Annotated in this window: 63 protein-coding genes, 1 pseudogene and 1 riboswitch (2 of these 65 only partly in view); of the genes and pseudogenes, 62 read left to right on the top strand and 2 right to left on the bottom strand. The window is 36.1% G+C overall.

Translation table 11 applies throughout. The features are described 5' to 3' along the window. From JOD07_RS01450 to JOD07_RS01405, 10 genes are all read left to right on the top strand, one after another. Positions 1–728, top strand: the 3' portion of a protein-coding gene (locus JOD07_RS01450; RefSeq protein WP_243144557.1) for an ABC transporter substrate-binding protein. The gene continues 136 nt to the left of window position 1, outside the view; only the last 728 of its 864 coding nucleotides appear in the window; the start codon falls outside the window, past its left edge; the stop codon is at positions 726–728. An 8-nt stretch (positions 729–736) separates the two neighbouring features. Beyond that, positions 737–1,747 (top strand): FecCD family ABC transporter permease, encoded by a 1,011-nt coding sequence (locus tag JOD07_RS01445; RefSeq protein WP_158739929.1) that lies wholly within the window; start codon positions 737–739, stop codon positions 1,745–1,747. Between the two features lie 4 nt (positions 1,748–1,751). Further along, complete coding sequence (locus JOD07_RS01440) at positions 1,752–2,525, top strand: ABC transporter ATP-binding protein (protein ID WP_158739893.1); 774 nt, start codon at positions 1,752–1,754, stop codon at positions 2,523–2,525. A 97-nt stretch (positions 2,526–2,622) separates the two neighbouring features. Next, positions 2,623–3,432, top strand: a complete 810-nt coding sequence (locus JOD07_RS01435; protein ID WP_158739892.1) for an amino acid ABC transporter substrate-binding protein — start codon at positions 2,623–2,625, stop codon at positions 3,430–3,432. A 10-nt stretch (positions 3,433–3,442) separates the two neighbouring features. Next, a complete protein-coding gene (locus tag JOD07_RS01430) occupies positions 3,443–4,087 on the top strand; it encodes an amino acid ABC transporter permease (protein WP_158739891.1) in 645 nt (214 codons plus the stop codon). 16 nt (positions 4,088–4,103) lie between these two features. Next, complete coding sequence (locus tag JOD07_RS01425; protein ID WP_180322444.1) at positions 4,104–4,856, top strand: amino acid ABC transporter ATP-binding protein; 753 nt, start codon at positions 4,104–4,106, stop codon at positions 4,854–4,856. 103 nt (positions 4,857–4,959) lie between these two features. Then, positions 4,960–6,762 carry a glycosyl hydrolase family 18 protein gene (locus JOD07_RS01420; protein ID WP_158739889.1) on the top strand — a complete coding sequence of 601 codons (1,803 nt, stop codon included), beginning with the start codon at positions 4,960–4,962 and terminating at the stop codon, positions 6,760–6,762. 89 nt (positions 6,763–6,851) lie between these two features. After that, the gene (locus tag JOD07_RS01415) at positions 6,852–7,280 is read left to right on the top strand and encodes a universal stress protein (RefSeq protein ID WP_158739888.1); all 429 of its coding nucleotides are present in this window, start codon (positions 6,852–6,854) and stop codon (positions 7,278–7,280) included. Positions 7,281–7,401: 121 nt separating this feature from the next. Continuing rightward, positions 7,402–8,217: a TIGR00266 family protein gene (locus JOD07_RS01410; protein WP_204611740.1), complete on the top strand. Its 816-nt coding sequence runs from the start codon at positions 7,402–7,404 to the stop codon at positions 8,215–8,217. A 279-nt stretch (positions 8,218–8,496) separates the two neighbouring features. Next, positions 8,497–9,231 carry a glucose 1-dehydrogenase gene (locus JOD07_RS01405; protein ID WP_158739887.1) on the top strand — a complete coding sequence of 245 codons (735 nt, stop codon included), beginning with the start codon at positions 8,497–8,499 and terminating at the stop codon, positions 9,229–9,231. A gap of 202 nt (positions 9,232–9,433) precedes the next feature. Here JOD07_RS01405 and JOD07_RS01400 read toward each other — a convergent pair whose 3' ends face one another. Further along, positions 9,434–9,829, bottom strand: coding sequence for a hypothetical protein (locus tag JOD07_RS01400; RefSeq protein WP_158739886.1), 396 nt, complete (start codon positions 9,827–9,829; stop codon positions 9,434–9,436). A gap of 212 nt (positions 9,830–10,041) precedes the next feature. Between JOD07_RS01400 and JOD07_RS01395 the strand changes: the two genes are divergently transcribed. From JOD07_RS01395 to JOD07_RS01370, 6 genes are all read left to right on the top strand, one after another. Then, positions 10,042–11,094 (top strand): L-threonylcarbamoyladenylate synthase, encoded by a 1,053-nt coding sequence (locus JOD07_RS01395; protein ID WP_158739885.1) that lies wholly within the window; start codon positions 10,042–10,044, stop codon positions 11,092–11,094. Between the two features lie 12 nt (positions 11,095–11,106). Next, the gene (locus JOD07_RS01390) at positions 11,107–11,559 is read left to right on the top strand and encodes a low molecular weight protein arginine phosphatase (protein WP_158739884.1); all 453 of its coding nucleotides are present in this window, start codon (positions 11,107–11,109) and stop codon (positions 11,557–11,559) included. A 64-nt stretch (positions 11,560–11,623) separates the two neighbouring features. Further along, positions 11,624–12,055 (top strand): ribose 5-phosphate isomerase B, encoded by a 432-nt coding sequence (gene rpiB / locus JOD07_RS01385; RefSeq protein WP_158739883.1) that lies wholly within the window; start codon positions 11,624–11,626, stop codon positions 12,053–12,055. A gap of 15 nt (positions 12,056–12,070) precedes the next feature. Then, on the top strand, positions 12,071–12,700 hold the full coding sequence (gene upp / locus JOD07_RS01380) for a uracil phosphoribosyltransferase (protein ID WP_158739882.1): 630 nt from the start codon (positions 12,071–12,073) through the stop codon (positions 12,698–12,700). Between the two features lie 14 nt (positions 12,701–12,714). Next, positions 12,715–13,161, top strand: a complete 447-nt coding sequence (locus tag JOD07_RS01375) for a deoxycytidylate deaminase (protein WP_158739881.1) — start codon at positions 12,715–12,717, stop codon at positions 13,159–13,161. A gap of 166 nt (positions 13,162–13,327) precedes the next feature. Continuing rightward, positions 13,328–14,389, top strand: a complete 1,062-nt coding sequence (locus tag JOD07_RS01370; protein WP_243144555.1) for a glycosyltransferase family 4 protein — start codon at positions 13,328–13,330, stop codon at positions 14,387–14,389. 34 nt (positions 14,390–14,423) lie between these two features. On the opposite strand, the gene JOD07_RS01365 is transcribed toward JOD07_RS01370, so the two are convergent. Continuing rightward, on the bottom strand, positions 14,424–14,891 hold the full coding sequence (locus JOD07_RS01365) for an ACT domain-containing protein (RefSeq protein WP_158739879.1): 468 nt from the start codon (positions 14,889–14,891) through the stop codon (positions 14,424–14,426). A 199-nt stretch (positions 14,892–15,090) separates the two neighbouring features. Between JOD07_RS01365 and wecB the strand changes: the two genes are divergently transcribed. The 46 genes and pseudogenes from wecB to JOD07_RS01145 all read left to right on the top strand — a co-directional run. Then, positions 15,091–16,233 (top strand): non-hydrolyzing UDP-N-acetylglucosamine 2-epimerase, encoded by a 1,143-nt coding sequence (gene wecB, locus JOD07_RS01360; protein ID WP_204611739.1) that lies wholly within the window; start codon positions 15,091–15,093, stop codon positions 16,231–16,233. Between the two features lie 100 nt (positions 16,234–16,333). Beyond that, the gene (locus tag JOD07_RS01355) at positions 16,334–16,579 is read left to right on the top strand and encodes an AtpZ/AtpI family protein (RefSeq protein ID WP_204611737.1); all 246 of its coding nucleotides are present in this window, start codon (positions 16,334–16,336) and stop codon (positions 16,577–16,579) included. Continuing rightward, complete coding sequence (locus JOD07_RS01350) at positions 16,563–16,976, top strand: ATP synthase subunit I (protein WP_204611735.1); 414 nt, start codon at positions 16,563–16,565, stop codon at positions 16,974–16,976. Before JOD07_RS01355 ends, JOD07_RS01350 begins: the two co-directional genes overlap by 17 nt. A 64-nt stretch (positions 16,977–17,040) precedes the next feature. Beyond that, on the top strand, positions 17,041–17,733 hold the full coding sequence (atpB, locus tag JOD07_RS01345) for a F0F1 ATP synthase subunit A (protein WP_204611733.1): 693 nt from the start codon (positions 17,041–17,043) through the stop codon (positions 17,731–17,733). 70 nt (positions 17,734–17,803) lie between these two features. After that, a pseudogene (gene atpE / locus JOD07_RS15915) lies at positions 17,804–18,058 on the top strand (ATP synthase F0 subunit C); the annotation flags it as partial. Continuing rightward, positions 18,035–18,313 carry an ATP synthase F0 subunit C gene (atpE, locus tag JOD07_RS15910; RefSeq protein ID WP_243429215.1) on the top strand — a complete coding sequence of 93 codons (279 nt, stop codon included), beginning with the start codon at positions 18,035–18,037 and terminating at the stop codon, positions 18,311–18,313. The pseudogene atpE (JOD07_RS15915) and the gene atpE (JOD07_RS15910), both read left to right, overlap by 24 nt. Before the next feature lie 55 nt (positions 18,314–18,368). Beyond that, positions 18,369–18,653: an ATP synthase F0 subunit C gene (atpE, locus tag JOD07_RS01335; protein WP_204611731.1), complete on the top strand. Its 285-nt coding sequence runs from the start codon at positions 18,369–18,371 to the stop codon at positions 18,651–18,653. Between the two features lie 95 nt (positions 18,654–18,748). Beyond that, positions 18,749–19,303, top strand: coding sequence for a F0F1 ATP synthase subunit B (gene atpF / locus JOD07_RS01330; RefSeq protein WP_204611729.1), 555 nt, complete (start codon positions 18,749–18,751; stop codon positions 19,301–19,303). After that, entirely contained in the window at positions 19,291–19,836 is a 546-nt protein-coding gene (locus JOD07_RS01325) for a F0F1 ATP synthase subunit delta (RefSeq protein WP_204611727.1), read from the top strand. The genes atpF and JOD07_RS01325 overlap by 13 nt, the downstream gene beginning before the upstream one ends. 20 nt (positions 19,837–19,856) lie before the next feature. Further along, positions 19,857–21,371 (top strand): F0F1 ATP synthase subunit alpha, encoded by a 1,515-nt coding sequence (atpA, locus tag JOD07_RS01320; RefSeq protein ID WP_204611725.1) that lies wholly within the window; start codon positions 19,857–19,859, stop codon positions 21,369–21,371. A gap of 12 nt (positions 21,372–21,383) precedes the next feature. Further along, entirely contained in the window at positions 21,384–22,247 is an 864-nt protein-coding gene (gene atpG / locus JOD07_RS01315; protein WP_204611723.1) for an ATP synthase F1 subunit gamma, read from the top strand. Positions 22,248–22,278: 31 nt separating this feature from the next. After that, entirely contained in the window at positions 22,279–23,676 is a 1,398-nt protein-coding gene (gene atpD, locus JOD07_RS01310) for a F0F1 ATP synthase subunit beta (protein WP_204611721.1), read from the top strand. An 8-nt stretch (positions 23,677–23,684) separates the two neighbouring features. Next, positions 23,685–24,092: a F0F1 ATP synthase subunit epsilon gene (locus tag JOD07_RS01305; protein WP_204611719.1), complete on the top strand. Its 408-nt coding sequence runs from the start codon at positions 23,685–23,687 to the stop codon at positions 24,090–24,092. 117 nt (positions 24,093–24,209) lie between these two features. Continuing rightward, positions 24,210–24,956, top strand: a complete 747-nt coding sequence (locus tag JOD07_RS01300; RefSeq protein ID WP_158739868.1) for a YwmB family TATA-box binding protein — start codon at positions 24,210–24,212, stop codon at positions 24,954–24,956. Positions 24,957–24,971: 15 nt separating this feature from the next. Then, complete coding sequence (gene murA / locus JOD07_RS01295) at positions 24,972–26,228, top strand: UDP-N-acetylglucosamine 1-carboxyvinyltransferase (RefSeq protein ID WP_158739867.1); 1,257 nt, start codon at positions 24,972–24,974, stop codon at positions 26,226–26,228. 119 nt (positions 26,229–26,347) lie between these two features. Beyond that, on the top strand, positions 26,348–27,376 hold the full coding sequence (gene spoIID / locus JOD07_RS01290; RefSeq protein ID WP_158739866.1) for a stage II sporulation protein D: 1,029 nt from the start codon (positions 26,348–26,350) through the stop codon (positions 27,374–27,376). Positions 27,377–27,418: 42 nt separating this feature from the next. Continuing rightward, positions 27,419–28,273: a M23 family metallopeptidase gene (locus JOD07_RS01285; RefSeq protein ID WP_204611717.1), complete on the top strand. Its 855-nt coding sequence runs from the start codon at positions 27,419–27,421 to the stop codon at positions 28,271–28,273. A 70-nt stretch (positions 28,274–28,343) separates the two neighbouring features. Then, positions 28,344–28,616 (top strand): sporulation transcriptional regulator SpoIIID, encoded by a 273-nt coding sequence (gene spoIIID / locus JOD07_RS01280; protein WP_158739864.1) that lies wholly within the window; start codon positions 28,344–28,346, stop codon positions 28,614–28,616. Between the two features lie 187 nt (positions 28,617–28,803). Further along, positions 28,804–29,793: a rod shape-determining protein MreB gene (gene mreB, locus JOD07_RS01275; RefSeq protein ID WP_158739863.1), complete on the top strand. Its 990-nt coding sequence runs from the start codon at positions 28,804–28,806 to the stop codon at positions 29,791–29,793. Between the two features lie 29 nt (positions 29,794–29,822). Further along, positions 29,823–30,581, top strand: coding sequence for a flagellar basal-body rod protein FlgF (flgF, locus tag JOD07_RS01270; RefSeq protein WP_158739862.1), 759 nt, complete (start codon positions 29,823–29,825; stop codon positions 30,579–30,581). A gap of 20 nt (positions 30,582–30,601) precedes the next feature. Beyond that, on the top strand, positions 30,602–31,414 hold the full coding sequence (flgG, locus tag JOD07_RS01265) for a flagellar basal-body rod protein FlgG (protein WP_158739861.1): 813 nt from the start codon (positions 30,602–30,604) through the stop codon (positions 31,412–31,414). Between the two features lie 16 nt (positions 31,415–31,430). Then, the gene (locus tag JOD07_RS01260; protein WP_158739860.1) at positions 31,431–31,781 is read left to right on the top strand and encodes a rod-binding protein; all 351 of its coding nucleotides are present in this window, start codon (positions 31,431–31,433) and stop codon (positions 31,779–31,781) included. A 77-nt stretch (positions 31,782–31,858) separates the two neighbouring features. Further along, entirely contained in the window at positions 31,859–32,317 is a 459-nt protein-coding gene (locus tag JOD07_RS01255) for a COG2426 family protein (RefSeq protein WP_158739859.1), read from the top strand. A gap of 60 nt (positions 32,318–32,377) precedes the next feature. After that, a riboswitch (SAM riboswitch) is annotated at positions 32,378–32,481 on the top strand. 98 nt (positions 32,482–32,579) lie between these two features. Further along, positions 32,580–33,767, top strand: coding sequence for a methionine adenosyltransferase (gene metK / locus JOD07_RS01250; RefSeq protein ID WP_158739858.1), 1,188 nt, complete (start codon positions 32,580–32,582; stop codon positions 33,765–33,767). 53 nt (positions 33,768–33,820) lie between these two features. Beyond that, positions 33,821–36,109: an SF1B family DNA helicase RecD2 gene (gene recD2 / locus JOD07_RS01245; protein ID WP_330636076.1), complete on the top strand. Its 2,289-nt coding sequence runs from the start codon at positions 33,821–33,823 to the stop codon at positions 36,107–36,109. A gap of 13 nt (positions 36,110–36,122) precedes the next feature. Then, complete coding sequence (locus JOD07_RS01240) at positions 36,123–36,839, top strand: ComF family protein (RefSeq protein WP_158739857.1); 717 nt, start codon at positions 36,123–36,125, stop codon at positions 36,837–36,839. 79 nt (positions 36,840–36,918) lie between these two features. Next, positions 36,919–37,359: a TIGR03826 family flagellar region protein gene (locus JOD07_RS01235; protein WP_158739856.1), complete on the top strand. Its 441-nt coding sequence runs from the start codon at positions 36,919–36,921 to the stop codon at positions 37,357–37,359. Between the two features lie 104 nt (positions 37,360–37,463). Beyond that, a complete protein-coding gene (gene flgM / locus JOD07_RS01230) occupies positions 37,464–37,742 on the top strand; it encodes a flagellar biosynthesis anti-sigma factor FlgM (RefSeq protein ID WP_158739855.1) in 279 nt (92 codons plus the stop codon). An 18-nt stretch (positions 37,743–37,760) separates the two neighbouring features. Continuing rightward, positions 37,761–38,264 carry a flagellar protein FlgN gene (locus JOD07_RS01225; protein ID WP_158739854.1) on the top strand — a complete coding sequence of 168 codons (504 nt, stop codon included), beginning with the start codon at positions 37,761–37,763 and terminating at the stop codon, positions 38,262–38,264. A 13-nt stretch (positions 38,265–38,277) separates the two neighbouring features. Then, on the top strand, positions 38,278–39,918 hold the full coding sequence (gene flgK / locus JOD07_RS01220; protein ID WP_158739853.1) for a flagellar hook-associated protein FlgK: 1,641 nt from the start codon (positions 38,278–38,280) through the stop codon (positions 39,916–39,918). Positions 39,919–39,944: 26 nt separating this feature from the next. Further along, on the top strand, positions 39,945–41,753 hold the full coding sequence (gene flgK / locus JOD07_RS15755; protein WP_158739852.1) for a flagellar hook-associated protein FlgK: 1,809 nt from the start codon (positions 39,945–39,947) through the stop codon (positions 41,751–41,753). Between the two features lie 10 nt (positions 41,754–41,763). Then, entirely contained in the window at positions 41,764–43,101 is a 1,338-nt protein-coding gene (flgL, locus tag JOD07_RS01210; RefSeq protein WP_158739851.1) for a flagellar hook-associated protein FlgL, read from the top strand. 97 nt (positions 43,102–43,198) lie between these two features. Next, positions 43,199–43,663, top strand: coding sequence for a flagellar assembly protein FliW (fliW, locus tag JOD07_RS01205; protein WP_158739850.1), 465 nt, complete (start codon positions 43,199–43,201; stop codon positions 43,661–43,663). A 1-nt stretch (position 43,664) separates the two neighbouring features. Then, positions 43,665–43,892, top strand: coding sequence for a carbon storage regulator CsrA (gene csrA / locus JOD07_RS01200; protein ID WP_158739849.1), 228 nt, complete (start codon positions 43,665–43,667; stop codon positions 43,890–43,892). 123 nt (positions 43,893–44,015) lie between these two features. Continuing rightward, a complete protein-coding gene (locus JOD07_RS01195; protein WP_158739848.1) occupies positions 44,016–44,834 on the top strand; it encodes a flagellin N-terminal helical domain-containing protein in 819 nt (272 codons plus the stop codon). 107 nt (positions 44,835–44,941) lie between these two features. After that, a complete protein-coding gene (locus tag JOD07_RS01190; protein WP_204611716.1) occupies positions 44,942–46,789 on the top strand; it encodes a motility associated factor glycosyltransferase family protein in 1,848 nt (615 codons plus the stop codon). A gap of 27 nt (positions 46,790–46,816) precedes the next feature. After that, the gene (locus JOD07_RS01185; RefSeq protein ID WP_204611714.1) at positions 46,817–47,173 is read left to right on the top strand and encodes a DUF8042 domain-containing protein; all 357 of its coding nucleotides are present in this window, start codon (positions 46,817–46,819) and stop codon (positions 47,171–47,173) included. Between the two features lie 2 nt (positions 47,174–47,175). Next, complete coding sequence (locus JOD07_RS01180) at positions 47,176–48,597, top strand: motility associated factor glycosyltransferase family protein (protein WP_204611712.1); 1,422 nt, start codon at positions 47,176–47,178, stop codon at positions 48,595–48,597. Positions 48,598–48,608: 11 nt separating this feature from the next. Further along, complete coding sequence (locus tag JOD07_RS01175; RefSeq protein ID WP_204611710.1) at positions 48,609–50,381, top strand: motility associated factor glycosyltransferase family protein; 1,773 nt, start codon at positions 48,609–48,611, stop codon at positions 50,379–50,381. Positions 50,382–50,398: 17 nt separating this feature from the next. Beyond that, positions 50,399–51,400: a UDP-N-acetylglucosamine 4,6-dehydratase family protein gene (locus tag JOD07_RS01170; RefSeq protein ID WP_158739843.1), complete on the top strand. Its 1,002-nt coding sequence runs from the start codon at positions 50,399–50,401 to the stop codon at positions 51,398–51,400. 145 nt (positions 51,401–51,545) lie between these two features. Beyond that, the gene (locus JOD07_RS01165) at positions 51,546–52,742 is read left to right on the top strand and encodes a DegT/DnrJ/EryC1/StrS family aminotransferase (protein ID WP_204611708.1); all 1,197 of its coding nucleotides are present in this window, start codon (positions 51,546–51,548) and stop codon (positions 52,740–52,742) included. Positions 52,743–52,885: 143 nt separating this feature from the next. Continuing rightward, on the top strand, positions 52,886–53,581 hold the full coding sequence (locus tag JOD07_RS01160) for a formyl transferase (RefSeq protein WP_158739841.1): 696 nt from the start codon (positions 52,886–52,888) through the stop codon (positions 53,579–53,581). A gap of 18 nt (positions 53,582–53,599) precedes the next feature. Next, positions 53,600–54,907: a nucleotide sugar dehydrogenase gene (locus JOD07_RS01155; protein ID WP_158739840.1), complete on the top strand. Its 1,308-nt coding sequence runs from the start codon at positions 53,600–53,602 to the stop codon at positions 54,905–54,907. A 29-nt stretch (positions 54,908–54,936) separates the two neighbouring features. After that, positions 54,937–55,974, top strand: coding sequence for a Gfo/Idh/MocA family protein (locus JOD07_RS15290; protein ID WP_243144553.1), 1,038 nt, complete (start codon positions 54,937–54,939; stop codon positions 55,972–55,974). Positions 55,975–56,016: 42 nt separating this feature from the next. Continuing rightward, positions 56,017–57,012 carry a hypothetical protein gene (locus JOD07_RS15285; RefSeq protein ID WP_243429199.1) on the top strand — a complete coding sequence of 332 codons (996 nt, stop codon included), beginning with the start codon at positions 56,017–56,019 and terminating at the stop codon, positions 57,010–57,012. 174 nt (positions 57,013–57,186) lie between these two features. Beyond that, on the top strand, positions 57,187–57,671 hold the 5' portion of the coding sequence (locus JOD07_RS01145; RefSeq protein ID WP_204611706.1) for a hypothetical protein. Its footprint extends 700 nt past the window's final position; only the first 485 of its 1,185 coding nucleotides appear in the window; the start codon lies at positions 57,187–57,189; its stop codon lies beyond the right edge, outside the window.

The raw sequence follows: 57,671 nt of genomic DNA, 5'->3' as shown, positions 1-57,671 counted from the left end.
CAGAACTCATTTATGCTTTAGGCAAAGGAGAAAACCTTGTGGGAAGGACCGACTACTGTGATTATCCGGAAGAAACAAAAGAGGTTCCAAGCATAGGGTCCTTAATTGATCCCAGTGTAGAAAAAATTGTTGAGTTAAACCCGGATATCGTTATTGCCACTGCCAATTTTAAAGAAGAAACCTATAAAAAACTAGAAGACTTAGGCATAGAGGTGGTTGTGCTCTATGAAGCTATTGACTTAGAGGGAGCTTATGATTCTATAGCTAGATTGGGGCAAATCCTTAATGCAGAAGATGAAGCCAATCGAGTTATTACAGAGATTAAAGATAAGATTGAAGAGGTTCAGGAAAAGGTTAAAGATGCCCCAAGGCCGAAAGTATATTATGTTGCCGGCTTTGGTAAAAATGGAGATTACACTGCCACTGGAGATACCTTTATAGGTCAGCTTCTGGAGATAGCCGGAGGGGATAATATTGCAAAAGATGCAACAGGATGGCAGTATAGTCTTGAGAAAATAATAGAAAACGATCCAGATATCATATTGATCTCCCAAAATTATGGACTAAAAGAGCAGTTTGTAGAAACTGCCGGCTACAAGGAGCTGTCAGCTGTAAAGGGCGATAAGGTGATTGAAATAGACGATAATCTTATTGCAAGGCAAGGCCCAAGACTTGGGGAAGGTGTAGAAAGCCTGGCAAAGATCATGCATCCAGATTTATTTGAATAGGTGAGATGATGAGACTAAAAAGAAAAACACTATTTTTTGTATTGCTCGTTTTATATTGTATACTGGCGATCGGGGCCATTTCGGTGGGAGCAGCCAATATAAAGCCCTGTGAGGTATTCATGGAAATCCTTAAGTATATACCTATTATTGGCAAGCATATCGATACAGTACCCTCTGATACAAATTTTCTTATTGTTTTTATGGTACGCATGCCCAGAATTATTATGGCAAGTATAGTTGGGATGGGATTGGCAGTAGTAGGGACCTCTTTTCAGTCCCTATTTAAAAATCCTATGGCAGACCCTTACGTGCTTGGAATATCAGGAGGGGCTGCCCTGGGAGCGGCGCTGGCAATTACTGTTCATTTGCCGGCTGCTCCATTTGCCTTTATAGGAGCGGTAACTACGACCATCATGGTATATCTTATTGTACAGGTCAGATCAAAAACAGCTACGATCTATTTACTTCTGGTGGGAAGTGCCATAGGTTTTTTGACATCGGCTTTAATATCCATCATAATGGTGTTTAATCAGGAACATGCCAGCAGGATTATATTTTGGATGATGGGAAGTTTCAATGCTTCAAGCTGGGAGAATATTTATATAACAGCTCCGGTTGTATTTGTCGGCACAATGATTATTTCTTTTTTATATAGAGATCTCAATTTAATGCTTGTTGGTGAGGAAACGGCTAAAAGTTTAGGTGTAGAAACAGAAAAGCTAAAAAAAGGCGTCATTATCATTGCATCCATGATGATTGCTGTTTGTGTTTCTTTTTCCGGAATCATCGGATTTGTAGGCTTTTTGGTGCCTCATATGGCAAGAATCATTGTTGGTCCCAATAATAAAGTTTTGATTCCTTTTTCGGCTTTGGGAGGCGCGATTTTTTTACTGCTTTCTGATACTCTTGGAAGAACCATAGCCGCTCCCGGAGAATTACCTGTAGGAGCGGTGACGGCATTGATTGGTTCTCCCTATTTTATATATCTTCTGATTAAAATGAAGCGAAGGAGTGGATAAACCCTTGGGACAAAAAATAGATGTAAGAAATCTTAGTTTTTCCTATGGAGATCAACAAGTATTAAAGGATATCAGTTTAAGTTTTAATAAAGGTAAATTTTATTCCATCATTGGACCCAATGGTTCGGGGAAATCCACATTTATAAAAAATATTTCAAAGCTTATTACCCCAAAAGCCGGAAGTGTATTGATAGACAATCAGGATATTTGCAAAATGAAAAATAAAGAATTAGCCAAAATGATGGCAGTGATTCCCCAAAACATACTCATAGACTACGATTTTACTGTTTTTGATATTGTGATGATGGGACGAAGTCCATATAAACGAAGTTTTCAGGATTTTAACGGGGAAGATCAGGCGATCGTGGAAAAGTACATGCGAGCGACCAATACATGGAACTTAAAGGATCAGTTGATTACGAATTTAAGTGGCGGAGAGATTCAGAGAGTTATCGCTGCAAGGGCTTTAAGTCAGGAAGCAGACATCATTCTTCTGGATGAAATCACTTCCCATCTGGATATACAGTATCAGATAGAATTTTTAAATATATTTAGAAGCCTAAAAGAGGACAAGATCATCATTGCAGTATTGCATGATTTAAATTTAGCGTCTACCTTCAGTGATGAAATTATATTGCTTAAAAGAGGACAAGTTGAGGCCAAAGGTTCCCCCGAAGAAGTAATCAGTAAAGAAAATATTAAAAAGGTATACAATCTTTCTGTGGAAATCTTTGAAAATCCTGTAAGTCAATGCCCTTATGTCATTCCTATTGTTTAAAAATTTAAGGATTATTTTTGGTTTATTACTTTACAATTTTAGTGAGTTAAAGTATAATAGGCTTGTAACTAAAATGTTGATACAGGGGGAAATAATAATGAAAAAGAATATAGCGTTTTTAATATTGAGTATTATGATATTATCTTTATTTTCAACAGGCTGTGGCAAAAAAGCAGCATCTAAAGAAGATCATTCTTTAGAAGAAGTAAAACAAAAGGGAGTATTGGTTGTCGGACTGGATGACACCTTTGCACCCATGGGATTTCGCGATGAATCTGGTGAGATTGTAGGGTTTGATATTGATTTGGCTAAGGAAGTAGCAAAAAGAATGGGTGTAGAGATAGAGTTAAAAACAATTGACTGGAATGCGAAGATGATGGAATTAAACGGCAAAAATATAGATGTGATCTGGAATGGATTATCGATTACAGAAGACAGAAAAAAAGAAATCCTGTTTTCCGATGTATATCTTAATAACAGACAAATTATTATTGTAAAAAATGATTCTGATATTCAAACCAAGGCAGATTTAGCCGATAAAGTGATTGGACTTCAAACAGCAAGCAGTGCTGAGACAGCTGTTAATGCTGATACAGAAGTAGCCGAAAAAGTTAAAGGTATCAGCGATTATCCAACCAATACAACTGTTCTTCTGGAATTGGAAGCAGGTCGTGTGGATGCGGCAGTAATGGATGAAGTAGTGGGAAAATATTATATCTCTAAAAAGCCTGGTCAGTTTAGAGTATTGGAAGATGATTTTGGCCGTGAATCGTATGGTATAGGCTTTAGATTAGGCGATCAAAGTTTAGCAGATGAAGTTAACCGAATTATGAAAGAATTAAAAGATGATGGAACAGCAGCAGAAATCTCTAAAAAATGGTTTGGAGAAGATATTGTTGTAAAATAGGAGGCTTATTGTGTCTGATATTTTAGAAATGATTGGTTATATCATTAAAGGAAGCATCAATACATTAGAACTATATGGAATAACTATATTATTATCGATACCGCTAGGAGTTTTAGGAGCTTTAGGAAAGGTTTCAAAATCTAAGCTCCTTTCTTCTGTGCTTGGGGTTTATACATGGATTTTCAGAGGGACGCCTCTTATGCTTCAGTTGTTTTTTATTTATTTTGGCCTTCCTCATTTTTTAGGCATTACTTTTGATAAATTTGAAGCAGCTTCCATTACCTTTGTTTTAAACTACGCTGCGTACTTTATTGAGATTTTCAGGGGAGGCATTATATCCATTGATAAGGGGCAATATGAAGCGGCAAAAGTATTAGGCATGACCTATTCCCAAACTATGCGCCGGATTATTCTGCCTCAAACCATAAGAAGAGTACTTCCTGCCACATCCAATGAAGCCATTACATTGGTTAAAGATACGGCATTGGTGGCTGCCATTAGTATGGATGATCTGCTTAGGAATGCCAATCAAATTGTGGCAAGAGATTTTACCGTTATACCCTTTTTTATAGCTGGAGCCATTTATTTGTTTTTAACCTCTGTGATCGTCTGGATCTTTAAGAAATTAGAGCAAAAGTATTCTATTTATGAGTAGGAGTTTTATTATGAATATGATTCAAGCATCCAATATCAGCAAACGATTTGGGAATTTAGAAGTTTTAAAAAATGTATCTTTAAGCGTTGCCAAAGGAGAAGTAATCTCAATTATAGGTCCTTCCGGTTCTGGCAAAAGCACGTTTCTTCGCTGCCTTATTTTATTAGAAAAATGTGATGGTGGAAGAATAGAGATTGAAGGCATTCCCATTGAGGCTTTTGATGAAGAAGGCAAACGCATACCGCTTCCTCATAAAGACGTAAAAGACGGTGTAAGAAAAATGGGGATGGTGTTTCAGAATTTTCATCTTTTCCCTCACAAGACAGTTTTGGAAAATGTCATTGAAGCGCCGATTATTGTTAATAAAGTTCCTAAGGAACAGGCCATCAAAGAAGCAGAAGAACTTCTTAGCAAGGTTGGACTTCTTGAAAAGAAAGATGCTTATCCATCCCAAATTTCAGGGGGACAAAAGCAAAGAGTTGCTATAGCAAGGGCTTTGGCGATGAAACCAGATATTATGCTTTTTGATGAACCGACTTCAGCTCTAGACCCGGAACTGGTTGGAGAGGTTTTAGGCGTTATAAAGCAATTGGCAAAAGAACATATGACGATGCTTGTTGTAACCCATGAAATGGGATTTGCTAAAGAGGTGTCAGACAGAGTCGTATTTATGGATCAGGGAGAGATCATTGAGGACGCACCACCTGAAAAGCTTTTTAATAATCCTGATCACCCAAGAATTAAGGCATTTTTAGAAAAAATATTATAGATGTATAAGTTTTTTTCTTCTTTCCATAATAAGAATAAAACGAAGTTTAAAGCCACTTTACGAAACCGTAGGTGGCTTTTTTGCAAAGGAAAGAAGGAAAAATATGAACTGGGATCGATACAAACAAAGGATCGTTTATGAAAACGGAGAATATCATCTTATTATATATTTACCTGAAGATATAGAATTTTCCAAGGAATTTGGAGATGTAGAACAGGAACATAAAAAGCTGGGGTTAGAAACTTATATAAAGAAAGTATATCCGAATTTAAAAATTTCATCTGTCAGATTTATGACCGGCTCACTGATTGCCTTTCAGCTCATTCTGAATCCATATTTTTCAACTGCTGCTTATGGCGCAGTATCAAAGAATACATCCACTCAACAGACTAAGAGGATTCAAATTCGTATTAATAATCGATATATAGAATCAGACACACCTCCTGTGATAGAAAATGGAAGGGTGCTTGTTCCGATTCGAGTGATCTCAGAATTTTTGGGAGCTTCTGTTCATTGGGACAATATAGACAAAATAGCCATCATTACCAAAGATAATAAATCAATTTATTTGCAGGCTAATTTGCCCCAGGCTTTTATTAACGGTAAGATGTATTTTTTGGACACCCCTCCAAAGGTAATCAATGGACGATTGATGGTTCCAATTCGTTTTATCTCAGAATCCTTTAATTTGCCCGTTAATTGGGATAATGCATCAAAGACTGTTTTAATCAACAGCGATTTGCCCCAGGTTTCAGACTATGTTGTAAAAAAAGGAGACAGTCTTTCTGTCATTGCTGCCAAATTTAATATTACGGTATCTGATTTAAAAAAATGGAACAATTTAAGTTCAGATACTATTTATGTAGGACAACTTCTAAGAGTGGTACCTCCTTCTGTTATTGTTGAAGGATCGGGCCCTTCTTTGGAGGATATTGAAGTAATCCCTTATAAATTTGATACGGTTCTTGGGTTTACAGTAAAGTATTATGAAGGTCATCTTGGTTCTTACAATTCTTTGAAAACCTATAATGGCAAAATAACAGAAGTGGCTACCTTTAGCCATGGTATGAAAGCAGACGGCACCCTAATTGTGGACTATCCTCAAAATGAGATTTTGGATTACTCACAGCAACAAGGCATCAAATCCCTTATGCTCATTCACAATGCCCAAGGTGGAAGTTTTCAAAAAACTCTGGCTGAGAATGTTCTGGAAAATCCGATTCTTCGGGACAAATTAGTCAAAAGTGTATTAAGTGAAATTGAAAAATACGGATATGATGGCGTAGAGGTAGACATAGAAGGGATAGGAGCGGACACAAGGGCAGAATACACATCTTTTATTAAAGAATTAAAGGCAGCATTAGGACCTAAGGGATATATAGTTTCAGCTACGGTTCCCGCTAAAACGGCAGATTATATCAATGATCAATGGACAGGGGCTTATGATTATAAGGCTATTGGACAATATGCGGACAGAGTGGTCCTTATGACCTATGATGAACATTGGTCTGGAGGAACTCCTGGGCCTGTGGCATCCTATGATTGGGTAGAAGATGTAATCAATTTTGCTGTCAAAGAGATTTTGCCACAGAAGGTGGTTATGGGTATTGCAGCTTATGGATATGACTGGACCATAGATGGGAAAAATGGGAAAGCTGTTACGGCATCAGAAATCAACGATTATATAAAGAGATATGGAGGGAAAATCCTCTGGAACGATACCTTTAAAGTTCCTTATTATCGATATAAAGATGAAAAAGGCAATGACAGAATTGTGTGGTTTGAAAATGCCCAAAGCACTCAATTTAAGTTAAAACTGGCAAAGGCAAAAGGTTTACAGGGGATTGCCATATGGCGTCTGGGCTTGGAAAACAGCGAGTTTTGGAAAGGTCTTTCTCCAAAGTAATAAGAAAATGTATACATGGTATTTTATATCATACTATGATATAATAATTTTGGGCGTAAGCTTATTATTCTCCAGAGGGAGGGGTTTTAGTGCCACAGAAAGTTTTAGTCTGCATAACAATTCAGCAAAACAGTAAAAGACTAATCAAAAAAGGTGCAGAATTAGCTTCACAGGTGGGGGGCGAATTGCATATACTTCATGTGGAACATGGTAACAACATTTTAACTCAAAGTGATGCAGGCGAATTGCTTCAGGAGTTATTCGATTATGCTTCGGAACTCGGTGGAGAAGTTCATGTTGTTTGCGATGAACATGTACCGGAACGTATTGTAGAGTTTATAAAAGAAAATCAGATTAATCAGTTGGTATTAGGAGAAACAATGAGAAATAAGATTCATAGACTGATTACAAAAGACATAGAAAACTACATTACATCTACAACACCAGAAGTTGAGATCATGGTATTAGAGAGGGAAAAACCCTTACCGATAAAAGATCAGGAAGTGTTCTTACAGTAAAGAGAAGCCCAAGGCTTCTCTTTTATAATATTATTTTATTTTTATGAAAAAAATACAAGGAATTAAAATTTTTACGAGGAATAATCATAGATTAAGACAGTAATTGCTAAGGAGGCTGAACATGCAGTATTTTAATAATGCACATGAAATTGAGTATAAGCTTTATGGGGATGATATGCAGTTTGTTGAGATTGAGCTGGATCCAGGGGAAAGTGTAATTGCTGAAGCAGGGGCTATGATGTACATGGAGCAAGGGATTCAAATGGAAACCATTTTTGGAGATGGCTCGGGACAGGAACAGAGCGGACTTATGGGTAAGATTTTTGGAGCAGGAAAAAGGCTCGTTACTGGAGAAAGTTTATTCATGACGATGTTTACGAACGGAGGGCAGGGAAAACAAAAGGTTGCATTTGCTTCTCCTTATCCCGGGAAAATCATCCCTATGGATTTATCCGCTTATGAAGGTAAAATCATTTGTCAAAAAGATGCATTTCTCTGTGCGGCAAAAGGTGTTGCTGTAGGTATTGATTTTAAAAGAAAGTTAGGGGCAGGGTTCTTTGGAGGAGAAGGTTTTATTATGCAAAAATTAGAAGGAGACGGATTGACTTTCATTCATGCCGGAGGAACCATTGTAGAGAAGCAATTAAGTCTTGGAGAAACATTGCGCATAGATACCGGATGCCTTGTAGCAATGACAAGACATATAGACTACGATATAGAGTTTGTAGGAGGAGTTAAAACAGCCTTCTTTGGAGGAGAAGGATTATTCTTTGCAACCCTTAAAGGGCCAGGAACAGTATGGATTCAATCTTTACCTTTTAGTCGATTAGCGGATCGAGTTTATAGTGCTGCGCCAAGAATAACAGGAGGAAGAAAAGGAGAAGGAAGTGTACTGGACCTGGTGGGGGGCCTTGGCAATCTTTTAGATGGAGATTAATAGTTATTTAAAAGAAGCGATTAGCCCTATTTGTGAAATAAGAAAGAATGGTTTTATACTGATTCTCAAAGGTTAGATCTAAAAATCTAACATAGGGAGTCAGTTTTTTAATGGCAAAATCCAGTTGTACTAATTCTTTTTAAATTGGACAAAATATAATATGTGTCGATTTTGCCAGGGAAAATAAGCCTTTGTAACTTTTTTAAAACACTTAACTTACAAAGTGTAAATTATATAATAAAATAATGACTAATATGATGAAAACTATGGAGGGGTCTTATGAAACGATTAGAAAACAAAGTAGCAATCATTACAGGCGCTGCACAAGGTATGGGCGCTGCCCACGCTAAACTCTTTGTAGAAGAAGGGGCAAAAGTTGTATTAACAGACTTAAATGAAGAAAAAGGTCAGGCAGTGGCAGCTGAGTTAGGCGAAAATGCCATTTTTGTGAAGCAAGATGTAACCAGTGAAGAGGATTGGAAAGTTGTTGTAGCGAAGGCGGAAGAAGTTTTTGGCCCAGTCAATATTTTAGTCAATAATGCAGGAATTTCAGTGAACAAATCAATTATGGATATGTCATTGGAAGAATACCGCCGTATTGTTGATATTAACCAAGTATCTGTGTTTTTAGGTATGCGAGCAGTTGTCCCATCAATGGAGAAAGCAGGCAAAGGTTCAATCATCAATGTTTCTTCAATAAATGGTTTAGTTGGTGGTGCGATTGGCTATACAGATACGAAATTCGCAGTACGTGGTATGACGAAAGCTGCAGCAATTGAACTTACACGCAAAGGAATTCGTGTTAACTCCGTACATCCTGGTGTCATTGCGACACCCATGATTCAACAAGAAGATGCAAAGGATGCTATTGAGGAATTTGCAAAATTCATTCCATTAAAACGTATTGCACAACCAGAAGAAGTATCCAATATGGTATTATTCTTGGCTTCAGATGAATCCAGCTATTCAACAGGTTCTGAATTCGTTGTTGATGGCGGCTTAACAGCTCAGTAATTATTAAAAGTAAAAAGTACAATATTTTACCCTCGAAAAGATGATTTTCGAGGTTATTAATTGAAAAGAGATACTTAGCAATCAGGTACTTTTCTTGAATTTTTGACATCTTGAGAGGACAGAGGCAGCCAGGACTTAGTCACTATTTTTATTTTAAAGCAAAAGAGAAGCCCTAGGGCTTCTCTTTTTGCGAGAGGGAATATTATACTGCATTATGAACAAAGGATACGATGGAATCAAGTGGAATATCTGCAACAGAACCAACTGTATATACAGGGTATCCATTCCATCCGCCGGCAGTAACTGCACCGGTTTCACTGGCTGGTTGGATTGGACCATAGCCGTAGCCATATCCGTATCCACCACCGTAACCATAGAATGGGTTAAAGCCTGTGCAAGAATTACCTAAAGCACATCCCGGAGGAGGGCCGATACGAGTTAAAAGACGTACAAAGCAATTATTTACGCTTAAAATCACACCTGTAAATCCAGAGCCAGATTGCCCACCGCTAGCAGTAAAGATTGTAACAGTTTCACCAATATATTTTGAAAGAAGCAGTTCAAGATTTCCACCAGTAATAGCTGCTCCGTTTGCCATAGGATAACCTCCTTTCAAGGAATAGTTCTTACTATAATATATGGTTCTTCTATCAAAATGTTACTAGTTTAGTCAAAATAATGCATAATCAATATCATGTATTATTTTATCGTCATACTTCTCTCTTATTTTATGAAATTATAATTGCATTTTGTTATATAATAAGGGTACAATAAATTTTGAAAAGCATTAAATTTTAGGAAGGAAAAACTATGAACACCATCATTAAAACTCTCAACTCAGAAAACCCAGATGAATGGATCATAAAAGAAGCAGCCCAGATCATACAGTCTGGTGGATTGGTTGCATTTCCTACAGAAACTGTTTATGGATTGGGTGCCAATGCACTGGATGAAACATCTGTTAAAAAAATATTTGAAGCTAAAGGGAGACCTTCAGATAATCCCCTTATTGTACATATTGCATCTAAAGAAGAATTGCCCAAACTGGTAGAATATATCCCTAAGAAGGCACAGATCCTAATGGACGCTTTTTGGCCGGGGCCATTAACGCTTATATTCCCAAAATCAAATATTATTCCATATTCTATTACGGCGGGACTTTCCACTGTTGCCATAAGATTACCCCAAAATAAAATAGCCAGAGCACTGATTGAAACTGCCGGAGTTCCCATTGCTGCTCCTTCGGCGAATACATCCGGAAAGCCAAGTCCCACAAAAGCATCCCATGTTATAGAAGACTTAAATGGAAAAATTGAAATGATCCTGGATGGAGGCCCTGTTTTGGTGGGATTAGAGTCTACAGTGGTGGATGTCACAGGAGATATCCCTGTTATTTTAAGGCCCGGCGGCATTACAAAAGAGATGCTGGAAGAAGCCGTTGGGGAAGTTCTGGTAGATCCGGCTATTCTTTCTCAAAAAGCTCTTACATCTACCCCAAAAGCTCCTGGCATGAAATACAAACATTATGCACCTAAAGCCAAAGTAACAATTGTAGAGGGAGAACTCTCTAAAGTAATAACTGTCATAAATAAGTTAACAAAAGAAAAACAAGCCCAGCATTTAAAGGTTGGGATTATGGCAACCGAGCAAACCAAAGATTCTTATGCGGGAGACTGTATCATTGTTGTGGGAGACAGAAGCAATCCGGAAACGATTGCTGCCAATCTGTTTGATACTTTAAGGGCATTTGATGAAGCAGGCATGGATGTGGTTTTAGCAGAGGCTTTTTCTTATGAAGAAATTGGATTTGCCATTATGAATCGCCTTCAAAAAGCAGCGGGATATGATATCATTGAAGTATAGAGGTGAGGAAAGATGAAAAAAATAATGTTTGTATGCACTGGCAACACTTGCAGAAGCCCAATGGCCGAAATCCTGGCAAGAAATGAAATTATGAAGGCTTCACTTAACATAGAGGTTGCCTCAAGAGGCATTTCAGTATATTTTTCCTCAGGGGCCAGTGAATATGCCCGTAAGGCTATGAAGGAATATGGCCTGAATTTGGATACACATCAGTCAAAGCAAATAGAACTGAAAGATATTAAAGATGTGGATCTTATATTAACCATGACAAATCATCATAAGCAATATTTGCATATGAATTTTCCGGAATTTAAGGACAAAATATTTACACTAAAAGAATTTGTGGAGGAATCTGGAGATGTGTCAGATCCTTTTGGAGGACAATTAGAGGAATATAGAAGCTGCGCAGAAAACTTGCATAATCTGATTCAAAAACTAATACTAAAAATTGGACATAATATGTAAAAATATGGTTTGCCATGCTTTTGTAGAAGTGATATAGTAAAAAAGAAAAAACGGAGGGACATGAATGATTGCAATTGGAAGTGACCATGGCGGCTACGTATTAAAACAAGAAATTATAAAATACTTGGAATCTAAAAATATTGAATACAAGGATGTAGGGTGTTACTCGGAGGAGTCTTGCGATTATGCCCAATTTGGAAAAAGCGTAGCTAAGCTGGTTGCAGATGGGACTTGTGAAAAAGGTATTGTGATTTGTGGAACAGGAATAGGTATTTCCATCGCAGCCAATAAAGTAAAAGGTATTCGGGCAGCCCTTTGTCATGATTGTTTTTCCGCGCAGGCTACAAGAGAACATAATGACGCGAATATACTTGCTATGGGGGCTAGAGTCATAGGACCTGGACTTGCGCTTAAGATTGTAGAAACCTTCTTAGGAACAGAGTTTTCCAATGAAGAAAGACATATTCGCCGTATTGCACAAATTGAGGATAATTAAGACAAGGAGGATATTATGGGACATGTATTTGTAATGGATCATCCCTTGATTCAACACAAAGTATCTATGCTCAGAAGCAAAGATACAGGTTCAAAGGAATTCAGGGAACTCGTTGAAGAAATTGCTATGCTGATGTGTTATGAAGCAACAAGAGATTTGCCACTGGAAGAGATTGAGGTAGAAACCCCTGTAGCAAAAGCAAAGGCAAAAGCTTTGGCAGGTAAGAAATTAGGTATTGTTCCTATTCTTCGAGCAGGACTGGGTATGGTAGATGGCATGCTTAATCTGGTTCCGGCTGCTAAGGTAGGACATATAGGACTCTACAGAGATCCGGAAACTTTGGAGCCTGTAGAATATTACTGTAAATTACCTTATGATGCTCCAGAAAGAGACATTTATGTTTTAGATCCTATGTTGGCAACAGGAGGATCCGCTTCAGCCGCGATCCAGTTTATTAAAGATAAAGGCGTACAAAGAATCAGATTTTTATGCCTGATTGCAGCGCCGGAAGGCATTGAAAGATTAAATAAGGACCATCCGGATGTGGATATTTATGTAGCAGCATTAGATGAAAGATTAAATGATCACGGATATATTGTTCCAGGTTTAGGAGATGCAGGTGATCGTCTGTTTGGTACAAAATAAGCTGGGGGGATATTATGAGACCTAGTTGGGATGAATACTTTATGGGGATTGTGGATTTGGTGAAAGAAAGATCCACTTGCCTTAGAAGACAAGTCGGAGCACTTATTGTAAAAGATAAGCGTATCCTGTCAACAGGTTATAATGGGGCACCTACAGGATGTTCTCATTGTGAAGAACTAGGATGCTTACGTGAAAAACTTCAAATTCCCTCAGGACAAAGACATGAATTGTGCCGGGCACTTCATGCAGAGCAAAATGCTATTGTTCAGGCCGCTATGTACGGCGTATCTGTAGCAGGAGGAACTTTATACGTTACCCATCAGCCTTGTGTAATGTGTGCCAAAATGGCTATCAATGCAGGAATAAAAAGAATTGTTTTTAAAGGGGATTATCCCGATGAATTATCTATAGAGCTTTTAAAAGAGGCAGGAATTGAAATAACTCCTTTTAAAGAGGCATAAAATATATAAGCCGATGCTAGATTTAGTATCGGTTTTTAAAATTGTAATAAATTGTAACAAAAATTTAATTTGACAACCTTTGTATATACATATAGAATATACATGGTTTGGAATTTAAATTTGGGAAAAAATAAATAGTGTTATAAACCTTAAGGAGTGGATAATGGTGTTTCAGAGCGTAGCTGTTCAAGAAACGTTTTTACTATACATTCTGTCATTTATTTCGGCCTTTTTAATTAGTCTTCTAACAACTCCGCTGAGTAAAAAAATTGCTTTAATGGTGGGTGCAGTAGATCAGCCCAAGGCCAGAGGAATGCATAAAGAACCTATGCCAAGAATGGGCGGCATAGCGATTTTCCTGGGATTCATGATAACGGTCTTTTTAATTACGCCTTTGGTGAAAGCGTTTCAGTGGAAGCAAATTTCCGGACTTATTATGGGAGGATCCATCATCTTTTTATTAGGTTTTTTCGATGATATTTATAATTTGAACGCTAAGCTCAAATTATGTGTGCAAATTATAGCAGCACTTGTTGTGATTCACTCTGATATCAGGATTGAATTTGTTACATGGCCTTTTGCAGAAAGCAATACTTTGCTATTAGAAAAACTCAGTATACCGGTTACTCTGTTTTGGATTGTAGGTGTTACAAATGCGGTTAATCTGATAGACGGCCTGGATGGATTGGCTGCAGGAGTATCCTCGATAGCGGCCATTTGTCTGATGATTTTATCCATTATTTCAGCAAATCCCATTGGACCAGTGGCGGCAGTATTAACTGCAGCATTGGCGGGAGCTTGTTTGGGATTTTTACCTCATAACTTTAATCCGGCAAAGATTTTTATGGGAGATACAGGATCAACATTTTTAGGATTTACCCTGGCAGTTACATCTGTTCAAGGTTTTATTAAAGGCTATACAGCGGCTACAATTATTATTGCAGTTTTGGTATTGGCTTTGCCTATTTTTGATACCACTTTTGCAATCCTTAGACGCATTATCAATCGCAGACCGATTATGGAAGCGGACAGAGGACATCTTCACCATCGCCTGGTGGATAAAGGATACAGCCAAAAAAGGGCGGTAATTACCCTTTATGGTATTAGTGGCGGGTTTGGAATTATCGGAATTCTTATTGCACAAAAGGATACACAAATTGCCTTAGGTGTGTTTATAGCTATGGCAATTGCATTATATATGATTACGAAAAATAAGAAACATGCATAATAAAAGAAAAAAGGATGCCTTAAGGCATCCTTTTTTATATATTAAAATATTCTTTGAAACATTTTACAGCTTTGTCTTTATCGGCAGCAGAAATCAGATAAGAAATATCTACTTCTGATGTTGTAATCAGTTGAATATCTATATCATTTTGAGCCAGAAGTTCCATGGTTTTTGCCGCAGTTCCGGGAGTTGTTTTCATCCCTTCTCCGAACAAAGAAATTTTTACATTATTGGAATTGATATCAATTCTAAGATCCTCATAATCTGCCTTGAAACTTTTTAGTGTTTTAAGGACAGTGAACAGATCTTCATCCTGCAGGGAAAAAGAAATATTGACACTCCCTTTATAAGGAGATGTTTGACTGATCATATCAATATTAACCCCGGATTTTCCGATGGCACTAAATATACGAGCAATGTCCTGGGTGTTAGCAGGAATATTATCTAAAGTAATTAAAGTAACATTTTCTTCAGTTGTAATTTGACTAATGGGGGAGTTCATTGAACCACTCCTTTTTTATTTTATTATAGCTTATAGATATAATAATTAGCAATAAATTCTACTAAAAATAGCTACGATAATGTAAAATGAAGAATACATAATTTTGCAAAGTTATGAATAAAATTATAGAGGTTGCGAAAATATTTGCCATGTGGTTAAATATGAGTAATAATGATATTTATGAAAGGCGGACAAACCAATGGCGATTAAAGTAATGAGCATATTTGGGACAAGACCGGAAGCAATTAAAATGGCGCCGGTAGTAAAAGAATTGGAAAAAACTGATGGTATAGAAAGCATTGTCTGCGTTACAGCACAACATAGAGAAATGTTAGACCAGGTATTAGATATCTTTCAGTTGAAACCTGATTATGATCTGGATATTATGCAATCAAGGCAAACCCTTTTAGATATTACGACCCGTGCCTTGGAAGGTTTGGATAAAGTTATAAAAGAGGTGTCTCCTGATCTTGTATTGGTGCATGGAGATACTACGACAACCTTTGTAGGATCTTTGGCCGCATTTTATAATCAGGTAAAGGTAGGCCATGTAGAAGCAGGCCTTAGAACTTATGATAAATATCAACCTTTTCCTGAAGAAATGAACAGAAAACTTACAGGGGTTTTAACAGATATTCATTTTGCACCAACATCCCTTGCAAAAACCCATTTATTAAAAGAAGGAGTTCCTGAGGAACAAATTTTTGTAACAGGAAATACCGTTATAGATGCATTAAAAACAACGATTGAAGAAAACTATACATTTACATACTCTTTATTAAATGATATTGATTATATTAACAGACGGGTTATTGCAATGACTGCCCATAGAAGAGAAAATTTGGGTGAACCGCTGAAAAATATTTGCAATGCCGTATATAGACTTGTAGAAAACTTTGAAGATGTGGAAGTCGTATATGCGGTACATAAAAATCCTGCTGTAAGAGAAACAGTATTTCCGATCTTGGGCAATCATCCGCGTATACATTTGATTGACCCTCTGGATATGAAAGATATGCATAATTTAATGAATAAATCATACCTAGTCCTGACAGATTCCGGTGGACTGCAGGAAGAAGTTCCTTCCATGAAGAAACCTGTACTGGTTCTTAGAAATGTTACCGAAAGGCCTGAAGGAGTAGAAGCCGGAACATTAAAACTTGCGGGAACCGATGAGGAACAGATCTTTGCTATGGCATCAGAGCTCCTTACCAACAAGAGTGCCTATGAGGCCATGACAAATGTAAAAAATCCTTTTGGTGATGGACATGCATCTGAAAGAATTGTTGATGCAATTCTATACTATTTTGGAAAAAGCAATAAAAAGCCTAAAAACTTTTAAAATACTAAACTAATAGTTTATAGACAGCTAAAAAAATAAGGTGTATAATACATAGAAAAATTAAAAAAAAGAATTTAACATGAATTGGTGGTGCAACATAATGAATAAAAAAGCAGAAATTTTTGCTTTGCTTTCCTTAATTTCTCAAATAGGAATCATGATGGCACTACCTATTATATTTTGTGTATTATTAGGTAATTATTTGGACAAATGGTTTGATACAGGAGTTTTATTTTTGGTGATTTTTTCTTTTTTAGGAGCAGGAGCTGCTTTTAGGAATTTATTTTTTATTGCTTCAAAAGGGGTAAAATCCAGAAAAACGAGAAAGGATGAAAAAGATGAATGACCGTGTTCCTGAAAGGAATCGACTCATTCTTAGGATGATCATTCTAGGTACTGTGATTGGAATTGTAGGTAGCTTTTTTGCAGAAAATGCTTTCAGCTTTATTAAAGGTGTTTTCTTTGGAACTATTTTTTCTGTATTAAAGCTTAGGTTAATGGAGATTAGTATAAGAAAGTCTGTACAAATGGAAATAAGCAGAGCGCAGAAATATGCAGCCAGCAACTATATAGTCAGATATATTTTAACCGGTGTCGTATTAACAGTAGCCGCCCTAGAGCCTACTATTAGTTTATTGGGGACTGTATTTGGAATTCTTACAATGAAAGCTGCTGTTTTTCTGGAACTTTACCGTGGTAAGAAAATCCCTTTAAGAGATATCAAAGCCAATCATATAAAATAAATATAAATAAATTTTATAATCCTATTATCCAGGAGAAAATAAAAACTAGGAAGGGGTGTGAGCTTTGGAAAATTTGGATTTTTACAACCATAATGTCATTCCCGTACACATTGGAGGCAGTGAATTTTACATCACTACTACAATTATTAATACATGGATCATTATGGGGGTGCTTTTGGGCCTTGCGCTAATCGTAAGATTTCTTATCCATAAGTTTGAAGAGATTCCTAAAGGATTTCAAAATGTTATTGAACTTTTGGTAGAAGTATGTTATTCCTTTACAGCAACAACTATGGGTGAGAATAACAAAGGATTTGCGCCTTTTTATGGTAGTATGTTTATGTTTATTTTATTAGCTAACTTATCAGGACTTGTGGGACTTAGACCTCCTACGGCGGATCTTGCTACTACCCTGGCATTAGCCTTGATAACATTTTTTATGATTCAAGGATATGGGCTTAGAGACAAAGGAATAGCCAAATACATAAAAGGTTTCTTTGAACCAATACCTCTTTTATTCCCATTGAATGTGATAGGGGAATTGGCAAATCCGGTATCTCTTAGCTTCCGTCTGTTTGGTAATATTTTAGGCGGAACCATTATCATGGCGCTTTGGTATGCGATGCCTTGGCTTCCTGTTAAGATTGGTATCCCAGCATTTTTACATGCATATTTTGATGTCTTTGCAGGAATATTACAAACTTTTATTTTTGTAATGCTTAGTATGACTTTTGTATCCAGTGCAATGGATAGTTAAACCTTATGTTGATAAGGAAGAAGGTGAAAGAATGGATGTAACAGGATTGCTTGATTTATTGATTGGCTGGATGGAGCATGTAGATAAACGAGCGCTTATCCTGGGCTTTTCAGCGGTTGGAGCTGGTATTGCTATGATTGCAGGAATTGGACCTGGGGTAGGGCAAGGCTATGCTGCCGGTAAAGCAGCAGAAGCAGTAGGTAATAACCCCAAAGCGGGAAAAAATGCCACTTTAGTAATGCTTCTGGGGGCAGCTGTTGCAGAAACTTCCGGGATATTTTCATTGGTTATTGCAATTATTATGCTGTTTGCCAATCCTCTTGTAACCAGACAAGGGGCAGGGATTGTTTTGGCCTGCAGTGCGATTGGAGCAGGAATTTCGATGATTGCGGGAATTGGACCTGGAATAGGACAGGGTTATGCAGCAGGAAAAAGCTCAGAAGCTGTAGGAAAACGTCCTGGCCTTCAAAGTGTAATTGTAAGAACTATGCTTTTAGGACAGGCCGTTGCTCAAACTACAGGAATTTATGCATTGGTTATTTCGTTATTACTGTTATTTTCACAAATTTTAACAAAATGATGAAGATAACATTTCTTTTATAAAATTTTTATAAAAATTGAAGGAGGAATTTATTATGGAACAAATCGATGGAAGAGCTTTAATATTAGCATGTTCAGCTATAGGAGCAGGTCTTGCGATGATCGCAGGGATTGGACCTGGAATAGGGCAAGGTTATGCAGCTGGTAAAGGAGCAGAAGCTGTAGGTCGTCAGCCGGAAGCTCAAGGGGATATTGTTAGAACAATGTTATTGGGAGCAGCAGTAGCAGAAACAACAGGTATTTATGGTCTTATTATTGCCATTATCTTATTGTTTGCTAATCCGCTTATTTCTCAATATCTTCGTCTTTTAGGACAATAATAACGTAAGAACATGTGTTTTGGTAAGAGAAGCAACTTTAAGTTGTTTCTCTTACATAGATTTCACATGAATAAGGATCTCCTAGAGGTGCTTTTGTGAAATCTGGAACGTTGAGAAAGGAGGATATTTCCTTGGATGGAGGCATTATTAGTTTTGACCAACAGTTTCTATTTGGCCTGGGCATGCAGCTTTTAAATACCCTTATTTTATTTGCAGGACTCTCTTTTCTTCTTTTTAAGCCTGTAAGAGAATTTATGGAAAAACGTTCTGAAAGGATCAGACTTCAGATCGAACAGGCAAAATCGGAAGAGCAAAGAGTTTTAGAAATGAAAAAGGAGTATGAAAATAAATTAACTAACATCAAAGAAGAATCAGATGCAATTTTAAGAGAAGCAAGAAAGAAAGCTCAGGAACAAGAAAGTCAGATTATCGAAGAAGCCAGAAAAGAAGCAGATTCTATAAAAAATAGAGTATTAACAGATATTGAAAGAGAAAAAGTGAAAGTTAAAGATGAAATGAAGAAAGAAATGGTTGAAATTGCATCTTTGATGGCTGGGAAATTGATTGCATCTTCCATAGACGAACAAAAACACAGTGAGTTGATTGATGAAGTCATTTCACAGATGGGGGATGTATCATGGCACAATTAATTTCTAAGCGTTATGCAAAAGCTTTATTTGATCTAGCCATTGAAACCAATAAGATTGATGAATTGGAAAGCCAGTCAAGGGTAACCCGCGAAATTCTGGAATCTGAAAAGGAATTTATGCAGATTTTACAGCATCCTCAGATTTCAAAAGAAGAAAAGATACAGCTTATAAAAGATACATTTTCTTCAAAAGTATCTGATGAGCTTTTGGGACTACTCATATTGGTTGTGCAAAAAGGAAGACAAGAATATCTTCTGGAGATTTTAAATACTTTTTTAGACGAAGTAAAAGAACATAAAGGGATTGTAACTGCTGTGGTTGTTTCAGCAGTTCCTTTAAAAAATGAACAGCTTGAAAAAATAAAGCTAAATTTAACTAGTAGTGTTAAGAAGCAGATACAAATTGAAACACAAGTAGATCCATCTATTATTGGAGGGCTTAAAATTCGAGTAGGCGACAGGGTTCTGGATGCCAGCATTTCTGGACAGCTTCAAGGATTAAAGGCCAGCCTGTATGATATGCAGCTTGTGTGAAAAGGGGTGTAACCAAAAGTATGAATCTAAAACCTGAAGAAATTAGTTCTGTAATAAAACAGCAAATACAAAATTATCAGACACGCTTAGAAGTGACTGACGTAGGAACCGTTATACAAGTTGGAGACGGAATTGTAAGAATTCACGGTTTAGAGAAAGCCATGGCAGGAGAACTTCTTGAATTCCCTGGAGATGTATATGGCATGGTATTAAACCTTGAAGAAGATAATATAGGGGCAGTACTTCTTGGTTCTGATAAAAACATTAAAGAAGGAGATACAGTAAAATCTACAGGAAGGGTTGTTGAAGTACCTGTAGGGGATGCGCTCATTGGAAGAGTTGTTAATGCTTTAGGACAGCCTATAGACGGTAAAGGACCTATCGTTACCAATAAATATCGCCGGGTTGAAAGAGTAGCTCCTGGTGTTATTGAAAGAAAGTCTGTAGATACACCACTTCAGACAGGGATTAAAGCGATTGATGCCATGGTGCCTATTGGCCGTGGACAAAGGGAATTAATTATTGGAGACCGTCAAACAGGTAAAACCGCTATTGCAATTGATACAATTATTAACCAGAAAGGACAAAATGTCCTTTGCATCTATGTAGCTATTGGTCAAAAAGCATCGACTGTAGCCCAACTCGTTAATACACTTGAAAAACATGGGGCAATGGATTATACGACTGTTGTTGTTTCTACTGCCAGCGAACTGGCACCACTTCAATATATTGCTCCTTATGCGGGATGTGCTATGGGAGAAGAATGGATGGAAGCAGGGAAAGACGTATTGATTATTTATGACGATTTGTCAAAACATGCTGTGGCATATCGTGCGATGTCCTTGCTGCTTAGAAGACCACCAGGACGTGAAGCATATCCTGGGGATGTATTCTATCTTCATTCAAGACTTTTAGAGCGGGCAGCTAAGCTTTCCGATGAAAAAGGCGGGGGCTCACTTACAGCACTTCCTATTATTGAGACCCAGGCAGGAGACGTTTCTGCTTACATTCCTACCAATGTTATTTCAATTACAGATGGACAGATCTATCTTGAAACAGAGCTGTTTAATGCAGGGGTGCGTCCCGCAATCAACGCAGGGCTTTCCGTATCCCGTGTAGGAGGAGCTGCTCAGATTAAGGCAATGAAAAAGATAGCAGGGCCTATTCGTGTTGAATTGGCGCAATATCGTGATTTAGCTTCCTTTGCTCAGTTTGGTTCTGAGCTTGACAAAGCTACAAGAGATGCCTTGGCTCAGGGAGAACGTATCATGGAGGTTTTAAAACAGCCTCAATATAAACCGATGTCCGTTGAGCATCAGGTATTGATTTTATTCGCAGCTACAAGAAAATATTTAATGGATATAGAAGTATCTGAGATCAAACGCTTTGAAAAAGAGTTTTTAGAATTTATCGATACAAATTATTCTGATATCGTAGAAGAGATCAAAGAAAGAAAAGAAATTGATGGAGCTTTAGAAAAGAGAATTGATGGAGCAATTAATGAGTTTAAATCCAAGTTTAAAAATGAAAAGTAAAGGGGTGTCATAATGGCCTCCATACGCACAATAAAAAGACGAATTAAAAGTGTTCACAGCACCAGCCAGATTACAAAGGCAATGAAGCTTGTTTCCACTGCTAAGATGCAGAAAGCAAGAAGAAATGTAGAAGAAACCAGACCGTTTTTTATAACAATGCAAAAAACCATTTCTTCTGTTGTGCATGGAAGCAAGGGGATTACCCATCCTTATATAAAAGAGAGAGAAGTAAAGAATACAATGTACATTGTTATAGCTTCAGACAGAGGACTGGCTGGAGGATACAATTCCAATGTATGTAAACTTGCTCTGCAGCATATAGGACAAAAGCAGAATGTAAAATTGATTACTATAGGGAAAAAATCAAGGGATTTCTTCAACAGGCGAAAATATAGTATTAGTAATTCCTATCTAGGGATTTCAGAAAATCCTAAATATGCTTATGCTGCAAGAGTAGGGGAAACAGTACTGGATTTATATAACAAAGAAGAAATCGATGAAGTATATTTAGTTTATACTGCTTTTAAATCTATGATTCATCAAGTACCTACAGTAAAGAAGTTATTGCCTGTGGATGTTTCAGAATTTAAAACAGACAAAGAATCAAAGGAACAAGATGATGTAATGATTTATGAACCTTCACCAGAGGGAGTTTTAGAATATGTTATTCCAAAGTATATCAATAGCGTGATTTATGGAGCTATGGTTGAGTCCGCTGCCAGCGAACAGGGAGCAAGGATGACTGCTATGGACTCTGCAACAGAAAATGCTATGGATATCATTGAAAGATTAACGGTGGAATACAATAGAGCAAGACAAGCAAGCATCACTCAGGAAATAACTGAAATTGTAGGTGGATCAGAAGCATTAAAATAAAGCAGTATAAGAATGAAGGAGTGAAAAATCCATGGCGGATGCAAATATAGGGAAAATTGTACAAATTATAGGGCCTGTATTGGATATTAAGTTTTCCCCCGAGCATCTTCCTGCGCTGAATAATGCGATTGTTATTACAAGGCAGGATGGAGAAAAGCTGACCGTAGAAGTAGCGCAGCATCTGGGAGATGATGTTGTAAGATGTGTTGCTATGGCATCTACAGACGGTTTGACTCGGGGAATGGAAGCTGTTGATACAGGAAGCCCTATTTGTGTACCTGTAGGAGAAAAAACCCTCGGAAGAATATTTAATGTTGTTGGAGAAGCTATTGACAATAGGCCAACTCCAGAAACCGAGGAAAAATGGTCCATTCATAGACCTGCCCCAGATTTTGAAGAACAATCTACAGAAATTGAAATCCTGGAAACAGGAATCAAAGTTGTAGACCTTCTATGCCCCTATTCAAAAGGTGGAAAGATAGGGCTTTTTGGTGGAGCAGGTGTAGGTAAAACTGTATTGATTCAAGAATTGATCAGAAATATTGCAACAGAGCATGGAGGCGTTTCCGTATTTACCGGCGTTGGTGAAAGAACAAGGGAAGGAAATGACCTCTACCATGAAATGGCAGGCTCTGGAGTATTAGATAAAACAACCATGGTGTTCGGACAGATGAACGAGCCTCCTGGAGCCAGAATGAGAGTTGGGCTTACGGGCCTTACTATGGCAGAATACTTTAGAGATAAAAGTGGTCAGGACGTACTTTTATTCATTGATAATATTTTCCGTTTCATTCAAGCGGGATCTGAAGTATCAGCGCTTCTTGGCCGTATGCCCAGTGCTGTAGGATATCAGCCTACCCTTGCAACAGAAGTAGGGGCGCTTCAGGAAAGAATAACATCAACCAAAAGAGGTTCCATTACATCGGTTCAGGCAGTATATGTGCCTGCCGACGACTTGACAGACCCGGCACCGGCAACAACATTCGCTCACCTTGACGCGACTACTGTACTTTCCCGTGCTATTGTTGAATTGGGAATTTATCCTGCTGTTGACCCACTGGATTCTACTTCAAGAATATTAGATCCTGCTATTGTAGGTGAAGAACATTATGAGGTAGCCAGAGGTGTACAAGCGATCCTTCAAAGATACAAAGAACTTCAAGATATCATAGCTATGTTAGGAATGGACGAATTATCCGAAGAAGACAAGCTGATTGTAAGCCGTGCAAGAAAAGTACAACGTTTCTTGTCACAACCTTTCTTTGTGGCAGAAACCTTTACAGGAATGCCAGGAAGATATGTTCCGTTAAAAGAAACCATAAGAGGCTTCAAAGAAATCATAGAAGGAAAGCACGATGATCTTCCAGAAACTGCTTTCCATATGGTTGGTACCATTGATGACGCTATAGAAAAAGCCAAAACATTGTAGGTGATTGTATGAAACTGCAACTTCAAATCATTACACCGGAAAAGAATTTTTTTAGTGGAGAAGTGGATCGTGTAAGCTTTCGAACTACAGAAGGCGATATCGGTGTACTTCCCAATCACCAGCCTCTGACAGCGATTATTTCCATTGGGACCATTCGCATCAAGCAAGATGGGAACGAAAGAAAAGCTTCTTTAATTGGAGGATTTGCAGAAATACAACCGGATAAAGTTACCATTCTTACCGATGCAGCAGAATGGCCGGAAGAAATTGATGTACGTAGAGCGGAAGAAGCGAAAAGAAGAGCAGAAGAAAGACTGGCAAAAAGAACTGCAGACATTAACGTTGCCCGGGCAGAAAGTGCCTTAAGAAGGGCTCTTATAAGGCTTGAACTCAGTCAATACAATAAAAATCGTTAAATATCAATTTTATAAGAACGGCTTTGGCCGTTCTTTTTTTGAAAAATTTTTTAAAACGATTAAATATTTTCTACTTGTCCATACTTTTAAATAGATTCATGGGCGGGAGGAAATAAAATGAAAAAAAAGGCAATCATTTTTTTAGGATTTTTAGCAATAGTTTATAGTGTAGCTTTTTTGCAAATAGGAAATAATAAAAATGGTGAAAGAACTCTTCTTTCAGCGTTTAATAATTCTGATTTTCAAACCATTCAAATCAATCTCAATAGTTGGGGGCTTTTAAATCAATCATTTTCCAGCCTTGAAAAAATGAAAGTTTACTCTAAGAGAATAACCGATGCGTTGGGAATCTATGATATAGACAATACAGAAGAAAAAGAGAGCGAAACCTTTAAAGAATTCATTGTAACTAAGGCTTCTAAAAATGCTAAAACTACAGTCAAATTAGAATCCATTCAATATGAAGAAGAAAATAGTGCAAGTACCTATGTCGTCATCGATATTATTTTATATGGCCAATACAACAGCATCCCTTATTTAAAAGAAGAAATAGATAGCATCTTTGCAGAAAATAATATAAAGCCAACTACCAATATTACCATTGCCGGAACTCTTAGAGGAACTTTAAACAAAGAACAAAAACAAAAGATTGCAAAAAGCATGATGAAAGATATAGGAGCAAAAATTGAAGAAACTTACGAGACAGAGGAAATTTACAGTGTTTATGGGTACACAAGATTAATTAGTGATTGGTTGGTTTCCAATGGAAAGAAGATTAATGTGAATCTTGCTTTTCACTACAATGAATATGAAGACAATACTTATCTTTATCTTGCAACTCCAGTCATTACAGTAGATTACTAGAAGGGAAAGAGTGCATTGGCTAAATTAGTTGTCCATAAAAGTCCTCCTTTAAGAGGCAGCATCAGAATCAGTGGTTCAAAAAATGCTGTTCTTCCCATACTGGCAGCTTCCCTGCTGGCAGAGGGAAAAAGTATAATAGGCGATGTTCCTAACCTTAAAGATGTCGTTATTATGCAACATCTCTTGCAGCACTTAGGTGTAACAATCAAATGGAGCAAAGCAAAGAGTGAAATCGAACTCATTACAGATCATATTACTGAATATGAGGCCCCTTATGATTTAGTCAGTCAGATGAGAGCTTCATTTTTAATCATGGGTCCACTTCTTGCCCGAATTGGTAAAGCCAAGATTCCTCTTCCTGGAGGATGTGCCATCGGCAGTAGACCTGTAGACCTTCATCTTAAAGGATTTAGTGCCCTGGGGGCAGAAATCACACAACAAAATGGATATGTAGAAGCTTATGCAGACAAATTGAAAGGAAGTAAAATTTATTTGGACTTCCCCAGTGTCGGAGCCACAGAAAACATTATGATGGCTGCCGTATATGCGGAGGGCACGACCATTATTGAAAATGCAGCAGTAGAGCCGGAAATTGTTGACCTTGCCAATTACCTCAATAAAATGGGGGCAGATATAAGGGGCGCAGGAACGGATTCCATTAAAATTAATGGTGTAGAGAAGCTTACAGGTACAACCCATTGTGTGATCCCCGACAGAATAGAAGCAGGAACTTTTATGATTGCAGGAGCCATTACAAGGGGTGAAGTTTTTCTTGAAAATGTTGTAAGTGATCATCTAAAGCCTATTATAGCAAAGCTAAAAGAATGTAATATAGATGTTTCAGAAACAGAAAAAGGGATTAAGGTGTGCGGCAGGAATAATATAAAAGCCGTAGACATAAAAACATTACCCTATCCCGGATTCCCTACAGACATGCAAGCACCTTTTATGAGTTTACTCAGTGTTGCAGAAGGTACAAGCATGGTGATAGAAACGGTATTTGAGAACCGTTTTATGCATGTGGGTGAATTAAAAAGAATGGGTGCTCAGATCAAAATAGAAAGCAGGAGTGCTATTATAGACGGAGTAAAAAAACTCACGGGAACACAGGTTAAAGCAACAGACTTAAGGGCTGGTGCAGCTCTGATTCTATGTGCATTGGTAGCAGATGAAACAACAGAAATCAGTGACATTTATCATATAGAAAGAGGCTATTCAGAAATGGAAAAAAAGTTGGCAGCCCTTGGAGCAAGAATAGAAAAGATAAAATAGCCTGCAGCCTTAAGGCTGCAGGCTATTTTCTTTTTAGGGCATGAATTTTATTTCCCTTACATATAAATGTACAAGACATCATGATTTACATATGGGTACAAAGTTACAGGGGGGATAACTTGAAAAAAGTAGGAGCTCTTTTCTTAATGGTATTTTTCGCAATTATTGTATTGCCAGCTTTTATTACCTCCTTTGTGGGAGACAGTCAAATCAACCAGCAGGAAGACATAGGAAAGAACATCAATAATAAGGTAGAAAGCGACAATAAAGAAAATATAAAAGTCATTAAAGTTTTAAATGCACAGACTGGGGAAATTATGGAATTGGAATTTGAAGAGTACATAAAAGGTGTATTAGCGGCAGAGATGCCTGCATCCTTTGAAATAGAAGCCTTAAAGGCGCAGGCTGTGGCAGCAAGAACTTATGCTATTAAAAAAATGAATCAAAAAGGAAGTGAGGATCTTAAAGGAGCGGATATTTCAACGGATCCTTCCAGAGGGCAGGCATATTTATCTAAAGAAGAACTAAAAAAAAAGTGGGGAGAAAACTTTTACACATACTATGATAAAATCGCAAGAGCAGTGGAAGAAACCAAGAATCAGATTATGACTTATGAAGAAGAGCCCATAGAAGCGGTTTTTCATTCTACCAGTGCAGGAATTACGCAAAGTGCCAAAGATGTATGGGAAGTAGATGTACCATACCTAAAAAGCGTAGAAAGTACAGGAGATGAGGAAGCTCCTTCATTTGAATATGAGACAGTACTTTCTAAACAGGAAGTGTACCGTTTATTGAAAGACAAATATCCAGATCTCGTCATTCAGGATTTAATGCAGCAGATTCAGATTATAGAAAGAAATAGCGGAGGATATATTAAGAAGATTCAAATAGGCAACAAGCTTCTAAGTGGGGAGGAAATAAGAAAATTGTTCAATTTAAGGTCCAGCTGCTTCGCTATTAAAGAAGAAGGAGATAATCTTATATTCACTACCAAGGGGTATGGCCATGGGGCTGGAATGAGCCAGTACGGAGCCAATTCCATGGCTAAACAAGGAAAAGACTATCAAGAAATTTTAACCCATTACTATCAGGGAGTTCAGATTAAAGAAATCAATGAAATAGAGGAAAATATTTTGAAAAGTGAATAGCCCATTTTACCTCCGGTTATACTATAGACGGAGGTGGATATAATGAAAAAATTTTGGACGTATCTAAATAAGAAAAGTTATTATGCTATTTTGTTATTATGTATTTTAACAGTGATCGGAACGACAACATTTATCACCAGAAATAATATGAAGACACTAGACAAACTGAACGAGCAAAATGCCATCGACTTAGATGAAGAATTTGGAGATTATGATTTAGAAGACGTAGGAACGATTAAAGCTTATCAGGAAGATCTTAACATTACAAAAGAAGATATCGAGGGGGCTGGAAGCGCAGTTGTAGAGAGCCCTTCGGAAGAAGAGACGGCGAGAGAAGATACAAGTGCTACAAAAGATATTATAGTAGTATCTGGCGAAGAAACGAAAAGCAATAAGTCGGCTTCCTCAGAAAAAGTTAACGAAAGTAGAAATGAAAAGAGAGAAACCAGTGAAGAAGTTGAAGAAACTTTTTCATTCAGCGAAAATGCTTCTCTTATCTGGCCTGTAACCGGGGAAATTGTAATGGATTACAGTGCGGACAAATTAGTTTTTGACAAGACCCTGGAACAATACAGGGTTCATCCGGCTATTTGCATTGCTCCATCAGAAGAAGGAATTGTAAAAGCTGCGGCGAAAGGAAAAGTTGAAATGATTAAAAACGATCCTGAAACCGGCATTACTGTTATCCTGGATCATGGAGATGGATGGAAGACAATATATGGCCAATTACAGAAAAATATTTCCGTCAAACAAAATGAGATAGTGGAAAAAGGCCAAGTTATAGGAGAAATTGGAACGCCTACAAAGTATTCTATTGCTTTAGGAGATCATGTGTATTTTCAAGTAACAAAAAATGATACCCCTGTAGATCCGAAGCAGTTCTTAACAAATAACTAAATACTAAATCATAAACCAGCCCCCCTTAACATATATATAAAACAAGAGTTGTGTTAAGGGGGGCCATCTTTTGAAAGGGTATATTGAAGAAAGAGCCATAGAAGTAGCAAATTTTATCATTGGTTACAATGCTACCGTAAGAGAAACAGCCAAAAAATTCGGAATAAGCAAAAGTACCGTTCATAAAGATGTTACAGAACGATTGGAAAAAATAAATCCAAAACTGGCTATACAGGCGAGAAAAGTTTTGGAATTTAATAAAGCGGAAAGACATCTTCGAGGCGGTTTGGCCACCAAAGAAAAATACATGAATTTAACTAAAAAAGGTAAAAAGAAAAGATAATACGATATAAAATAATAACTAGGGAGGTATGCTTCCTAGTTATTATTTTGCAAAATTTCATAGGAAATACCTTTGAATATTTTACACAAATTAGATATAATAAGATAAATGAAAATAGTATGGAAGGTATAATATTTTTACTAATAAATGACGATAACATTTTATGAGAGTACAAAGGAGAATGAAAATGTTTGGAACAGATATTGGAATTGATTTAGGAACTGCCAGTGTTCTTGTATACATAAAAGGACAGGGCATAGTATTGGAAGAACCTTCAGTTGTAGCGATTGATAATAATACACGTCAGATCCTTGCAGTGGGGGAAGAAGCAAGAAGAATGTTAGGCCGCACGCCTGGTAATATTGTTGCTATTCGTCCTTTACGACAAGGTGTTATTTCCGATTATGATATAACAGAAAAAATGTTAAAATATTTTATTCAAAAAGCAGTAGGAAGAAAGCTCCTTTTAAAACCACGTATTGCAGTATGTGTTCCAAGCGGAGTAACGGAAGTGGAAAAAAGGGCTGTAGAAGATGCAACAAGACAGGCAGGGGCAAGGCAGGTATTTGTGATCGAAGAGCCTATTGCTGCTGCTATTGGTGCGGGAATAGATATAGGACGAGCTTGTGGAAGTATGGTTGTGGATATTGGAGGAGGAACAACGGATATTGCTGTAATTTCCCTTGGAGGCACTGTTGTAAGTTCTTCATTAAAAATAGCTGGGGATAATTTCGATGAAGCAATTGTCCGATATATGAGAAAGAAGCATAATGTTTTAATAGGAGAAAGAACAGCAGAAGACTTGAAGATTAATATAGGAACAGCTTACCCAAGAACCCAGCCTGTTTCTCTGGACGTTAGAGGAAGAAACCTCATCACTGGACTCCCTAAAACGATTACAGTAACTTCTGAAGAAATGCTTGAAGCTCTTCAAGAACCTGTTGCAAGTATTGTTGAGGCAGTTCATGGTGTATTGGAAAAAACTCCACCGGAGCTGGCAGCAGATATTTCAGACCGAGGCATTGTTATGACTGGAGGCGGAGGACTCCTTTATGGCCTTGATAAATTAATAAAAGAAAAAACAGGCATTAATGTGATTATTGCAGAGGATGCTATTTCCTGTGTAGCAATTGGAACTGGTAAATATGTAGAGTTTATGGCAGGCGGGAAAAAATAAAAATTTATTAATTAATAGGGGGACTTGACTTGATTAGAGGATTATACACTTCTGCAATTGGAATGAAAACACAGTTTGAAAAAATGGATATTCTGACGAATAACTTAGCCAATGTAGATACTACCGGATATAAAAAGGATATTGTTGTGTCACGTTCATTCCCTGAGGAACTCACAAAGCGCATACAAGATAGAAAAAATGGATTTTCAAATAACCGTAATATTGGACGTATGAGCTTAGGATTATATAATGATCAAGTTTATACAAATTATACTCAGGGTACCCTTAAGCAAACCGATGATCCGCTAAATGTAGCTATCCAAGGAAAAGCTTTTTTTGCTGTAGGCATGGAAGACGGCAGAGAAGTATACACAAGGGACGGTTCTTTTGCACTGGATGCGAATGGAATGCTTATGACCAAAGAAGGGAATATGGTACTTGGCCAAAATGGACCAATTCGCATAGGCCAGGGAGATGTACGCATTGATGAGTCAGGTAATATATATGTCAATGATGAGCTTATAGATCAATTGAGAATAGTAGAATTTGAAAATCCTGAGACCCTCAGCAAACTTGGAGATAATTTATTGGAAAGAACCGAAGAAACTACAGAAAAAAATATTGAAAGTCGAATCGTACAAGGATTTTTAGAAGGTTCTAATGTTAATGTAATACGAGAAATGGTAGATATGATTACAGCTACAAGAATTTATGAAGCCAATCAAAAAGCAATTCAAACTCATGATGAAACCTTAGGGAAAGCAGTCAACGATGTTGGAAGAGTATAATATGATAGGGGGAATGTGAAATGATGCGTTCATTATGGACAGCAGCCTCGGGAATGACATCCCAGCAATTGAATGTGGATAATATCTCAAATAACTTAGCAAATGTGAATACAGTGGGTTATAAAAAAAGCAGGGTAGAATTTAAATCTCTTTTATATGAAACCATGCAAAAAGCAGGAGTAGACGAAAATGGCGCCGGAAGGCCAGTAAGTATTCAAATAGGTTATGGTGTCAGACCTATAGCCACCGTTAAAGACTATTCTATGGGTAATATTGAAGTGACAAATAACCCCTTAGATATTGCGATTGATGGGGAAGGATTTTTTGCTGTGCAAGGGCCAAATGAAGAAATTATGTATACCAGAGATGGAAGCTTTAAAGTGAGTGTAGTGGATGATGAGACAATGCTTGTGACTTCTGACGGATATCCTGTATTAAGCATAGATGAAGAGCCTATTTACTTTGATCCGGAAGTAAAAATTTCTGATTTAATTATTGGAGAAGATGGTATTATTTCTTATGTGGATGAGGACGGAGAAACTGTTGAAATAGCTCAATTGGCAGTTGTTCAGTTCCCCAATAGAGCAGGTCTTGAAGATGTAGGGCGAAACCTTGTAAGACAAACCGCTGCATCAGGGCAACCTGTTTATGAGGCAGATGGAGATGTTACTAAACCCAGCAGATTAATTCAAGGAAGTTTGGAAGCCTCTAATGTTCAAGTTGTTGAAGAAATGGTTAAGCTCATCGTTGCTCAAAGAGCCTATGAAATCAACTCAAAAGCTATCCAAACATCTGACGATATGCTTGCTCAGGCAAATCAACTTAAACGATAGGAGGTAAAATAAAATCATGAAAACCAATGGAATTGATTTTTCCACTTCCTATCCTGTAAGCAATGCATATGAAACCAAAAAGCAAAGTCAAGAACTGGAAAATTTTGAATCCGTACTTAAAAAGGCTTCAGAAGAAAAGGACGATAAAGCCTTAAAAAAAGCCTGCCAGGAGTTTGAATCCTATTTTATTAATCAACTCTTTAAAGAAATGAGACGAACGATTCAGCCGGGAGGACTTATTGAAAAAAGCCAGGCAGAAGAAATTTTTCAGGAGATGCTTGATGAAGAATATGCAAAAAATGCTTCACAATCCAACGGCATAGGCTTAGCCAATGTACTTTATAAACAACTAAAAAGTCACCTTTAATGGTGACTTTTTTTATGTTATAATTCATCATAGAACCGTGTACAATTATATAGAACAAATATAGGATAGGTGAAGTCATGAATTTTATTTCAAAAGAATGGATGACTCTTTTCATTGCGGCGATTCCCATATTGGAGCAAAAGGCAGCCATCCCCTATGGTATTATACGGGGTATCGGTTTTTGGGAGGTATATATACTAACCTTAATAGGAGCCATTCTTCCATGCCCGATTATTATTTTATTTGTAAATAAATCGTTTGCAATTTTAAAGAAATTCAAATGGTTGCGCCCGATGATCGAGTGGATTGAGAATAGAACTATGAAAAAAAGCAAGAATATTGTAAAATACGAACTCTTAGGACTTTTTTTATTCGTTGCTATACCGCTTCCGGGAACAGGGGTATGGACAGGGTCTCTGGCAGCTTCTTTTCTTCATTTGGAATTTAAAAAGGCTTTTTTAGCTGTATCTGGAGGCGCAGCAGTTTCAGGACTTATTATAGCTATTCTAAGCTATGGTGTTGGAATATTATTTTAATTTTATTGACAAAAATCCTTAAAGTTGTTATACTCACTGTAATATAACTAAATAATTCTTTTCTTATCAAGAGAGGTGGAGGGAAAGGGCCCGATGAAACCCGGCAACCAGCATATTCATGCAGTGGTGCCAATTCCCCCGAATGTGCATTCGGAAGATGAGGAAAAACATACATAGCGTATAAAACCTCGTCAAGAGGTTTTTATTTTTATGTATGAAATAATTTTCTTTACTCAAAATATATATTAAGGAGATGATCGATATGCCAAGAAGATTATTTACATCAGAATCCGTAACAGAAGGACATCCAGATAAAATTTGTGACCAGATTTCTGATGCTATTTTAGATGCAATATTAGCTCAAGATCCAAACGCCAGAGTAGCTTGTGAAACAGCAGTAACAACCGGTATGGTTTTAGTTATGGGAGAAATAACAACCAACTGCTATGTGGATATTCCCAAAGTAGTTAGACAAAAGATAAAAGAAATAGGATATTCCAGAGCAAAGTTTGGCTTTGATGGGGATACCTGTGCTGTGCTGACATCCTTTGATGAACAGTCCGGAGACATTGCTATGGGCGTTGACAAAGCTTTAGAGGCGAAAATTGGACAAGCTGTGGAAGAAGATGAAGCGATTGGTGCAGGAGACCAGGGGATGATGTTTGGATTTGCTTGTGATGAAACCTCTGAACTGATGCCTATGCCAATTTCACTGGCCCATAAATTGGCAAGGAGATTGGCTGAAGTTCGTAAAAATGAAACCCTTCCATATCTCAGACCGGATGGAAAGACCCAAGTTACTGTAGAATATGAAGACGACAGACCAATAAGAGTTGATACTATCGTTGTTTCTACACAGCATGGTCCGGAAGTAGATCAGTCAACGATCCACAGAGATATTATGGAATACGTTATAAAGCCAGTAATTCCAAAAGAACTTTTAGATAAAGATACAAGATATTTTATTAATCCTACAGGACGTTTTGTGATTGGAGGCCCCCAGGGAGATTCAGGCCTTACCGGCAGAAAAATTATCGTAGATACATATGGCGGATATGCAAGTCACGGAGGAGGCGCATTCTCTGGTAAAGATCCGACAAAAGTGGACCGTTCAGCAGCTTATGCAGCAAGATATGTGGCAAAAAATATTGTAGCTGCCGGCCTTGCAAGAAAATGTGAAATAGAACTGGCATATGCTATAGGCGTTGCAGAACCTGTATCTATTCTGGTAAATACTTATGGAACAGGGAAGTTATCTGATGAAGCGATCACTGAATTGGTAAAGAAACACTTTGATCTTCGCCCTGCTGCGATTATTAAGACTTTGGATCTTAGAAGACCAATCTATTCAAAAACTGCAGCTTACGGCCATTTCGGAAGGACAGATATCGACCTTCCCTGGGAAAGAACAGATAAAGCAGAAATATTAAGAAAAGAAGCAAATATATAATTTCATGGGCGCAAGATGCGCCCTTTATTTTTCCCCTTTTCATTTATCAAAAAATGGATTATTATAGAATAAAAATTAGATTGTTCAATGAATGGTGTGGATGTATGGATAACCAAATGGTCATAGAAGGAACCATAGAAGATATTATATTTCGTAATGAAGAAAACGGGTATACAGTGTGTTCTATACATACAAAAGATGAGGAAATCGTTTGTGTAGGTACGCTTTTTGAAGCCTATCCCGGTGAGCATTTAAAAATTATTGGTTCTTGGGTCACACATCCTATTTATGGAAGCCAATTTCAAATAGATACTTATGAAAAGACTGTTCCAAAAACAGAAGAAGGCATAGAAAGATATCTAAGTTCCGGAGTCATCAAAGGTATTGGCCCGGGGTTGGCACGGCGTATTGTTGAAAAATTTGGCTTAGATACCCTACGGGTCATAGAAGAAGAATGGGAACGATTAGAAGAAGTAAAAGGTATCAGTAGGCAAAAAGCGCTTCAAATTGGAGAAATATTTCATGAACAGAGAGAACTAAGAAGAGCTATTTTATTTCTTCAAGACTATGGTATTTCTCCTTCCTATGCTCTAAAGATTTATAAACAGTATGGAGAAGCCACTATTGATATAGTAAAAAATAATCCTTATCGTTTGGCAGAAGACATTTTTGGCATTGGTTTTAAAATGGCAGACCAAATAGCTGAAACTGTAGGGATTGGACAAGATTCACCCCACCGAATCAAAGCAGGAATTAAGTTTATTCTAAATCAGCATTCAAACAACGGACATACCTATATGTTAAGAGAACATCTGGTCCAAGCAGCTCATGAGCTTCTCGGTGTACCATCTGAGTTAATAGAGAATTCCCTGATCGAACTTCAGATTTACAAACAGATTTGGCAGGAAAAGATAGAAGATATAGAAGCAGTATATTTGGCACCATTCTATTATGCTGAAATGAATACAGCGAGAAAACTTATAGATTTTACGATGATGAAAGATGAAACACAAAGTAAAGGTATTGATCAAAGAATCAACAGGCTGGAAAAAGAAAAGAAAATTAAACTTGCGCCCGAGCAAAGACAAGCTGTCAAAGAGGCGATGACAGAAGGGGTACTCATTATTACTGGTGGGCCAGGAACAGGTAAAACTACAACAATTAATGCCATTATTTCTTTGTTGGAAGAAGAAGGCTATGACGTGATTTTGGCGGCTCCGACAGGCAGGGCGGCAAAACGGATGAGCGAAGCTACCGGCAAGGAAGCGAGTACAATTCACAGACTTTTAGAAATTACTTTTTTAGATGAAGATAATAAAAAGCAGATTTTTGAAAGAAATGAAGAAAGACCATTAGAAGCAGATGTCATTATTATAGATGAAGTGTCCATGGTAGATATTTTATTGATGAACAGCCTTTTAAAAGCAGTAGCCCCTGGAACAAGATTAATTTTTGTAGGGGACGTAGATCAATTGCCTTCAGTAGGGCCAGGCAATGTTTTAAAGGATATGATTCGAAGTGAAACGATTAAGGTCGTTCGACTGACCGAAGTCTTCAGGCAGGCAAGAGAAAGTGCAATTATAATGAATGCCCACAGAATTAATAAAGGAGAATATCCTGTTCTTAATGAAAAGGATAAAGATTTCTTTTTTATGAAAAGAAGTATTCAGGATGAAGTCATAGAAACCATAAAGCAGCTGGTGCAAAAAAGACTTCCATCCTTTGCAAACTGTGATCCTATAAAAGATATACAGGTATTAACCCCTATGCGAAAGGGCCCTTTGGGAGTAGAATCTTTAAATACTGTTCTCCAGCAGGCACTGAATCCTCCGTCCAGTAAAAAAAGAGAAAAAGAATATCGTACGACTTTATTCCGCGAAGGGGATAAAGTCATGCAAATTAAAAATAATTATAATATGCCGTGGAAAATTTATAATGATCTAGGAATAAGAATAGATGAAGGTGTAGGAGTTTTTAACGGAGATGCAGGGAGCATACAGGAAATCGATGAAGAAGCCCAGACTCTTACTGTTTTATTTGACGACTTAAAAACTGTAGAATATGATTTTAGTCAATTAGATGAACTTGAGCTGGCTTATGCTGTAACGATCCATAAATCACAGGGATCAGAGTATCCTATTGTGATTATTCCTATTCACAGCGGACCTCCCATGTTGATGAACAGAAATCTGCTTTATACAGCAGTTACAAGAGCAAAGAAACTTGTTGTTATTGTAGGCCTTCAAAGTACACTTCACAGGATGGTAGACAATAATCGTGAAATTAACCGATATTCTTCATTGGCATATCGATTAAAGAAAATGAAAGAATTATCCTCCTAGAAGGTGAGTACAAGTGTGGGAAGCATTGCTGGATTTAATCTATCCGCCAAGATGTATCTTTTGCACAGAAATTATTCCTTTTCAAGAAGAAAGGGGCATATGTAAGCGATGCAGAAATACTCTTCCATTTATTGAGGGAAAAGTTTGTCAAAAATGTGGGAAACCCATACAGGACTCTGATCACAGAACAACATGTTTTGATTGCATTAAGAATTCTCATGTTTACGACAGAGGATGGGCAGTTTTTGCATATGAGGGTATGGTAAAAGATGCAATATATAGATTCAAATATGGCGGGCACAAAGAATATGGAAAATATTTGGGAAAGCTTATGGCAGAGAAAATAAAATATCAGATATCAGAGGAAGGGTTTGATCTTATCATACCCATTCCGATTCATAAAAGAAGAAAAAAAGAAAGAGGATATAATCAGGCAGAGGAATTAGCCAAATCGATTTCAAGCGAATTAGGCATTCCAATGGATCCTTTTATACTTGCCAGAGTGAAGGAAACAAGTCCCCAAAGTGGATTATCCATCGTTCAAAGACAAAATAACATAAAAAAGGCATTTAAAATAGATGACACAATAAATTTACACCAAATGAAAATACTCCTAATTGACGATATATATACTACAGGGACTACTATTAATTATTGTGCTGATTTACTCAAAGAAAGAGGAGCAAAAAAAGTATTTTTTCTTTCACTTAGTATAGGACGTGACATGTGACTCGGGAAAAAGGCAGAATAGATCCAGCGTTTAGAGATAAGGTAATAATTGATCAAATTTTAAAATGTGGGGTGAAACAATGGATATCAGAAATTGTAAACGATGTAACAGGTTATTTCAGTACATTACTGGCAGAATGATTTGCCCTGCCTGTAAAGAAGAGGAAGAAAAAGACTTTCAGAAAGTAAAAGATTATTTGTATGAACATCCAAAAGCATCTATGGCAGAAGTATCACAGGAAACAGGGGTACCCCTTTCAGAAATCAAACATTTCCTGAGAGAAGGAAGACTGATTATTACTCCAGATTCCCCTATGGGAATAGAGTGCGAAAAGTGTGGTGCGCTCATAAAAACTGGAAGGTTTTGCGAAAAATGTGCTATTGAATTGGAAAGAGATGTGAGACTTGCTTCAGATAGCTTAAGAAGCCCAATAGAAAAGAGATCCTACATGCTTGACAAGACTGATCCCAAAAAGAGTAAGATGCATTATCTCAATAAAGAAAAAATTGAAGGAAGATAAAAAATCGGCGAAAGTCGATTTTTTATTTTGTTTATGAGACTAAATTCTTATGGGATTGGTGACGATATAGTAGTAGGAGAATAAATGAAAAAGCAGGTGAGGATATGAAAATAACGAGAGTAAATCAAGTATTGGAAGTTTATAATACAAATCGATTGCAAAAAACTGAAAAGACCAATAAGACTATGGGAAAGGATGTGTTTGCCTTATCAAAGGAAGGTAGAGACTTTCAAATTGCCCTTAGTGCACTCTCGAAAGTACCTGATATAAGGCAGGAAAAAGTACAGGAGATCAAAGAAAAACTTCAATCAGGAAATTATAATGTAAGTGCTCAGGAATTAGCAGACAAAATCGTAGAAAGTGCCTTTGATCAAAAGATCTAATATAAATGAGGGGTTAGCGTGGCAGGATTAATACAGGATTTAATTCAAGTTTTGGAAGAAGAAACTCTGTGCTATAAGAATTTATTGGAATTATCCAAAGAAAAAACAGATATTCTTGTTGCAGGAGATACTGTAGCACTTCAGGAATTAACAAAAACAGAGCAAACTATGGTAGCAAAAACCCTACGACTTGAAAAAAAGCGAGATCAAGTCATAGATGATATTGCCTTGGTTCTAAATGAAGATAAAAATAGTTTAACCATATCTAAACTTCTTGAGAGATTAAAAAACGAAGAAGAAAGAGAAAGATTAAAGGCAGTCCAATCAGAAATAAAAAATGTATTAGAAGATTTAAAAAGATTGAATGAGCAAAACAGATTATTGCTGAATCAATCGATAGATATGATAGATTTTACGCTCAACGCTATACAAAGTACGCGTTCTTTTACTACTAACGATTATAGTCAGGGAGGACAGATGCAAAGTACCAATGGCAGAAGCTTCTTTGACGCAAGACAATAGGGGGTGACTTTTTATGAGTTCCATGGCAAGCTTATCAAGAGCCGTTTCAGGATTAAGGACCAGCCAAATGGGCCTTAATGTAACAGGACACAATTTAACCAATGTTAAGACGCCAGGATATGTAAGACAACAAGTTCTTCAACATGAAACCTTTTATACGACCATAGGCCGTAATGGAAATAATAATCCGTTTTCAATAGGTTCCGGTGTTGATATAACAGAGATAAGACAGATCAGGGATTCATTTTTAGATAGAAATTATCGCACGGAAATAGGTGGATATCAGTTTTATAATGTAAAACAGTCTGTTATTTCAGAAGTAGAATCCATCCTAGGTGAAATTAATGGAGAAAGCTTAAGTGAGGTTATGACCAATTTTTGGAGACAAACCAATAAACTTGCTACTGCACCGGATGGATTGGAAGAAAGACAAGCTTTTATACAAAGCGCTTCAGTTTTTATTGATAAAGTCAATCATATTGCAAAGCAATTAAATGAATATCAATTTGATCTGAATACTCAAGTTAAAGATACGGTTGATACTATTAACTCGCTGGCAGTTAAAATCAGAGATTTGAACGAAGAAATTGCAAAATATGAAATTAACGGAGACCATGCCAATGATTTAAGAGACCAGAGAAATCTTTTGCTGGATGAATTGGCGGGTCTTATTGATATTCAATACAGTGAAGATGCTACAGGAAGAGTCCATGTAAAAGCAGAAGGCCATACCTTGGTATATGGTCAATTTGTAAATAAAATGCAATTGGTGCAGACTCAGGCTAAAAGCCCCTTCGTAAAACCTGTGTGGGAAGATACAGGAGAAGATGTTATTAAAATGAATACACAAATCACAACAGGGGCTCAAAATGATCTAGGAAAGCTCAAAGGGCTTCTATTAGCAAGAGGAGAAGCGGCTGCAAATTATAAGACCAAGGATGAAGAGATCACGCTGAATGATAATAAGTCTATTGAAGATGAAGGCAACTACTATTTAATTCCTAAGATTCAAAAGGAATTTGATACTTTAATTCATAGCATTGTAACGACTATTAATAATATTTTAGCGCCTTATAATGAAGCCACATTAGAAAAAGACCCTGCTGCTCCTATGGGGCAAGATTTCGCTAAAACACAGCATACGGAACTTTTTTCACGAAAGAATGTTGAGAGATATGATGCATCTGGAAAGTATATAGAAGAAGATCCAAGTGATCCTGATACATTGTATTCTGCAGGAAATTTGGTTATTAATCCCGCGCTTTTAAATGATGGTGGATATAACTTACTTCCTTTATCTCAATCAGGATACGCAGGAGATGACTCTGTCGTTCAAAAAATTCTGTCTGCATGGGATGAAGAAAGAACTCAAATAGGCAATCATCACAAGCTTAATTTCCAGGATTATTATGCAGAATTTGTAACAAGAATTGGTATAGAAGGAAATGAAGCAGCTCAAAGAACCCAAGATAAACAAACTGTAGTCAATTATGTAGACAATCAAAGAAGCTCTATGTCTGGAGTTTCACTCGATGAAGAAATGAGCAATTTGCTGAAATATCAACATGCATACAATGCCTCTGCCAGAGTCGTCAATGTTTTGGATTCAATGATCGATACCATTGTCAATCGTATGGGTGTAGTTGGAAGATAGCACAGGGGTAAGAAAGGAATGATAAGGTGAGTTCGACATTTCTTGGATTAAACACAGGAGTTAATGGAATATTTACAGCACGGACAGCGCTGGATGTAACTGCCCATAATATTACCAATGCCAATACAAAAGGATATAGCCGCCAAGTCGTAGAACAACGAGCAACCAAGGCTATTCCGAATGCAGGAAAAGGAATGATCGGGACAGGTTCGGAAGTTTATGGCATAGATCAATTAAGGAATTTTTATATCGATACAAAATATTGGTCTGAAAGTTCCACATTAGGGCAATATAGTGTTAAAACAACACAGCTGTCTCTAATAGAGAGTCTTTTTAATGAACCTTCCGATTCAGGGTTTAATACGATTTTTAATAATTTTTTTAATGCCGTTAATGGTTTGGTTAATAACGCTGACAGTGGAGAACATAGAGCTGCCTTAAAAGAAGCGGCAGCTACTCTAACACATTACTTTAATTCAACTGCAGAGCATCTGAAAAAATATCAGAGGGATTTAAACTTTGAAATAAAAACTAAAGTTGAAGAAATTAATGTGATTTCCAGAAAAATTCAAAATCTAAACCAGCAAATCTACAAATACGAAATGGATGGAAGTAAAGCAAATGATCTTAGGGATGAAAGAGCAAGACTGGTTGACCAGCTTTCTAAGATTATCAATGTAGAAGCAGAAGAATTAGAAGTTAATGGAGAGAAGCAATTCAGGGTTAAAATTAACGGACAGATTTTGGTCAATCACTTTAATGCAAAGCAGTTAAAAGTGGTACCAAGAGAAAATTCCGATGGAGATGCTGTAAAATATAATCCTGAGGACGTAGATGGTTTGTATGATATAAAATGGGAAAATGGTAATGACTTTGATATCTCGGATCCGAATTTAAGCGGAGAACTTAAAGGTTATCTCGATATGCGGGATGGTAATAATAATCTCAATTTTAAAGGTAAATTTGATTCAGCGGTAAATAATGGAGATGGAACAATTACCCTGACCATTAAAGATCCCAGCAGAATTGACCTTGATTCTAAGGGAATTATAGCAATAAATGGCTATAATGTTGAATATGATGGGCTAAAGTATGACAGTGCAACGAATACCATTACCATTGAAGTTAGCCAAACACAGTGGGACAGCATACCTGCGCCAGCTTCTGGATCATCAGTAGAAGTAGGCAATGGTATGTCATACAAAGGGATCCCATATTACTTAAACAGACTGAATGAATTTGTCAGAATCTTTGCCAAAGCAGTTAATGAAGGGAAAGATAGAAATGGTGATAATATTTCAGAGTTAAATGGAGGCCATTTCAATGCGGTGAATTCAGAAGGAGAGACCGGAACTTATTTCTTTACTTATAAAGAAAATGGTTCGGCAAAGGGATCGAATGAATTAGGTGGTTCCCTGGATTATACGAAAATAACAGCAGAGAATTTCACGCTTTCAAAGGATATTTTAGAAGATGTAGGTAAAATAGCTGCGGCCCTGCAGGGAGAAGATCTCCCCAGTGGTAACGGATTTATGGAAGCTCTCAAAGCATTAAGGAATTATACCCATTTGTTTAGAGAAGGTACCGCTGATTCATATATGAATTCTATTGTAAGTGAGCTGGGTATTAATGGACAACAGGCAAAAATGTTAGAAAAGACCCAAACCAATATTACAATGGCAGTAGAAAACCAAAGACTGTCCGTAAGTGGTGTTGACTTAAATGAAGAAATGTCCTATATGATACAATACCAACAATTGTATAATGCAGCAGCCAAAGTGATTTCCGTAATGGATGAAATCCTTGATGTGACGATTAATAGAATGGGTGCATAGGGGTGAGATGATGCGAATTACAAACAGTATGATGGTAAATAACATGCTTTTGGGACTTAATAGAAATACTCAAAAGCTCAATGATATCTATATGCAGATGACGACATTGCAAAAGATTCAGAAGCCTTCAGATGATCCCATTATTGCAGGAAGAGCTCTGAAATTTAGAACCAGTGTTGCGGAACTAACTCAATATGGAGATAACGTAAAGCAGGCAAAATCCTGGATGGAGACAACAGAAAATGCCCTTGTGAATACGCGTTCCGTGTTGGATTCTATGAGGGAACGTTGTGTTCAGGCGGCGTCCGATATATTAAATACGGATGGCAGAAAAAAAGTCATAGAAGACTTAAAAGAGCTTAAAAACCAATTGGTTCTTGAGGGAAACGTTAGTTATGCAGGAAGATATGTTTTCTCAGGCTTCAAAACGGATAAGAAATTAATTTATGACAAAGCAGACAGTAGCAGAACTATTGAATTTAACCAAACATTTACAAGTGATAATCTAGAAACTATGAAACTAGGGGAAAAAGAGTTTACACGAATTCGACTTCCTTATGGGAATATTGATGGTACTGGAATAGACATTAAACTTAATGGAAGTACTGTTCCAGTAGATCCGAGTAACATAGTAGTGAAAAGTTCTACAGACCTTCCAAATCCGCCTGCAGATGATGACCCTTACGAACCGTCACCAGGCAAAATACACATACTTAAGGATACTGGAGAGATTATATTCAATTCAGGGGATGTTGCAACGATAACCAATCTTGAAATTACCTATAGAAAGACTGATTTTAACATTGGGGATCCTATGCCAGAGCATTACTTTAACTGTACGGATATAACAGATGCTGCCAACCCTATTTCTTATGTTCCATCGGACGATGCTATGGAATATGAAGTAGGTGCCAACAGTAAGATTACAGTAAATAGTCTGGGCAACAAGATTCTGACTCCGGAACTTATGCAGGACATCGACGAATTGATTAAGTATGTAGAAAATTACGACAAAAGAATGGAAGAAATTGAAGCAGGTAAAAGGCCACAAACAGATGAATTTTCTTTATCAGAACTGTTCGATAAAATGATAGGCAAACTGGATCGACACATGGCTAATTTATCTACTCACCATGCAGAGTTAGGAAGCCGTATGATGAGGCTTACATTCATAGAGAACAGAATAAGTGACGATAAAGTGAATTTCAAAGAATTAATGACAAATAATGAGTCTGTGGATATTGAAGAAGTCTATACAGAATTTAGTATGCAATCGGCAGTATATCAATCTTCTCTGATCGCAACCTCACGCATTATCCAGCCGACATTACTGGACTTTATACGATAGAGTAGCAATAAAATGAATTTAAAGGAACGGTTTTTTAACCGTTCCATTTTTTAAAAGTGTTATTCTTATAGAAATATTACAAATGGAGGTAAGGAAAATGATCTTACAAACCAAGCATTTTGGTGAATTAAATATAGATGAAGGCAAAGTGATCACCTTCCCTGAAGGGATTCCCGGTTTTCCAGATCATAAAAGATACGTATTTATTTTTGATGAGGAAGATGAAAACAGCCCATTTTGCTGGCTGCAGTCTGTAGATGACGGTGATATTGCTTTTGCCTTGGTTAACCCATTAAAAATTTATTCTGATTATTCTCCGGAAGTAGATAATGAGCATACCGAAGCTTTAGGAGAATTTAGTGAAAGTGACTTAATTGTTTATGCGATAGTGGTTGTCCCTGAAGATATCACTCAGATGACAGCTAATCTGAAAGCACCTATTATAATCAATATAAAAACTAAAATAGGAATGCAAGTGATTGCGCAAAATGAAGAGTATGAAGTAAAGCATAAAATCTTTAACGACTTACAAGAATATGCTTCTGCGAAAGAGGGTGTGTAGGATGCTGGCATTGACGAGGAAAAAAGATGAATCCATTATCATAGGAGACCAAATAGAAATAACAGTATTGGACATCCAAGGGGATAAAGTGCGTTTGGGGATACAGGCACCAAAAAATATTGCGATCTATAGAAAAGAAATATTTTTAGAAATCAAAGAAGTAAATGAGGCAGCAGTACAAAGCTCTATCAATCAAATCAGACACTTGGGAAAAATATTTAAAAAATAATTATAAAAATCTATAAAGTAAATTTTTGATTATCCGATATATATGATGTAAGCAAGAGTTGGCCAACTCTAAATTATAATTTTGGGCATGGATGCCCTAATAAAATTCAAGGAGGAATAATTTATGGTTATTAATCACAATATGCAAGCGCTTAACGCTCACAGACAATTAGGTATCAATTCTGGTTCTCAATCTAAATCTATTGAAAAATTAAGCTCCGGTTTAAGAATCAACCGTGCTGGAGACGACGCAGCAGGACTTTCTATTTCTGAAAAAATGCGTGCGCAAATCAGAGGTTTAAATCAAGCTTCCAGAAACGCTCAAGACGGTATTTCTTTAATCCAAACAGCAGAAGGTGCATTAAACGAAGTTCATGAAATTCTTCAAAGAATGAGAGAATTAGCTGTACAAGCTGCTAACGATACAAACGTTGCAGCTGATAGAAGCTATATCAATGATGAAATTAAACAATTACAAGCAGAAATCAATCGTATTGCAAGCACCACAGAATTCAACACCCAAAAATTATTAAACGGAGACAAAGCAACTAATGCTTTGAACTTCCAGATTGGTGCAAATTATAATCAAAAAGTTAGCTTGACTATTGGTAGCATGAAGACTACTGACTTAGGTGTAAATAGCATTTCTGTTGATAGTTTTGAAAATGCATCAAAAGCAATCTCTACTATTAACGGTGCAATTAACAAAGTATCTCAAGAAAGATCCAAGCTTGGTGCTATTCAAAACCGCTTAGAACATACCATCAAGAATTTGGATACAGCTGCTGAAAACTTACAAGCATCTGAATCCAGAATTCGTGACGTTGATATGGCTAAGGAAATGATGAACTACACCAAACTTAACATCTTAAGCCAAGCTGCTCAATCCATGCTTGCACAAGCAAATCAAAATCCACAAAATGTACTTCAATTATTAAGATAACAAAATTTTCAAAAAGCCAAGGCATATGCCTTGGCTTTTTTCTATTAATGATTTGTGTCTTTTTGCCGATATAAATTGTACAGTATTTTATCTAAAGGAGCTTTAAGATGAGTTCTTCCCTTTATGAGAAAAACATACAAGAATACATGAAAAGAACAGGAAAGAATATCAGAGCATATGAGAAAAATTCCAATGCAGTTTTAGAGAAAACTAAGGACAATTATTATACAGTTAAAATAAATGAATCAGAAAGAGAAGTTTATATTCACAGCAAATACTCTCCGATTAAAGAAGCAGAACGATTTGTGGAGAAGTTAGAAGATTACAATATAAAGACAGTTTTTATAGTATATGGCATGGGTTTGGGGTATCATATTCTTGAGCTTATAAAACGTTTGCACAAAGATAATCCTTTAATCATTATTGAACCCAATGAAGGAGTACTTTCCAGAGCTTTTTCTGTTTATGACTGGACCTCTCTCATGCGAAGGGACAAGACTTATATTTTTTCAGGCACCGATGCCAATGAGCTAAAACTTGTATTAGGAGAATTTATTGATATTTCTAACGTAGATAATTTGAAGCTATTAAATTTTTCTCAATATCATAAAGTATATTCTTCATTTTATGAAAAGGTCGTAGAAGAAATCAAACACTATGTTTCATTGTTTAAGATTTCAAAAAATACGAGGGAGCATTTTTGGGAGCAATTTAATAAAAATTTCTTTAATAACCTATATTCTATATTTTACCAAAGATCAATCAACGATTTAAAAAATCAATTTAAAAATGTTCCTGCTTTTATTGTGTCCGCTGGGCCATCTCTGGATAAAAATATAAAGGAACTTCAAAATGTGAAAGATAAGGGGATTATTTTTTCAGGAGGCAGAACCCTGCCTACTTTATTTAAATATAATATTACGCCCCATTTTGTTGTTTCTATGGATCCTGGAATAGCAGCCTATCATGTTTTAAAAGAATACGCAGATCATAATCTACCGCTTATTACTACAGTGGTTTCCAACGATACAGTAATTTCAGAACATCAGGGAGACATATTTTACATTTCCAATAGCGAGTATAGAGGACTTGTCAGATACTTTACTCAAAGGGACATGGATGTTTTGCCTCTGGGGGCTTCAGTAGCCAATGCTTCTTTAGCTATAGCAGTTTATTTAGGCTGTAATCCCATTATATTTATAGGGCAGGATTTGGCTTATACTGACGGAAAATATCATGCAGACAGCTGTAATGATACGACTGAATCCGATACAGTGGATGATATGATAGAAGTTGAAGGCATAGACGGCAATAAGGTATTCACTAATAGTGTATGGCATACTTTTCTAATGTGGATGGAAAAATTTATAATACATAATCCAAACAACATATATATAGATGCCACAGAAGGCGGAGCTAAGATTCATGGAACAAAGATCATGCCTTTAAGACAAGCTATAACAAAATACTGTATTCAAGATGGATTTATACAAGATAAGATTCATACTATTGTTAAATCGAATCAGGCAAGGGATATAGATGAAAAACTTCAACGTCTTTTAGTCAACTTAAAAGTAGATTTAGATAAGGTTCATAAGGTTTCAAGCCAGGGATTGAAAGAAGCGAATCTATTACTTAATATAGAAAATATAGATGAAAAAGCTATAAAAAGACTTAATTATTTTGAAGAGCAGCTTAATGAGATTATAAAACGTAATGAAGCAGTTGCAGATATCTTATTAAGGATCATAAATGATATAGATACAAATACTGCATTTATAGAGAAAATGAATGAAAGCAAAGAAGAGAAATTCCGACGAATCATTCATAGGAGTATAGCACTTCATGAAAAAATAGAAACTACCAGTTGTGACATCAATAAACTGATACAAAATGTCATGGATCAAGACATAGAAATTATAAAGATATTTCAATGCAACATTGTTTTTGCATAAAAATAATTAGAAGAAGAGGGGAAAGTTATGGATCAAAGAGCAGAAAAAATGGAATTAATTCAAACTCTAGTAGAATACACTGGCAGACTGATCAAAGGAATCAATGAAGCAGTAGATTCCTTCCATGAAGGTATGGAAGGGAAAGGTATGGATCTGGTTGTTCAAATTATCGATGGGTTAAAATGGACTATGGAAGCTATTACCCTTACCCTGGATGCACAGGTGGAGCCCGTTGATGTTTCAGAAATCATTGACCCTTTAAATGCAATGATTGAAGCTTTAGAAAACATAGACTATGTATTAATTGGAGACGTATTGGAATATGAAATTCTGCCTAAAGTTGAAGAGTGGAATCAAAAACTTAATTTAACTATAGGGGAATAAATATGGATTTTTGCAAAATCAATATGGATTTACTCAAAGTTAAAGATGTAGATCTGTATCATCTCATGAACCAATTTATATTGAAAGAAGAAAAGTACAAGAAAGAACTAACCCATTCTAAGGTATATACCCTTAAAATTTCTGAGTATGATTATACAAGAAAAAAGCATGTAGATTTTTATTTGCATAGTAAATATGATCCCGTTAGAGAAGCAGAGAAATTCGCAAAAGGTCAATACAGTTTAGAAAAAGAAAAAATCATTATTTTCGGATTCGGCCTGGGTTATCATGTTGAAGCAATATTCAATCTGTTAAAAGATCATCAAAAACTGTATATATTCGAAATGAACCTGAACGTATTTAAATCTGCTTTAGAATGCAGGAATTTATCAAATATTTTATCCAGTGATCGAGTACATCTTATAATCTCTGATCATGAGACACAACAGGCATTGCATCTAGGGAATTTATTGAAAGAAGATGCCCATCTCATTATCCACCCTCCCTCTTTAAAGACAATACCTAAAAATAGCGAGAAAATCCGATTTATTTTAGAGGACTGGAATATTACCAAGAGTGAAACCAATGAGTGGAGAGAAATGCTGGATGAAAACTATAGACGAAATGTATCCTTAAATGCTCCTAATGTGGGAGAATTATACCATCAATATAGAGGCCTGCCTTTTATTGTTGTATCTGCAGGGCCTTCGTTAGAAAAAAATATTCATTTAATAGGTGACTTAGAAGGAAGAGCTTTTATTTTTGCCGTTGGAAGGACACTGAAGACTTTACTTTTAGAAAATATAGAACCAGATATGTTTTGCATCATAGATCCTCAATATGAACCTACTTACGATCAAATCAAAGGATATGAAAATCTGGATATCCCTATGGTATTTTTTGAATCAGCCAGTGCAGATACTGTATTAAGATATAAAGGGCCTAAATATTTTGCTTCTAATAAAAAAGAACATATAGAGAATCCGGCGCACATTATGGACTTAGGAGGATCTGTTGCTACCGCAGTACTCGATTTGTCTATTCGATTCGGAGGAAACCCTATTGTGTTTGTAGGACAAGACTTGGCTTTTACGGATGGACAAAGTCATGCTTATGGAAATACGGTCCAAGAAAATGCTAACAGAAGGAAAGTCAAAGGGCAAAATGGAGAATGGCTGGATACGACTTTGGGACTACTGAGTTTTAAGCATTGGATAGAGAATAAAATCAAGGATCATCCTCACATCGAATTTATTAATGCTACTGAAGGTGGAGCCTATATAGAGGGATGCAGACATATGCCTCTGCAGGATTTTATTGAAGAGTATATAGATTACTCAAAACCTGCAGACAAAAGATTAAGGATAAGAAAGCTAAAGGAAGAAATAAAAATCTTTACAGCTACCATTGAGTTTATGAATTAGAAGGTGTAACGATGACTATCCAAATAGAAACTTCAAAAAGTGGAGTTCCAACTGCAAAACTCCAAATAGGGGAAAAGGAACTTTATTTGCACAGCAAATACGATCCTGTAAAAGAAGCAGTGCGCAATATAGGCTCATTAGAGGGATATGGATTAAATACTGTATTTATATTATTTGGATTAGGATTAGGATATAATTTGTATGAATTATCAAAATATGCAAGGGAAAATCTTATTATTATTTTAGAGCCCAATGAAGAATTATATTTATATTCAAAAGAGCTGGAACATATAAAACCTATTATAGAGAACGAAAATGTTATTTCTCTTGCAGGCAATGCATGTGTTAACATTTATGAAATCTTAAAGCAAAATACCTCTATAGAAAATTATAATCATTTTAAGCTGTATACACTACCTTACTATGATAAGATATATGCTGATTTTTATAGCCAGCTTTTAAGTATTATTCATAGCTATAATCTTGAACTTCAAGTACAAGCGAATGCTATCGAAAAGCTCTCAAGCCAAATTAGCAGGAATTTGGCAGAAAATCTTCCATATATCATAGAAGGCTATTCTATTATTTCTTTTAAAGAGATTTTTAAAGATTGCCCTGCGGTGATCGTATCGGCAGGACCTTCCCTGGAAAAAAATATTGATGAGCTTAAAGATGTACAGGATAAAGCAGTGATTTTTGCGGGAGTAAGAACATTAAAACCCTTATTAGATAGGGGAATTATTCCTCATTTTTTGTGTAATATTGATCCTCAAGATATTACCTATGAATTAGCCAAGGACCATATGGATTTATCCATACCAGTTATTTCTTTAGTTCATGGGAATCATATTCTTGTCGAAGAATGGAAAGGCAAAAAAATATTCATACCGGATGACAAGCTTAAAAACCTTGTAGAATATATATTCGGTGAACGACAAGATACTATAGAAGTAGGAGGGTCTGTTGCCAACAGTTCTACTGCTATCGCCACATACATGGGATGTAATCCTCTCATTTTAGTAGGGCAGGATTTGGCATTTACCGATCAAAAACACCATAGCGACATAGCATCTAAAGTATGCGAAGAAGATCAAAAAGAATCATCAGGGGATCTATTGGTAGAAGATATTTATGGAAATAGGATTCCTACCAGTTCGCAACTGTATTATTATCTTAATTGGTTTGAAAACTATATCAAAGATCATTCCAATAATACTTTTATAGATGCCACAGAAGGCGGAGCTAAAATCAAAGGCACCAAGATCATGACATTAAAAGATACTATTATAAAATACTGTGATCAGCATATTAATCCAAAAGACAAGATAAAACTTATAATGGAAAGCAAAGGGAATAATGTATATTACAAGGGAATAGAAAAACTGAAAAATGTCCTAAAGGAATTAAGAGTGATAAAAAAGTGCTCTAAATCAAATTTGGAGTGGTCTTTAGAGCTTAAGAGATATTATGAAGGAAAAAGCAGAGAAAAATTTAATAAGATATTATACCAATTAGACAGGAATGATGAAGCAATCAACAAGGCTGTTCTTGCCAATGAGCTTTTATTTTACTATAAGCAGCCCGGGTTATTACAGATTGCTCAGGAATTTGAACCTAAAATAATCGAAAAAGAAGAAAACGCTTATCAGCGTATTTTAGAAAAGAATGAAAAGTTATATAAGCTTCAATATAATGCAGCGGTACACTTTGAAAAAGCCATAGAAACACTGATAGAAGAAAATGAGATCAAACTACTTACAGCATTTATTAAAATTCAATCTTAGGTTAAGTGGGTGGAATAATGTTTGAAAACAAAAAGATTTTAGTCCTTGGGGGGACAGGAACGATTGGACAAGCGTTAGTAAAAAAACTCATAGAGTATAATCCACAGGTTATTCGAGTATTTAGTAGGGATGAGTATAAACAGTTTGTCATGGAACAAGAACTGGGAAAGCGTAAGAATATCAGGTTTTTGTTGGGAGACATAAGAGATAAGGAAAGATTGGAACGGGCAATGCATGGGATTGATATTGTATTTTACTTAGCTGCCCTAAAACATGTTCCAGCCTGTGAATACAATCCTTTTGAAGCGGTTAAAACTAATGTTCTCGGTACTCAGAATGTCATAGAGTGTGCGATTAATCAAAAAGTAGAAAGAGTCATTTATACAAGCAGTGATAAAGCCATCAGCCCAACTAACACCATGGGAGCTACCAAGCTTTTAGCAGAGAGGTTGATGTCTTCTGCTGATTATTATAAAGGTGGCAAAAGACCCATATTTGCGGCGGTGCGTTTTGGAAACGTCATGGGATCCAGAGGATCGGTGATCCCTCTTTTTAAACAGCAAATCTTAGAAAATAAAAAAATAACGCTTACAGACCCTAATATGTCAAGATTTATGATGAGTATTACTCAAGCAGTAAATTTGGTACTAAAAGCTACGGAATATGCCCAGGGAGGAGATATTTTCGTCCTTAAAATGCCGGTTATCAACTTAAAGGATTTAGCAGAAGTTGTTATTGAAGAAACAAGAAAAAAATACAACTTACCTTGGGATGAAGAAATTAAGATTGAAACCATAGGCTTAAGACCAGGAGAAAAAATGTACGAAGAGCTTATGACAAAAGAAGAAGCATTAAGAGCTGAGGAATTGGATGAAATGTTTAGAATCTATCCGTTTGTTAAAGCCTTACCAGTGGTTAATAAACATGATATCAGTGAATATTCAACAGATTCTTCAAAAGTACAGGCTTTAAGCAAAGAAGAATTAAGACAACTTATCTTAAATGAAAATTTAATCTAGATTATTACGACAGTACGAAAACGTACTGTTTTTTATTGCCTGTAAATTTTTCTAAGGTTTTTACAATGTTATGACGAAAATAATAATAGTGATTGTGATTTATTCATAAAGAAAGAGCTAAAATATATGGATAGGAGTTACTCAGATGATTCCTTTATTAGATTTAAAAAAACAGTATGAAACTATTAAGAATGAGATAGATGAAAGGTTACAAAAGGTCATTTCTTCTGCCCAATATATTATGGGAGAAGAAATAAGAATACTTGAAAAGAAAATGGAAGAATATATTGGCTGCAAATATGCAATTACCTGTGCTAATGGAACGGATGCATTAGTATTGGCCTTGCATGCGCTAAATATTGGTGATGGAGATGAAGTGATTACATCTCCTTTTACTTTCTTTGCCACTGCAGAAGCTATTTCCAGGGTAGGAGCAAAACCTGTTTTTGTAGATATAAAAAAAGACACCTATAACATTGATCCAGATAAGATTGAAGAAAAGATTAATAAGAATACTAAAGCAATACTACCTGTACATATTTTTGGGCAGCCTGCAAATATGGACGAGATCATGACGATAGCCAATAAATATAATCTGTATGTTATAGAAGACGCTTGCCAGGCAATTGGAGCAGAATACAAAGGTAAAAAGGTAGGCAATATTGGGACGATAGGGTGTTTTTCCTTCTTTCCTACAAAAAATCTCGGAGCTTTTGGAGATGGGGGAATGATTACTACTAATGATGAGACACTTGCGGCGTTAATAAAAGCTCTTAGAGTACATGGAAGCGGTGAGTTAGGACGTTCGGCATATAATTTAATAAACGGCATAAAAGAAGAGCAAGAAGAAAATATAGATATAGAGGACAAGACTGTATATGACGCTGCGAAATATTATAATTACTTTATTGGATACAATTCAAGATTAGACAATATACAAGCAGCCATTTTAAATGTTAAGCTAAAATATTTAGATGAATGGAATGCAAGCCGCAGGAGATTAGCAGAATATTATACGGAAAACCTTAAAGATACACACCTCATTACTCCAATGGTACATCATGATGTAAACAGTGTATTTCATTTATATATTTTACAAAGTGAGAATAGAGATGAGCTTACTTTGTACTTAAAAGAAAAAGGAATTGCAACTGGTATATACTATCCTGTACCTTTACATTTACAAAATGTCTATAAGAATTTAGGATATCAAAAAGGGGATTTGCCTGTATCAGAATATTTGTCTTGTCGTACGTTTGCTATTCCATTATATCCAGAGTTATCAAAGGCAGAGCAAGATTATGTTATAAATGCTATTTTTGACTTTGAGAAAAGCAGATAGATTAACTTTGTGTTATAACTGGTTCAGAGAAGTTAAAAAATAGGATAAAAATACTTTATTTTAGATACTTATAAATCGAAATACGGGAATATTGTTGAAATCCGATATAAAAATTTAGAAGATAAAAAGTGGGAGAAAGAAATATGAATATAGCAGTATTTGCGTATAATTTTCCTCATAAAAAAACACAGGACTTTTTATTTAGATTATTACTCGAAAATATAGATGTTAAATGTGTCCTAGCCAGTGATTTTGTTGAACTAAATTTGACAGAATCAATACTAAGAGTAAAGCCGAGGCACATTGATCTAGTACATCCACAGAGAATTTGTGAGCGATTCAATATTCCATACTATAATGTAATGCATAACAGTGAGGAATGTGAAGAGTTATTAAACAAGTATGATATTGATTTAGGTATTATTGCAGGTGCACGAATTTTGAAGCAAAATATTATTGAAAGTGTTAAGATTGGGATTATAAATTTTCATCCGGGGATATTGCCTGAAGTTAGAGGACTGGATGCATTAAAATGGGCAATATATAATGACTTACCTATAGGGGTTACAGCGCATTTAATTGACAGTAAGATAGATGCAGGAAGAATTATAATGAAAAAAGAAGTGCCGATTTATAAAGATGATACATTAATTGACGTATCCTTAAGACTACATGAGTTTCAAGTGAATCTTTTACCTCAAGTTATTAAAGAAGTAGAAAGCAAGCCTAAGGAAATGTTTCAAAAAGTAGATATTTCTTTGCCATATAATAGAAAGATGGAAGCGGATAAAGAAATGATTTTATTAGAAAAATGGAATGAAAGATTAAATCGAATTTAAGTTTAAGGAGAAAATGTTATGAAAGAAGAGTTAATTAGTAAAATTATTAACAAAACTGCCGTAATAGGGGTTGTAGGATTAGGATATGTTGGATTACCTCTTGCGGTTGAAAAAGCTAAAGCCGGATATAAAGTTATAGGGTTTGATGTACAGGATAAAAAAGTTGATCTGGTCAATCAAGGTATAAATTATATAGGAGATATCATAAGTGATGAATTAAAAGAAGTTGTCCAGTCCGGATATCTAAGAGCTACTAAAGAATTTAGTTTTACACGGGAAGTGGATTGTATAGCTATTTGTGTTCCCACACCTTTAGATGATCATTTTCAGCCAGATATTTCTTATGTAGAAAAATCTACGAGAGATATTGCTAAATATTTACACAAAGGTATGTTAGTTGTCTTAGAAAGTACTACATATCCTGGGACCACAGAAGAGATTGTTAAACCTATTTTAGAATCTACAGGATTAAAATGTGAGAAAGACTTTTATTTAGCCTTCTCACCAGAAAGGGTGGATCCGGGAAATAAGATCTATAAAACAAAAAATACGCCTAAAGTTGTTGGCGGCGTTGGGAAAGACAGTACAGAAGTAGCAGCTGCCCTATATAGGAATGTATTAGAAAGTGAAGTTTTTGAAGTATCTTCACCAGCAGTAGCAGAAATGGAAAAAATTTTAGAAAATACATTTAGAAACATTAATATTGGACTAGCTAATGAAATGGCGATCTTATGCCACAAAATGGGCATTAATGTGTGGGAAGTTATTGAAGCGGCAAAAACGAAACCCTATGGATTTATGGCATTTTATCCTGGACCAGGCTTAGGAGGACACTGTATTCCGATTGATCCATTTTATTTAACATGGAAAGCAAGAGAATATAATTATCATACGAGACTAATTGAAACAGCAGGAGAAATTAATAATTACATGCCAGAGTTTGTAATGGAAAGAAGTATGAAAATATTAAATCGTTTTTCAAAAGCGTTAAGAGGTTCAAAGATATTGATCTTAGGCGTTGCTTATAAACAGGATATTGATGATTTAAGAGAGTCGCCCGCATTAAAAGTCATTGAACACTTAGAGAATCAGGGAGCAGAGATCATATATAATGACCCATATATTCCTGAGTTTCATCATAAAGGGAAAACATATTCTTCTGTAGAATTAACTCAAGGCATCCTTGAAACAGCAGATTTAGTGATTATTACGACAATGCACACTGTATATGATTATGAGTATATTGCAAAGCATTCAAAATTTATTTTTGATACAAAAAATGCAATGAAAAACGTAAAGAATCGAGAGAACATAGAAATACTATGATTTACAACTTAGATACGGAGGCCATGGTAATGATGAATTTTGCAATAATCGGTTGTGGAAGGATCAGTTATAAACATGTTGAAGCAATTGTCAATAACCATCCTGAAGCAAGATTAATAGCCGTATGTGATATTATTGAGGAACGAGCCAAAAAGAAAGCAGAAGAATATGTTGAAAAAATGGCAGCGCAAGAAATATTAGTTGAAACACCAACGATATATACACATTATGAAGATCTTTTAAAAAATACGAGTGTGGATATTGTTGCGATTGCAACGGAATCAGGAAAGCATGCAAAGATTTCAATTGATGCTATGAATGCAGGAAAACATGTAATAGTAGAAAAACCTATGGCAATGACTACAGAAGATGCAGATAGAATGATCGAAGCTTCAGAAAGAAATAAAGTAAAGCTTTGTGTATGCCATCAAAACCGATTTAATCCAGCTATCCAGAAATTGCGTCAAGCTGTGGAAGAAGGAAGATTTGGACGAATCATTGCGGGAAATGCCAGGATTTTATGGAATAGAAATGAAGAGTATTATAGGCAGGCTCCATGGAGAGGAACAAAAAAGCAAGATGGGGGATGTTTGATGAATCAATGTATCCACAACATAGATCTTTTACAGTGGATGCTTGGGGGAGAAGTTGAGCAGGTAAATGCAATGCTTGGAAATTTCACACACCCATACATTGAGATGGAGGATTACGGGAGTTTGCAAATTCGCTTTAAAAATGGAGCTATAGGGAATGTAGAAGGAACAGTATGTGTTTATCCACAGAATTTAGAAGAAACTTTGACTATTCTAGGCGAAAAAGGTACGGTTGTCATTGGCGGAAAAGCGGTTAATAAGGTTCAAGTTTGGCAGTTCGAAGACGGAAAAGATAGTCTGGAGCAGGTTCAAAAAGCATGCGATAGAGAAATTGAAAATATTTATGGGTCAGGGCATATTTCTTTATATAGAAATGTGATTGATAGTATTGTAAAACTAAGCAGTCCATACATCGATGGGAATGAAGGGAAAAAAGCACTCAATATTATTTTAAAAGCATATAAAATGAGTTAGAGTAATCTAGCGTATAAGTACTTTTGTAGAAGGAGAACGATTATGGATGCAAATATAAATATTAGAGAAATGATTAGAAAGTATGAAGAAAAATATTTACTGCTTAAAGAAATAAATTTTTATGAAGACATAGATCAAGAAATATCTGGTATATATGCTATTGATTCCAAGAAAAGTATGCTGCGTTTTATTTGTAATAATTTAAATGCAAATTCTATGAATGAAAAGAACTTTTTCCCTGTTATGGGTAATGTGGAGTCGGAGGCAGAAGGAGTAGAATTTTTACCCATGCTTGCTAATGGTCAATTTTTACACAATGTATCAAGGGCAATTTTTATGGAACCCTTTGATCCTGCGATAGATTCAATAGCAATATTTCATTTTACTTATCGTAATAATTGTACAACAAATTTAGTTTTTCTTTCAGAAGAAGGATATGAGTTAGCTAATAAAGCTAAGGAAAAAACAGAGGACGATTATGCTGCGATTTTACAGAGTAAGGGAAATTTGCTTTTTTCAATAGGAAAGAATTTGACTTATGCATACACATATAATAATGGAAAGCAAGATGTAATATTTAAGTATTCTAAAGATAGTTTGATGGAAACGAATTTATGTGCAGTGATAGATGCTAAAAAAGGAATTTTTGATCTTATTGAACTGGGGATGACAAGCAACTTAAAAATACATGTGAGATCTTCAAGTATGGTATTAGACAGTAAGAAGTATTGTTATATTGGATGGTATGATAAATATAATGGCAACTCGGAATCACAATGGAATTGCCATAATATATTGTATGGTAATCAACCTGGGTATATCTTTTTTAAACCTATACATGTAAATGCTCAGAAAATAAAAGTACTATTAGCATATCAAGGGAACATGAAATTAGAATATTGTAGTGGTAATGATTCGGAATGGAAAGAGATTTTAAATAACGAAGAATTACTGGTAAAAGATGGAGAGCTTAGGTTTAGGGTTTATATGAACTATGGTGATGCATTATTTAAATTTAATATATATAAATTAGAATAGGAACGAAAGCATATGAAAAAAGGAAAAGAGATTACTATTTCATTTCCTTCTTTTTTATAAAACATATATAATATAATACATTCGTAAGGCACTTTAAGTTTTTGGAACACTGATGGGGAAAATAGCTTTATTTTTTATTGATGGATATATACTTAAATGATAGAGGGGCTTAGAATGAAAAATATCATGCCAACAAAACGAATTGTAAATGATTTATATTTATCTATTTTTAGCAATTTAAGAAGAATTATAAATAATATATATTACAATAATATTATTCAAAAAACACAGAAATTTGATATGAGTAAATATTTATTAGGTTATTGGTTTCCTTTCTTATATCCAGGATGTGGATTCTCGATTCCAAGAAATAAAAAATTAGTTCGACAAATTAATATAGCAGCGGAAAGATTATACCGTAAGATCATAAACTTAGATATTTCAAAGCTGGGTATTTCAGATTATAACAAAAAATATTTAACAGACAAAAAGAAAATACTCTATATAGAAATTCAGAAATATTCATATTTACTGTCATGGATACTTTCAAAATATAATTATGATCTAAGCAAATGTTGCTTTTTGGATTATGGAGGAGGGACAGGGTTACTTTCTCTTTTAGCTCTTGAGGCAGGAATAAAGAATGTATATTATAATGA

It is taken from the genome of Defluviitalea raffinosedens (assembly GCF_016908775.1).
Classification (GTDB): domain Bacteria; phylum Bacillota; class Clostridia; order Lachnospirales; family Defluviitaleaceae; genus Defluviitalea; species Defluviitalea raffinosedens.
This window is presented reverse-complemented; position numbering and strand designations above follow the sequence as displayed.

Excerpts from the sequence above, each read along its gene's own strand:
- JOD07_RS01425 (WP_180322444.1), top strand. The coding sequence starts at position 4,104 with ATGATTCAAGCATCCAATATCAGCAAACGATTTGGGAATTTAGAAGTT.
- JOD07_RS01255 (WP_158739859.1), top strand. The coding sequence starts at position 31,859 with ATGAATTTTATTTCAAAAGAATGGATGACTCTTTTCATTGCGGCGATT.
- JOD07_RS01155 (WP_158739840.1), top strand. The coding sequence starts at position 53,600 with ATGAAAGAAGAGTTAATTAGTAAAATTATTAACAAAACTGCCGTAATA.
- flgG (WP_158739861.1), top strand. The coding sequence starts at position 30,602 with ATGATGCGTTCATTATGGACAGCAGCCTCGGGAATGACATCCCAGCAA.
- atpG (WP_204611723.1), top strand. The coding sequence starts at position 21,384 with ATGGCCTCCATACGCACAATAAAAAGACGAATTAAAAGTGTTCACAGC.
- JOD07_RS15285 (WP_243429199.1), top strand. The coding sequence starts at position 56,017 with ATGGATGCAAATATAAATATTAGAGAAATGATTAGAAAGTATGAAGAA.
- JOD07_RS01420 (WP_158739889.1), top strand. The coding sequence starts at position 4,960 with ATGAACTGGGATCGATACAAACAAAGGATCGTTTATGAAAACGGAGAA.
- JOD07_RS01185 (WP_204611714.1), top strand. The coding sequence starts at position 46,817 with ATGGATCAAAGAGCAGAAAAAATGGAATTAATTCAAACTCTAGTAGAA.
- JOD07_RS01395 (WP_158739885.1), top strand. The coding sequence starts at position 10,042 with ATGAACACCATCATTAAAACTCTCAACTCAGAAAACCCAGATGAATGG.
- atpE (WP_243429215.1), top strand. The coding sequence starts at position 18,035 with ATGCTGTTTGCCAATCCTCTTGTAACCAGACAAGGGGCAGGGATTGTT.
- JOD07_RS01350 (WP_204611735.1), top strand. The coding sequence starts at position 16,563 with ATGAAAAAGATGAATGACCGTGTTCCTGAAAGGAATCGACTCATTCTT.
- JOD07_RS01260 (WP_158739860.1), top strand. The coding sequence starts at position 31,431 with ATGAAAACCAATGGAATTGATTTTTCCACTTCCTATCCTGTAAGCAAT.
- JOD07_RS01170 (WP_158739843.1), top strand. The coding sequence starts at position 50,399 with ATGTTTGAAAACAAAAAGATTTTAGTCCTTGGGGGGACAGGAACGATT.
- JOD07_RS01325 (WP_204611727.1), top strand. The coding sequence starts at position 19,291 with ATGGCACAATTAATTTCTAAGCGTTATGCAAAAGCTTTATTTGATCTA.
- JOD07_RS01435 (WP_158739892.1), top strand. The coding sequence starts at position 2,623 with ATGAAAAAGAATATAGCGTTTTTAATATTGAGTATTATGATATTATCT.
- fliW (WP_158739850.1), top strand. The coding sequence starts at position 43,199 with ATGATCTTACAAACCAAGCATTTTGGTGAATTAAATATAGATGAAGGC.
- flgL (WP_158739851.1), top strand. The coding sequence starts at position 41,764 with ATGCGAATTACAAACAGTATGATGGTAAATAACATGCTTTTGGGACTT.
- upp (WP_158739882.1), top strand. The coding sequence starts at position 12,071 with ATGGGACATGTATTTGTAATGGATCATCCCTTGATTCAACACAAAGTA.
- JOD07_RS01285 (WP_204611717.1), top strand. The coding sequence starts at position 27,419 with ATGAAAAAATTTTGGACGTATCTAAATAAGAAAAGTTATTATGCTATT.
- JOD07_RS01445 (WP_158739929.1), top strand. The coding sequence starts at position 737 with ATGAGACTAAAAAGAAAAACACTATTTTTTGTATTGCTCGTTTTATAT.
- JOD07_RS01305 (WP_204611719.1), top strand. The coding sequence starts at position 23,685 with ATGAAACTGCAACTTCAAATCATTACACCGGAAAAGAATTTTTTTAGT.
- flgM (WP_158739855.1), top strand. The coding sequence starts at position 37,464 with ATGAAAATAACGAGAGTAAATCAAGTATTGGAAGTTTATAATACAAAT.
- JOD07_RS01390 (WP_158739884.1), top strand. The coding sequence starts at position 11,107 with ATGAAAAAAATAATGTTTGTATGCACTGGCAACACTTGCAGAAGCCCA.
- JOD07_RS01375 (WP_158739881.1), top strand. The coding sequence starts at position 12,715 with ATGAGACCTAGTTGGGATGAATACTTTATGGGGATTGTGGATTTGGTG.
- mreB (WP_158739863.1), top strand. The coding sequence starts at position 28,804 with ATGTTTGGAACAGATATTGGAATTGATTTAGGAACTGCCAGTGTTCTT.
- JOD07_RS01355 (WP_204611737.1), top strand. The coding sequence starts at position 16,334 with ATGAATAAAAAAGCAGAAATTTTTGCTTTGCTTTCCTTAATTTCTCAA.
- flgK (WP_158739853.1), top strand. The coding sequence starts at position 38,278 with ATGAGTTCCATGGCAAGCTTATCAAGAGCCGTTTCAGGATTAAGGACC.
- JOD07_RS01300 (WP_158739868.1), top strand. The coding sequence starts at position 24,210 with ATGAAAAAAAAGGCAATCATTTTTTTAGGATTTTTAGCAATAGTTTAT.
- csrA (WP_158739849.1), top strand. The coding sequence starts at position 43,665 with ATGCTGGCATTGACGAGGAAAAAAGATGAATCCATTATCATAGGAGAC.
- rpiB (WP_158739883.1), top strand. The coding sequence starts at position 11,624 with ATGATTGCAATTGGAAGTGACCATGGCGGCTACGTATTAAAACAAGAA.
- JOD07_RS01235 (WP_158739856.1), top strand. The coding sequence starts at position 36,919 with ATGGATATCAGAAATTGTAAACGATGTAACAGGTTATTTCAGTACATT.
- JOD07_RS01400 (WP_158739886.1), bottom strand. The coding sequence starts at position 9,829 with ATGGCAAACGGAGCAGCTATTACTGGTGGAAATCTTGAACTGCTTCTT.
- JOD07_RS15290 (WP_243144553.1), top strand. The coding sequence starts at position 54,937 with ATGATGAATTTTGCAATAATCGGTTGTGGAAGGATCAGTTATAAACAT.
- metK (WP_158739858.1), top strand. The coding sequence starts at position 32,580 with ATGCCAAGAAGATTATTTACATCAGAATCCGTAACAGAAGGACATCCA.
- JOD07_RS01405 (WP_158739887.1), top strand. The coding sequence starts at position 8,497 with ATGAAACGATTAGAAAACAAAGTAGCAATCATTACAGGCGCTGCACAA.
- JOD07_RS01160 (WP_158739841.1), top strand. The coding sequence starts at position 52,886 with ATGAATATAGCAGTATTTGCGTATAATTTTCCTCATAAAAAAACACAG.
- JOD07_RS01175 (WP_204611710.1), top strand. The coding sequence starts at position 48,609 with ATGACTATCCAAATAGAAACTTCAAAAAGTGGAGTTCCAACTGCAAAA.
- JOD07_RS01190 (WP_204611716.1), top strand. The coding sequence starts at position 44,942 with ATGAGTTCTTCCCTTTATGAGAAAAACATACAAGAATACATGAAAAGA.
- atpD (WP_204611721.1), top strand. The coding sequence starts at position 22,279 with ATGGCGGATGCAAATATAGGGAAAATTGTACAAATTATAGGGCCTGTA.
- JOD07_RS01165 (WP_204611708.1), top strand. The coding sequence starts at position 51,546 with ATGATTCCTTTATTAGATTTAAAAAAACAGTATGAAACTATTAAGAAT.
- JOD07_RS01365 (WP_158739879.1), bottom strand. The coding sequence starts at position 14,891 with ATGAACTCCCCCATTAGTCAAATTACAACTGAAGAAAATGTTACTTTA.
- atpE (WP_204611731.1), top strand. The coding sequence starts at position 18,369 with ATGGAACAAATCGATGGAAGAGCTTTAATATTAGCATGTTCAGCTATA.
- JOD07_RS01180 (WP_204611712.1), top strand. The coding sequence starts at position 47,176 with ATGGATTTTTGCAAAATCAATATGGATTTACTCAAAGTTAAAGATGTA.
- atpA (WP_204611725.1), top strand. The coding sequence starts at position 19,857 with ATGAATCTAAAACCTGAAGAAATTAGTTCTGTAATAAAACAGCAAATA.
- wecB (WP_204611739.1), top strand. The coding sequence starts at position 15,091 with ATGGCGATTAAAGTAATGAGCATATTTGGGACAAGACCGGAAGCAATT.
- recD2 (WP_330636076.1), top strand. The coding sequence starts at position 33,821 with ATGGATTATTATAGAATAAAAATTAGATTGTTCAATGAATGGTGTGGA.
- JOD07_RS01410 (WP_204611740.1), top strand. The coding sequence starts at position 7,402 with ATGCAGTATTTTAATAATGCACATGAAATTGAGTATAAGCTTTATGGG.
- JOD07_RS01195 (WP_158739848.1), top strand. The coding sequence starts at position 44,016 with ATGGTTATTAATCACAATATGCAAGCGCTTAACGCTCACAGACAATTA.